Below are 57671 nucleotides of genomic sequence, written 5' to 3'. Positions count from 1 at the left end.
TATCATCAAAACAAATATTGATGTCAATCGAGGACTGACGATTGCTAAACAAGCTTTAAATTATCGTGCCACATTTAGAGGTCAATACGCCACTGAAGCATTAGTGCCCAACGAGAGGTTTATCATCGGTGGTCGATATAGTGTGCGCGGCTTTGATGGGGATCGTAGCTTAAGCGGCGATCATGGCGCATTACTTAGACAAGAGCTGAGCGCTTATTTAGGCGACAGACCCCATGCCATTTATGCAGGTATTGATGCAGGATACGTCAAGCTTGATAACGAGGTGCAAGATGATTTACTGCTTGGTAATCATCTGATTGGTGGTGTGGTTGGCGTTAAGGGTTATGTGACCCCACTACGCACAAGCTATGATCTATTCGCAGGCTATCCACTTAATCAGCCTGATAACTTTAGTGATAAAGATTGGGTGACAGGCTTTAGTTTAGGCTGGCAGTATTAGCTTTATATTTGAAAAAAAATAGTTATTAAAATTAAATAGTTGCATGACTCTATTATACCCAAGGACATCTTTATGAATAAGCAATGCTATCGAGTTATCTTTAACAAAGCCCGTGGTATGCTTATGGTGGTGTCCGAGGCCGCACGCTCTCATGGTAAAACCAGTAATACAAGTGAGGGTGGCAGCGATATTAGTCAAGTCGCTGGTAGTTCTCAGATTAATAGTCAGACGGCTGGTCACACTGATGCTTCTAATAGCAATAGTAGCAGTTATCAAAGTAGCAAATTAATTACGCTAAGATCACACCTTTTATTAGCATTAGGACTAGCTACTGTCGTGGCAACAACGGCTCATGCTGATGCCACGAACATAGTCGCTGATCGCAATGCAGCGGCTAACAATCAAGCGGTGATAATCAACACCTCAAGTGGTAAGACGCAGGTCAATATCCAAAGTCCAAGTGCGGCTGGGGTCTCGCGCAACGTCTTTAGTAAGTTCGATGTTGGCGCTGATGGTGCTATTTTAAATAATAGCCGTGTCAACGCGCAAACTCAGCTTGCGGGTTGGGTTGAGGGTAATCCCTATCTCGCTCGCGGTGAAGCTCGAGTCATTCTAAACGAAGTCAATTCAAGTGATCCAAGTCGCTTAAGCGGTTTCACCGAAATCGCAGGCGGACGAGCTGAGCTGATCATCGCTAACCCTGCTGGTATTACTTGCGCAGGTTGTGGCTTTATAAATGCCGCGCGCACGACGTTAACGACGGGTAATACGCTGATGGATCAAGGCCGCGTCACTGGCTTTGATATCAGAGATGGCAACATTCGGGTTGATGGTGATGGCTTAGATAGCAGTACTTCAGACTATACGCAAATACTCGCAAAAACCACTCAAATTAATGCGGCGGTTTATGCCAAAAACTTAGACGTCATTACTGGTAGCAATCAGATTAGCTACGAGGCTGATGGCGCAGATTCGATTATTACTTCTAGAGGCTCTGCTGGTAGCAATCAAGCCACAGGCGTTGCGCTCGATGTCTCAGCACTCGGGGCGATGTATGCGGGCAAAATCCGTCTTATTGGTACTGACAAAGGTATGGGGGTTACTAACGCTGGTAGCATTATTGCTTCAAACGTAAGTGGATTACAGCTTGACTACAACGGTAATCTCGTTAATTCAGGTACGCTATCCTCCAAAGAAGCGTTAAATATCAAACAAACAGGTATTATCGATAACTCGGGTACTATCAGTAGCAGTCAAAAGACGATAACCTTAAACAGTCAAGACTTGATTAATTCAGGTTTAATCAGTAGCTACGACCAGACTCAAGCAGTCACTCAGCAACGTATTGAAAACTCTGGAACTATCAGTAGTGGACAGCTTGATATAAAGACGGTTAATCTTGATAACACGGGTCTAATTGAGCAGACAGGTACGGGTAAGCTACAAGTACAAAGCCAAAAACTTATTAATCAAAATCAGGCGATTATTGGGCAAGCACTTTATGGCAATCAACCCATAGCGACAACGCCAAGTGTCAATTCTGCACCCAGTACGGCTAATACTGGTGCGCAAAATCAGGTCGTAGACAATTCTAACAACTCAAATCCACCTACTAATCCTGAAGTCCCACCCGCCTTTCCTGTTCTAGCGCCAGTTACTACTGATGGCTCAATCACAGCGACCACTATTAGCAATACGACTAGCAATGCGCGAATCACTGCTAATGGTCAACTAAAGGTACAAGCGAGAGATGTTAATAATTTAGATAGATCAAGTATAGCCGTCGATACGCTTCTTACCGACAATCAGCAAGTGAATAATCGCTTAAACAATGATAATAGCCGTATTCAGGTGAGTAATGCTGACTGGAATTTGGCAAGATTTGACAACAGGCAAGGTCAGATAATCAGTCAACAAGGCTTTAATATCACTAGCCAACAAGAGATTGATAATACAGCGGGTGTCTTAGCAAGTCAAAAAAGTATTACACTTAATACTCAAGGCAATATCAATAACACCAAAGGTTTGATACAAGGGCAAACGGTGACGACTCAAGCGGCTCAGCTTGAAAACACTGAAGGCAAACTATATGCAGAGGATACACTTGATCTTACTATTAGCGGTAAGCTTAATAACACTCAAGGTCTTATAAGTGCCAAGCAAGATGTCAGTATTGACAGTCAATCGCTCGTCTCTCAAAACAAGGCGCTTATCCGTAGCGGTAAAGCAATAGATATTAAGATCAAAGATCGATTAGATAATCTGGACAATTCAACTATTGCATCAGGCTCTAGACTCTCTATTCAAGCAAAAGATACCGCGCAAGATGCCACTTCAAAGACCATTGCTGGTATGAGTGAGGATGGCACATTATCGACTAATGAATACGATTTAACGATTACTAGTCGAGATAAACAAAGCAATCAAGGCCAAATTATTGCTACTGGTAACTTAGTTATGACAGGTGGTGAGTTAGATCTAAATAAAGCCACTTTGCAAGCCAAAAATATCGAGTTATCTGCAAATACTGGCGATATTGACCTGAGTTATGGCAAAGTCTACGCTGATAATAAAACGACGTTAAACTCTGTAAAAAATACCAATTTAAGTAATGGCGAAGTATCAGCCAATCAGATCGATATCTTGGCATCGAGTATAGACAATACTCAAGGTAGTCTCTATGCCGATTCCACGATTAGTCTAAACCAAGCAAACGCAAACGGCGTGCTAACCAATAGTTCGGGCACTATTCGTAGCAAAGGGTTGCTAAATATAAGCTTTGATACCGTAAAAAACACGGGTAAGAATTCTTTATTACTCTCTGATGAAGCAATAAAGATTACAGCGCAGCAAGTTAGCAATAGCGATCAGCTAGATGGTAAAAACTTTACTGGAGGTATACAATCACCAAATATTACTATCAACGCTAAAACCTTGAATAATGCACAGGGTTATATCAGCGCTAATACTAGTGATCTACGGGTCTCACAAAATTTGCAAAATACCCAAGGCTATATTTATGGTGGAGAATCTCTAAATATAGGTGATGGTATAGATGTCGAGGAGCAAAGCTTAGTACTGTCCAATACTGCTGGAGAACTAAGAAGTGATAAAAATATCACAGTGATTGCTGATCAATTTAGCAATGCTAAAGGCTCCGTTATCAGTCAAGGCGATGCCAGTATTGCTCTCAAGCAAGACTTTACTCATCAAGCAGGTGATACCCTGCAAGTTAGTAATCAGTTATCTATTCAAACACTAGGTAATCTTAATAATCAAGCTGAGCTCAAAGCAGGCGATAAGTTGGTTCTGCAAGCGAATAATATCACTAACGATAGTGATGGCAAGATAGTTAGTGATGACGTCAACATTACAGCGACCAATACGTTGCATAACAAAGGGTTAATCAACGCTAATGACTTGACGCTCCAAGCTAATTATCTAGATAACGATAGTGCCAAAATCTATGGTACCCAAGTATTGATCAAAGCAAAAACGGTAAACAATCAGGGTGGTCGCTCAAACCCTAAAGGCGCTATTATCGCCTCAAGAGGTAATATGGTGATCATTGCTGATACGATCAATAATCAAAGTGGCGCTGTCACTAATAGTAAAGCGCAAGATAATGCATGGATACTAAGCAATGGTAACTTAACCATTGGTGGTGCTATCGATGACAAGGGTGTCATTACGGCCAATGCAAAAGAGGTCAATAATCTCAGCGGTCGTATTGAATCGTTTGGCGATATGTCAATTACTGCTGACAAATTGATCAATAAAAATCTATCGTTTAAAACTGAGATCCAAGACGTTGAAGGTAGTGAGAACCAAAAGACATTCATCATACCTGAAGGCACCGCCACTAAAATACCTTTAGACAAATTAAAGTGGGAGTCTTGGAGTCGTGCGGGTCAGTATAGATACGCTGAGGATAAAGACAATGTTATCGAAGAGGGTCAGCTGGGTCAGTCACCAATACCTAACGCGACTAGTTGCAGTGATGGGGAAAATAGCGTTTGTACGCTGAACTATACGAATGACGATCCTGTCTGGGCATACTTTGAGCTGACACCGCCCAACAGAGAAGCGCCACCAGCGCCTAACCTCACTGAACCAACACCACCTTTAGGTCAAGAAAGCTGTAGTGATCCTACCAGTGCAGCTTGCATTGCTTATAACAACGCTTTTGAGCAGTATCAGCAGCAGCAAAAAGAGTACGATGCTGCCCTACAAGCTTACGATGCTGAAGTAGGTAGTTGGGAGGCGCAAGATAGTGACAAGTACGAAGCACTCGTTAACGCTATTCGTGCCTACAATGAAGGGTATGGAAGGATTGAGATCAGAAAATGGACGCAAATCATAGTCAATGAAAAACAAAAACAAAGCGTAGTATTGGACTCAGCACCTGCGCAGATCATTGCTGGTGGTAACCTCGCACTTAATACTGACTATCTTCTAAATGACAAAAGTCAGATTCTGGCAGGCGGTCGTATTGATTTTGATAAAAATGCTGATACTCTTGAGCAGCTTGATGGTGAAGGTAAGTTACTCGTCATTCAAGACGGTACCAGTCAATATACTAAGTCAAGGTGGCGCGGTGGGTTTAAGCGTTATCATCAGCGTGATTATGATGACAAAATAGCTTATACCGATACGCAAGAAACCAGCATCAAGCTACCCGTAGCGCGATGGGAGCAGTTTGCTGATCTATCCCCATCCTCACAAAATACGCCCAACGTCGATAATCAGGTCAATGGTAATGGCTCATCAGTAGCAGGTCTACAAGGCGGTGCTGCTCCTACCAATAATACCTCAATTACCGTAGCCGTCTCCCCATCAGGCGATGAGATTAGAAGTGTCGATGGTGCGACAAGTCTGCCCAACAGCAGCCTCTACACTATTGATGCTGATAGTACCAATAGCTATTTAGTAGAGACGGATCCTGATTTTGCCAATTATCGTAACTGGCTCACCTCAGACTATATGTTACAGCGACTTAAACTTGATCCTAACATTACTCAAAAACGCTTGGGTGATGGCTACTACGAGCAGCAATTTATTCGCGATCAGATCATGATGCTGACGGGACGTTACTACTTAGATGATTACAGCGATCAAGATCAGCAGTACAAAGGTCTTATGGATGCAGGGGTGACTACCGCGCAGAGACTAAATCTACGTCCAGGTATCGCTCTCACAGCAAGCCAAGTTGCTGCTCTGACCAGCGATATCGTCTGGCTTGAGCAGCAGCAAGTCACGCTAGCAGATGGTAGTATACAGACTGTACTTGCCCCCAAAGTTTATACTCGTGCTAAACAAGGCGCGATTAGAGGCGATGGCAGCTTTATTGCCGCCGCCCAAGTCAATATCAATCTCAATGAAGACTTAAACAACCAAGGGCTGATTGACGGTTATAAAACGCTTAACGTAACCGCTAATAACGTCAACAATACCAATGGCGGTCGCCTAAGTGGGGCTGATGTTCGAGCCAACGCTGATAATGCAATCAGCAACATCGGCGGTACTATTTATGCCGATAATACTTTAGGGTTGAGCGCTGCTAGCATCACTAATGCTAGCAGCACTTATAGTACTAGCACTCAGCTTGGCGCAAGCACCTCTACTCGCACAGGTATCGATCAAGTAGGTTCAATTAGTGTTGGCAGTGGTATTAAAGGTCAAGTGGACGCTAATGGCAACCCCTTAACCACTTTGTCTATCGCCGCCAAGAATGATATCGTGTTTGCCGCAGGGGTTGCTAGTAACCAAAGCGGCAACACGCAAATCCTCTCAGAGGATGGCGATGTCACCTTCAATGCGATTAACACTGGCAATGAGATCCGCGCTATTAAAGATGCTAATAACTACTACACTGATGGTCAAACCCAAGACATCGGTAGCCGTGTTACCAGTGATGGTGACTTGACGATAGCAGGCAACAACGTCACAGGCGTCGCTACGACTCTTAACAGTCAAACGGGTAATACGGGCATCTATGCTAAGAACGATGTTAGCTTTACCGAAGGACGCGCCACTACAGACTTCTCAACCGCTAGTAAAATGAGCAGCAGTGGCTTCTTAAGTAAGAAAACCACTCAAGAGCGTTTCAACAGTGAAAGTGACAATGCGATCAATAGCAATATTGAAGGCAATACCGTCTCTATTCAAGCGGGTAATAATATTAGTCTCACAGGTACTAACGCCATCAGTGATCGAGGTACTGCACTTAGCGCTGGTGGTGATATCAATATACTAGCGGCACAGAATACCTCAAGCGAAAGCAGTAGCACTCAAGTCAAAAAGTCAGGCATGTTTGGTACAGGCGGTGCCAGTATCACTATCGGCAAACAACAAACGGATGATAGTAATGCTCAAACCGCACTAACCAATACCGCAAGCAATGTCGCTGCTCTTGATGGCAATGTAATTATCAGCGCAGGAGGCAAATATCAGCAAACGGGTAGCAACCTGATTGCTGGAATGGGTGCAGATAGCAGTTTAGACATCAATGACCCTAATCGCGGCAACACCGTTGTTCGTGCGCAAGAAATTAATATCGATAATGCTTTGGACGTCTACACTAATCAAAGCGAGCAGAAGTTTAAACAAAGTGGTCTCTCGATTTCCGCCTCAAACAGCCTCATCGATAGTGCTCAAAGTATTGGGAGTCTAGTTGGCGCTAGCAGTAATACTGAAAGTGTACGTATGAAAGGTATGGCTGGTGTTGCTGGAGCATTAAAAGTAAAAGCTCTTGCTAAAGAGGCCAATAGCGCGGGTTACGATTTACTCGATGGCAACCTTAAAGGCGTCGGCAACACCCGCATACAAGCCACGCTTGGCAGCCAAAAGAGCCAATCAAATAGCAGTAGCTACACTGAGGTCAACCAAGGCTCAAATATTACCACTAACAACCTAGCCCTGATTGCTACTGGTGCAGGCACCGACAGCAACATCAACGTTAATGGCAGTAGATTCGATGTAAATAATAACGCCCTATTCCAAGCGGACAACAACTTCAACGTCAATGGTGTCGCACAAAACAGCAATACGCGTAGTGATAATAAGAGCTCAAGTGCCGCTATCGGTGGTTATGCGTCTACAGGCAGTGGCGTCGGTATAACCGCTAACGCCAGTCGAGGTAAAGGCTATGCCAATAGTGACTCAGTGACTTATGCCAACAGCCAAATCAACGTTGGCGGCACCACTACCTATGACATCGGTAATGATGTCAATATCAGAGGCGGTGTCATCAACACGAATAGAGCACAAGGCAATATCGGTGGCAATGTCAACATCGAGTCTCTACAAGACACGGCTACCTACGACAGTAAGCAAAAGAACATGGGCTTCACGCTTGATGTCGCTTTAGAGGGTGCAGGATCTAGTCTTTCTGTCAATGGTGGCAAGACGAACATTAACGCGGACTATAAAGCCGTGGGTCAGCAGTCGGGCATCTTCACAGGAGACGGTGGCTTTAATCTTGCCGTTGATGGTAAAACCACCCTTATCGGTGGCGCGATTACTACTACTGATGCTGCGGTAGCCGCCGGACGTAATAACTATGTGAGCAAAGGCGGCATTACTACTCAAGATATTGAGAACACCAGTAGTTATAAAGGCGATGCTATTCAGGTTGGCGTCAGTTTAGGTATGACTGAGAACAAACCTCAGGCTAATAGTAACGGTTTAGGTTACGGCACAGACGGTGATAGTGATAGCAGTATCACTAAAGCGGGTATTACAGGAATAGCAGGTAATAGTGGTATCACCACTGACAATCAAGCTGAGTATGCAGGTGCGCTTGAGAATGTGTTTGATGCAGAGAAAGTCAATGAGGAGCTGGGGGCGCAAGTTGAAATCACTCAAGCCTTTGATCAAGAGCGTCGTAAAATTAAGACTGAGATTAATGCTAAAGAACAAAAATTACGTAAAGAGGCAGAAGAACAAGGACAGCTAGGTAATACTACTGCTCGCGATAAACTTATAGAACAAGCGGACAAAGTCCAAAATCAAGGCCTATTGTTTGATGCCATCTCTGGCGCTATTTACGGGCCCAATACTAATGGCGTAACAGGTTATGTGGCTAAAGCAGCTAGTCCGTTTGTAGCCAGTAAAATTGGAGACTATTTCAAAGCCAATGAAGCCATCAATAGTATAGATGGTGGTGACCGATCAGAGCAAGGTAGTGCTGCTCATATTTTAGCTCAAGGTATTTTAGGAGCTGCTATCAGCTATGCTACAGGTAACGATGCATTGACTGGTGGTGTTTCAGCGGGAGCAGGAGAAGCGACCGCGCCTTTACTATCTAAATATCTGTATGGCGTTGACAAGCCAAGCGAGCTAACGGCTGAGCAAAAAGATACGGTCAGCGCTATTACCAGCGCTTTGGGTGTTGGAATTGGTGCAACGACAGGTAGCGCAAGTAATGCAGCTAACGCGGCTGAGACGAGTAAGGTTGCGGTTGAAGATAATTATTTAACCCAAAAGCAGATAGATGGTTTTTCAGAATTATTGAAAAGGAATCGTGCTAAGAAGGGAGGAACAGATGATTATCAGTATTTGCAAGAAACTATCATACCACTCATGAACAAAAGAATTTATGAAAATACTATTGCGCTTGATAACTGTTTAAACAGTGGTAATCCAGATAGTTGTTTGCCAAAGTTCCAAAAAGTATTTGGGCAAGTTAATTATAATGAACTAATAAAGGAAGTTGGAAAAGGTCAAAACCAAACTGCATATAACCAAGTCATTAATTATTCTTTACGACACAATGATCTCGCAAGCTGTGCTTCAGGTAATAACGTAAATGCTTGTTCTAATTTAGCAGAGTTTAGACGCAATTTTGAAGCAGGTGTTCTTATAGGCGCTGGGATTGGTAAATCCCTTTTAAAACCCTCTCAAAGTTCTGTAAAAGTAGCAGCGTCTAGTAATAATAATATTGGCAGAAATAATCCAAATTATAATAAGGCTCGACATGAAAGGATTAGTGATAAACATAATCAAAGTAAACCAATAATTGAGAAAGATGGGTACTATCATGCTGACGGTATGAAAACATCATCAAACTATTATGAAAGAGTTTGGAAACAAGGCAGACCCGCACCATTTGTCCAAGCTAGAGAAATAATTAATAGTAATCCTAGGATTACACTGGATCCAAGAGGTAGAGAAGGATTTTACAGGTATGAAAGCAGTGGATTAGAAATGATTTACAACCCTAAAACTAAAGAAATATGGCATATACAACCAGTTAGATAAGGAGAAGTTATGGACAACCGTGCTCTTATGCTTATAGACGCTTTAGACTTATATGTTAAAAGCAAATCAGAGATAGATTCTGTATTAGGATTTTATGAAACTGAGATCAAAAATAATTTAGATATGATAGGTAAATCAGGTATAGAAAAAGATAGGAAAATTATCGAAAATCTTTTCAAGATTCAAAATGAAGTTAGCATAGTTATCTATAAGTACAACTATCCAGTTAATGAATTTATAAATAACTTTGTTTACGAGTTTGACAGACAAGACAATGAAAGTATTGATTTTATCTTAAATAAAATTAATACTAACTCAGGGTTTTTATAATAAAATTAAATTTGAATCACGCTTATAAAAATAAAATAGTAAACGGTAACAGGTGGTCTGGCACTACACAATCTGGAGTAAAGGTTGAAGGCTTCCTTGAACCTAAAACAACTGTCTATCCTAGCAAAAATCAATAAAGAAGAGGCTGTTATGAGTATATTATTTTATTATTTTGAAAATAAAGATTGGAATAGGCTTATACCATCATGTCGTCCTTTAGATAATAGCAATGAAATGAGAATGCTTTCCTACTATTTATCAGAATTAGATATTGAATTTTCACAGAACATACTGACTAGTTTAGAAGATAAGAACACTAAATCATTAGATATAAGTTCTGAAACTTGGCAAGTTATCGTAGACGGTGATAATGTAATTTTAAGTTCTATACATGATGAAGATAATAATGACTATAAAGCAACTATCAAAAGAAATACTTTTGAAAGTTTTGTAGTCGCATGGGCTGATTTTTTAAAGCAAGATTCTGTCACTGATATTGTTATTGATTCTCAAAGTTAGTAATGATTTCAACGCCGAAAGTTCTATAAGTTATATTTGGATGTTTGGTTCGCTGAATAACTTTGGTTTAAAATGAATCTTAAATACTTTTAGCACTACGATGAGACAAACTTAGAGTCTTCTATAGCGTCAAATACTACTTTAGACAATTTTGAAAGATTGATCTTTAATTTCCTAAAAGATGATTGGGGCCTTGGATTAGAGTATCTAAAAAAAGAGTATGCGGATAATTATATGATTTAAAGATATAGTATAGTCAATCCAGAATAAAATCAGTACATCCCATATCATGGAAGAGTTTAGGTAGATTATTCTCCATCCACCCTTGGCGTAGAAATTTAGCCTGTGCTCATTTTTTCTCAATAGGGTTTAAATCAGGGCTGTAAGGCGGTAGAAATAGCAGGCGATGACCATGCCTGTTGAGTAATCTCTGAACGCGTTTGTGAAAGCTGGCGTTATCCATGACAATGACGCATTTGGTCTTAAGACTAGGTATTAGTGTATCTTTGCACCAACTGTAAAATATATTTCCATCGATGTTTTTCTCGAAGTATTCAAGCGCGAATAACATCTTCTCGTATAAAGCACCAATGACGTTGGTGCGTTTTTTACCTTGCCAGTTATAGCTATCGATACAAGGCTTACCTATCGGTGCATAACCAAAGGGACGCAGGGTTTCAGACTCGAAGCCGCTTTCATCCATGTAGACAATAGCAAAGCCTTGAGCAATGTGTTCGTTAAGTTTACTTAGATACTTAGCTCTCTTTAGGGGGCAAGCTTTTGGATGCGCTAAAGTCTTTTTTTTGGCTAATGCCAAGACGTTTTAAAGCCGCTTCAATGCCTGATTTACTACAGTTGAAACGCTGTGCTCTCTCGTACATGTAATCGTCTGGATGTTGTTCAACATCTTTTAATAATGCTTCGTTAGGTATTTTACTGGGTGGTTTATTGCGAGTTAGTTTGATGCTAGGCTCTTTGAGCCAATTCTGTAGCGTGGCCTTACTAATGTCATAGAATGCACAAGCTTGTCTGATACTCATACCTTGTTGTTTGACACTTTTAAGCACTTGTGCTCGAAAGTCTGCTGAATAAGTCATAATCTTTTTACTTTTTACTTATTTTAAAACCACTGTACCAATTTTATAAAAGCTCTACTATAGTCTAAAAACTTAAGATTAATAACTTCCATTTTCAAAATAAGTGGGTAAATACAATACTTCATTTTTTTGAATGCCAAGCCAGTCTTCATGTATACCTGCAATGAAGAACAATACGGGTATATCTTTAAAGTACCGACAGGTTTTATGCCACTCCATATAGTCTATATGAGATGGACTCGCTTTGTCTTGAGGGTGCGTATGCCACTCTCCTAAATACTGAATACGCCCACGGCTAGAGTTATGCAGTTGATTTAGACAGTCTTGATGGCCTTGCACATTTCTTTTGTAATAAGTAGGAGTTCTTTCATCAGTGTCTTCAGGTGTAGATAAGTGCGTAACATTAACATTTTCGCAATCAACGCCTCTTTTCTCTCCCATCAAAATGCCACAGCTTTCTAACTGTTGCCGATATCTTTCTTGTCTATAGTTATTTATCACTTCTAGAACTTTAGATTCAAAACTTACTATATGAATAGGGCATTTGTTATCAAAAAACCATGTTTTACTCGTCATGGTTTAGCACATACATGACAGTCAGAATGCGGTAGAAAGTCTGAACTTCTTAAATGATTTGAATGCCACTTCTCATTGTATCGAGTTCTATATCTTGGACTAACATCACCCTTTAACCAATCTAAAACCATATCGGTCACTAAAGCAGCAGTAGACATACTTGATGAGACAGCATAAGGTGTAAAATCAGTACAGGCTCGAATAGCAGTAATAGAATTTACGTCTCCTTCTAGTGCGTCATATGCAGCTCGTATATGATGCCCGTTCTTATTGATACAAGAGCGACAGGCACTTGCAACCATCTTATCGTAAAACAAAGACTGAACACATTCACCATTATTTCTAATCCAAGCGTGGATGATAGGTGCGGTTACTTTATCTGATTGGTAGTAAGCCTCATTAATACGTTGAGACACACCAGAATTTGCCGTAGCATCAATTATTAAATCCACATCCTCCATGAGATTCATTTTATTTAAAATAGAATCTTGGTGAGCTGTAACATTCATATTGGGTAATTGATTCTCGATCTCTTTCTTTAGAACAACAGCCTTGTTGTCATATAAATATTTTTTACCTAGAACGTGCCTTCCTAAGTTTAGTGAAGATAGTTTGTCGTTATCAATTAATATTAAATTTCCATTATTAGCCCCTGCGCCTAATCGAGCTAACGCTAACGCGATATAACCACCGATAGCACCGCAACCAATTACCAATACTTTCTTATCGATCAAACTGGGTTGTTCCAAATTTTTAATATTCCTTTCAAAAATGTGATGAGGCGTATAATTTAAAGACCTTAGCAGAAAAAGTCTGCTTTGACTCAATATTTGTTGTCGATGATTTTTTGAGAGATTTAATCTTCCTTTGTCTTTATAAGCCTTATTCAATAAAGATAGGTCAATTCTAAAGCAAAGTGTTTCACTATCTATAATTAAGCATCCTGTAAAATGATGGCTGGCTTCTTTTTCAGATATGTACATATCTTTAATATGCTTAACGTATCCAAAGATAGCTGATTCAAGCTGAGAATAGGCGCTCAAAGAAATCCTTTTCAACCAGTTGATAAATATTTTAAATGGGATTCCGTTCAATGAGCTTTCACTTATGAATTGGTAAGGAAAAAAATGAGGCTGATAAGAGCTACCTAAATTAATCACAAAACATAAAGTATTCGACCGCTCTTGTAGGGAGTTTGAGATTACAAAGCTATGATAACCTGATGTATCATTATTTATAACCAAAGTAGATCCATAGTATATTGAATACTTTGGATCAGCTTTAACAGCAGTAATATTACTAAGATGATATTGATAATTTTCGCTATTACAAGTCGCCATTTGTTCCCATAAGAAGACTATTTCTTGCACTGTATCTTTGGAACGATAGTGATGATCAGTCAATAGTTGAGTGACTATATTTTTAGATTGACTGAAACAATATTCAATAATAGATAATTTATTATCGGTATCAAACGATACCGTGTTAAGTAATGCGTAACATAAATAATAATAGCTTTTATCATCAACTACCCATGGTTTCAAAAATAGATGAGGCGAAGGTAAGATGTTTTCGATAGCTCTTTCTGGTATAGACCTTATATATACAGAAGGCAACTCTATAAAATCCCAATCGGACACTTGTATTAGTAGCTCTATCTCACATTTTCTACCTACATTAAAACGTATAGTCCATGTATCAAGATAAGCTTGCTTAGACCCTAATTGAACCTGTCCTCTGGCATACGGTAAAGGTTGCGCTTTACGTGAAAACGTCCAGTCAGGATAGAGACTACTAATACCTATCATTACATCAGTACGATTCATAAGCTTAAATCAACCACCGATCTGTGATGGGAGAATAGCCGCCGCTGCTGCTACTTGTACAGGTTTAGGATTGGTTTCTTTGACACTAATAGAAACTAAATCCTCATTATCCGTTATCTTATCGCCAAGACTGGTCGTTAAAAGAGTGAGGCATTGCTTAGCTACGGTTGCTTTGGTCGAACAATATTCAAGTGATTCATAAAACTGTTTAGCTAAACGACTGTCATCAGCTCTATACTTATAAGTATTGTCTCCATAATCATTAAATATCTCAGTTTCATGATCTTTTATATCTTTGCAAGTAACGTCTTGCAAAAACCTATTAGGAAGCATTGAGGCTACTTGTGTTAGCGCTTTATCATCTCGTTGCTGAGTATATTCATACGTATCTACTGTTAATATCATAAGCGCTAATGAAGTGGGTGCTTTACGATGTTTGGGGTTAAAATCATAATCTCTCCACGCCTTGATATAACGAACTATAGATCTCAACTGTTGACCTTCACCAGGAAGCTTACTACATTCCTTTAGAAACCATTCACGAACACGTTCACAGTTAGATACTTTCCATTTGCCATCATTTCTAATTAGCGAAATATCCTTTATAGAGGGTTGGGTTGACTCATTCTTTTGTATACCGTCGAATTGGTTGCTTTCCAAAGACTCACTCAAGTTAATAGTGTCTGAACTGCGATTGAAGCTAGACTCTCCAAAAAAAGTTGATAGATCCTGTGGTTGAGTATCTTCACTAAAGTTTAAAGATCCTCCATAACCCCGATTTGATAAACCATCAAAACTTTCATTGCTTTCGACAACATCTGAGTTCTTACGACTCGATATAGGTACATCTTTTAGGTCATTGAACATATCGTCAGGAACGGCGTATAAGGGTATATCAAAATGAGCGTCTGCCATAAATCCTCTTATCCGTAAACAACTTGGGTTCGTATCGTCTAGCTGCCAGTTTTCAACATAACAAAGTTGAGATAAGCTTTGCTTAACATGGCCTATTAATACTTCTGCATCACTCTCTTGATCGCCAGAAAAACACTTTTCAGGTAGATAACATCCATAATCAAAATCTATCTCTTGACCTTCGCGATTTGGTACATTGCAGGTGCCATAAGCCCATGAACCTTGCAATCTAAATTTTGGCTTAGTACCGTATTCTTCTTTAAGCTTAATCTCAAGCGCTTCCTGCACAAGATCTTTGCAGTTTTTAAAAATATCTAGCTGATCTCTTGTAGGTAATAACTGAGTAAAAAAACCTTCTGGTTCATTACGTAACACTCGATGAAAATTATTAGTAGGTATTTCATTATTCATTAATTTGTTCCTCAATATTTATCCAAGTAGGTGCGTTAGTCTGTTTTTCAAGTAGAGCTGATATAAATGGATTGCCTAAAGCTTCTTTCGATGACTGTTGAGCATGAGAAAGTAATACATTAGTTGCATATTCATCATGTCTATCTAGACCTATGTAACTGTTCGCATCTTTAGATACATTTGCGTCTATATTAAAGTATTTCTCGTTTAACATATGTCTAGTCATATGTGTCATCATTTGTTGTTGACTTGCAAGAGTAAGCTCTATGATATTTTTAGGCGCTTTGTTCAGTAACATGCCTTTTGCCCAATCCGTCATTCCACCTTTTTGGTTTTTCTTGACTACGTCAGAGGTTTGGGAAGAAAGAGTACCGACATGTAATAAAGATATATTATCTTTTGGAATACCAAAAAAGTGCTGTGCTTCATGTATTGCTAACAAGCTTGGATTATTGGCGAAAAGCCCACCATCTACATAGTTAGAATGATTGAACTCATATTTTGGAAAGTATATAGGCGCAGCCGAGGTTGCCATAGCAACATCAACGATTTTGAGATGTAAATCACGAACAAAGCTTTCATGGTGAGGAGTTTTGAATACTACAGGTACACCTGCTGAATAGTTAATAGCAGGTATAATGACATTATGCTTCAAATCGCCAATTTTTTTGTCAAAAAAGAATTTGCTTATTTGAGCCTTTAAACCATTACCAGAGTAAGTAGATTTAAATATAGAAAAAAAACTAAATTTCTGTTTTTTAAATATATCCTGCCCATGTGTTTTAAACATTTCAACGACATCTTTCATCGGAATCTCGTAAGCTACTGCTAAGGCTACTATCCCTCCAATCGATGTACCTGCGATAAGATCAAAATAGCGCCCGATAGGCTGATTAGTTTGCTCCTCTAAGTCAGCCAAAACTTTAGCAGCGTATAATCCCCTATAGCCTCCTCCCGAAAGCGTCAATATTCTAAAGTCTTTACCCATTTTGAGTCTCTTTTATTATTTATTTACAGCAGATGACATTGGGGCGCATAGTGATTTTTAAAAGGTTAAGGTTATACAATTGTTTGTATGAAGGGATGTAGTGGGGTAATAGATTTGGATAGCGATGCAAAAAACGATATACCCTGACTTGTAGAGGGTGTTTCTTTGAAAATGTTCAGTAGATAGGCTTGATGGATATATTAGCAAGTATATAAACTATATCGCCATTACTCAAGAATTGAGATACTTTCATACTTTGGTAACTAAAGCTTCTATTCTAAGCCAACTCTAAGTCTAGAACCTTTTTCAGCCAAAAAGGATAGTCAAGATGTGGAGAGTATATAAATCGTTTAGTAATTCCAAATTCTTTGCAGATTTTAATAAAGCTTATAGGCCAATCTTTCATTACATGATATGAGAAAATAATACTGACTCTTCGCATATCAAGTGATAGGTGTTCAGGCTCTGAATGCCGACGTACTATGCTTCTGTCGGTGACGAAATTCTGGTCTAAGTTATTTATACTAACAATGTGATTGAACATCTCAACTCCGTTTTTACTACAGAGTAGAAATGACATAATTCGCTTAAAACCATCGTAGTAGATATGCGAATAATTAAAATGTAAGTTACCAACACTACCATAGCCGTTGACTAACAGTTCAAAATGCTCATGATTTGCTTTAAGTTCATGATGATGAGGTCTTATCTTTGGGGCATCTCTTAAGTCAAAAGAGCATTGACTGCATTTTAGACAGTCAAGTTGCTTAAAATGCTCATCACCTTTCTTATCATAACGAACTAAATCTATTGAGGCACCACAGCTATAACAGTTATCTAGAAAACAGACATTGTGAATGTGACAGCTTGTTAAAAACCCGAACCGCCAGTATGTTCTAAAGTAGGGAGCCTGATCTGTAGATAGGCATAATGGGCAATATTGAATACTACTTTTTTGACCTCTTTGATGAACACCAATGCTCAGAACCCATTTTATTTGCTTAGAATCATTCAAATGAGGGTAAAAATAGTCACAGTTTAAAGAGATTAAAGTGTTGTTCAAATCTTCTTTTTTGATTTCTACAGTACCTAATAGTGATTCAATACTTTTAGTAGAGAGCTGAGTATCAATATCTGACTTCCAAATATCAGTATTTTGAAAAATAATAGTAGATAGCTGCGATGGTTTCATATTAAGGAATAGCGCATTACGTATTATCCAAGATCTAAGTAGTTCGTCCTGATATATTGGGAGTAGCTGTAATTTATATGATAGCTCTAGACCTTGATATTTACAGCTCATCTTATCTGACTTAACAATTTACGTCTGTTTGAAGGTGTCGACAAGGTTACGGAATCAAATGTGTCTTCGTTGATACAAGTTTGATCGTTTTTAATTGAAAAAATAGCCAACTTCCTTAATATTTGAAAAACTTCACCAATCAGCCCTTCACTTAGATAGTGAATTTTCTCAAGATACGGCTTTTTATATAAATATGAGGCCTCTGGTAATATTAAGCTTTGTTCAATAGATGCGATTAATCGAGCAAAATTCTTAGTATCATCTAGAGTGTTTATTTTCCATCTTGGTAGAACCTCTAACTGAAAGCGGTTAGCTAACTGTGAGTCTACTTGAATAGCGTTAAAAGCATCTTCAATACCAGCGCCAACAATTGGAATTTGAAGAGTGTTGCTTAAATCCTTTATCGCATTAAGCAGGTTTCTTTGAGCATTAAGTGATCCTGCGATAATGTGTTGAATTTCATCAATAATTAGCATTCTAGTTTGACGTTTTTTCAGTACTCGAATAATCCGCTCTCTTTTGACACTCGCGCTTTCATTTTTTACATAAGGGGTGTGAAGCTCTTGGAGCATACGAATATAGAAACTATTTTCATCTGGTTTTGAAGGCGCTGATACCATGACAACTGGTTGAATATTGAGCGCAGTATCTTCATCAATATCAAATGGATAACGTTTTAAGAACTGTTTCAATATTTTTGTCTTACCATTGTTAGAATCACCAACAATTAATAAGTTTGGCATTCTATCTGTCTTTGGATAGCACATTAAATCTTCTAAGCTGTTAAGAACTTCTTGAGATCGTGGGTAGCCAATCCACCTATCTGTATTTATATAGAATATTTTTTCATCGTTTGAAGCATTTATTAAGCTTCGAGCTTTATCAGATAAATGTTCCATATACTACTCCTCTATATCTTCGAATGGCTGAATATCAAAGTCTTCTAAGTCCTCAAATTCTTCTAAATGAACCTCTTCTAGTTGCTCAGCTTTCACAGCCATCTGTGGAATAGATTCTTTTACTCTAACTGACTCTTTTTGTTTCAAGCGTCTTATTTTTTTTGTTTCTTTCGATGCGTTTTCAACAATATTTGCCATTTTAATTCTAGCTTCAAAAATATCGTCTTCTGTAACCTGACTTTTTGGAGCAGCGTCCGCTAGTCTTCTCTTGATCTCTCTTAGCTCCCATAGAGATATCGCGGGTCGACTCAAGTTTCTATACGGAACAGTAATGTATGACTTCATATCAGGATCATAAAAAAATACTGAGCTTAAATCTCTTGGATCGTATTTGATAATAAATTGTTTTGAGTTTTTACGTGTTTTATCAGGTTGGCGTATCCATTTTCTTAAAAGATCATGGTAGTAAAGAATACCAAAAAGCTGGATCCCATATTTTTGTACGCTTCTCTCTTCATAGGGTAAGAAATCAATTTTGAGCTGTAGTTCGTGCTCTATCTTAGGTGGAAGCCCTCTACCTAAAGTAGTATCGTTCCCTAAAATCCCTTCTTTATACTTCTCAAACGGAGTCATTCCAAGTTCAGAGTGAACCGTATGGTGATAGATATTGACCACAAGCTCCGTAAACCAAGTTTCGAGTTCAAACAAAGTTAATACCGCTTTTTTCTCCGAATCGTATTCGCCTTTATCTACAATATTTGATTTAGTCGTTCCAGGTAATGCATGGATACCTGTATCGTTGAAAGTTTTAAACAGTCGTTCAATATGTCCACCATACCTTGGCGTCCCAACGGGTCTTTTAGTTAGATTGATATGATATTTCTCACATGCTCTTTTTAAGGCTTTACCATGAAACTCTTTACCATTATCAGTATGGATAGTATCTATTAGGCCATATACTGGCCATTGAGCATCTATTTTGTGATCTGCCAACCATTTCTTTTTATCTAAGATCGAGTGTGTGATACAACATCCTGTTAGTAAGGTGTTTGGCTTTTCTAGCGAGATGTAAAAACCCGTAACCATTCGACTGAAAACATCAATCGCTAACGTGATTGTTGGCCTACCTATAGCCAGTCTATTAACGTCATCAACAACCATAAGATCTAAGGGAGTGTGATCAATCTGTACAATCTCCAAAGGTTTTATTACTTCTGGAAACTTACCAATAATAGGACGATAGGACTCTTGACCATTTTTACCCAGCCTTGTTGATCCAATCTCAGCAGCAGTAAGCTGAGATATTCTGTACCTTATAGTATTGATATGCGGTGCTGTAAATGTAGTTCCATGCAGTTTGTTATATTGGTAGACTTGAGTTTCAAGATTTCTAAAAACATCTGAAACTTTTAGTTTGTCTGTTGATAGATATTGAGTTATACATGACTGTATTATTGTCTCTATCTCAGGCTCAAAGCGTCCATTATCCACACGCTTTTTTCTTAATAAGCTAGTTGGATCCCCCTTACTCGCTTTGTATTTCTGCAATTGTCTATACAGTGTTGGCTCTGATACTCCTAGTTCCTCAGCAGCTTTTTTTATTTCATCACGCCTTTCATCAGAATCGGATTGAAGGATGTTATTAAAAAGCCCAGCCTTATTGTGAATTTCGACCCATTCCTCATCTGGAATATGCATCAACTCAGTAGCTGGTATTATCTTTGTGTCATCTTCATCGACAGGACTTGAAGACAGCTCAGATATGTGGACTTTTTTTGATTTACCAGTAAAACTGCTACGAACGCATACATGTTCTATATCAAGAACAGCTGTTATTCTATAGCGAGAGTTACCGCTAAAAACTTCTTCACCTACATTTAATTTAACTTCATACATCTTATTAAATCCATATAGAAGAGTTCATTGTTAGGGGACGAGTCAAATCAGCCTTTATTATCTGATTAGATAAGGCGTACCATAAAGTATTTAGGAATTCAGCACGAGCTTCTAAACTACTAGAACATATCCTAATCACATCTTCAGGAGTTGTTTCATTAAACCTTGAAACTACTTTTTTAATCATTTCAAGCTGATAGTTTTCAAAACTTCTGTGTCTATAAGGAAGGAGAAATGTAGCGTTTTTAAGTAAAGGACTTCTGATCTCTTTTTCTGTCCAGATTTTAAATCGTGTATTTTCCTCGGTGGATAGCTCTTTAATAGCTGCTTTGAACTTAGGCTTTAGAATAGCCCAGTCTTTTCTTATGTCGTCCCTATATTTAACTTCAACGTATAGTTTTTTCCCATTACTATATTCTATGAAAATATCAGGCGTATATTTCCTGTTCTTGTTATCATAAAAATACTCAAATGTTCTGGGTTGAGCTAAATGGTTTACTATTGATAAATTAAACTCAGTCAATATCAGAGCATCACGTTCTAGACTTGATTCGAAACCTGAATATGTACTACTATTACCATGAATAAAACCTGTCACGGTTCTATGGTTTCTAGGGATAATTCTAGCTGGAAAATTATCATTTAGTATTGTAGGTTTAGTCATCGTCATCAGATTATCATCTATTTTTGTAGTGTTTTAGTCGGTGGCTCCTCGATATTATCAGTTAATTTTGTAGTTGTCAGTCGCTGTCGTCCCGAACAGATTAAGCGCTATCAAGACAAGTTATCAGGGCCGCTGTTAGATCGCATTGATTTGCACATTACCGTCCCTGCGTTACCGATTGCCGATCTGCAAAATGCTCAGGTTGGAGAAACCTCTGAACAAGTGCGGATTCGGGTTGCTGCTGCTCACAGACATCAATTAAAGCGACAACAAAAAGTAAATAACGAGCTTAGTCCTAGCGAGATTGATCAATACATTCAGCTAGGAGAGGGCGAGCAGCAATTATTACAGCTCGCCCAGCAGCGCTTGAACTTATCAGCACGCGGCTATCATCGGGTATTGCGAGTCGCGCGGACGATTGCAGACCTTGCGGATAGTATCGATATCACTAGCGCCCATGTGTCGGAAGCTCTCAGTTATCGTAGTAAATAATAACCATCGTTTGGGAGTTAGAATTTATGGCTTCACCTTGTATGGACATTACTCTTACGAATACTGTTCTTATAAATACTGTTTGTCTTATAAATACTGTTTGATGGATTAAGTGTTAGTTTGCATGATCCAAGCAACCAAATCGGCAAAATTATCAAACGCCTCAGTCGGGTTCAAATCGCGGATATCTTGCCCATAGTTATAGCCATAAGACAGTCCAAGCGTGTCCATATTGGCGTTTTGACCCGCCAATATGTCGTTTCTAGAATCGCCAATCATGATTGCCTCTGCGGCGCTGACGTTTAGAGCTTTGCAGACATGCAATAAAGGCGCTGGATCTGGTTTTTTGGTAGGTAAACTGTCACCGCCCATCACTTCACTAAATAAGTCCTGCCAGCCAAACGTTTGCAAGATTTTTGGGACAAAACGAATAGGTTTGTTGGTTACTAAGGCGAGCGTGTAGCCAGCTGCATGCAGTTTTTTTAGACCACTATCGACATCGGGATAGGCGACGGTTTTGCTACCACCAATCTTAGTATAAGCAGCGAAAAATAATTGTTCGGCATGATCGGCTTCCTCGATCGTTAACGCGCCTTCTGTGACTTCTATTTTGCCAACCAAGGCGCGCTCCACGAGCAGTCGTGAACCATTACCTATCCAGTTGCGTATGATGTCAATAGGATAAGTCTCTTTGCCAAGCGTGGTCAACATAGCATTGGTCGCATCAGCCAGATCTGGTACGCTGTCGATCAAAGTGCCATCAAAATCAAAAATCAAAAGTTTCTTATTGTCTATTGTCATTATTGGTTATCCACGTGATAAATGTTTTGAAATATGTGTGTGAGTGCTTATAATCGATCCACTTTAAACAGGTTACAGTCCTGCTAGTATGAATTTTATGAAGCATCTGTCACGCTTGCGAACAGCTAGCGAGGAAAATTTATACCAGTAGGACACCATTAATATGTGTACCACTTTTATTCTGGATTGACTATATTACCTTAACATAGCAAATCATTAAGCCTTACTGTTTTGCCGCTAGTTATTATAAAAACCGTTAGTATTTAACATGAGAGTCATGACTACAAAGGCGTTTTACGCTTATTCAACGCCTTTGTAACGCTCGCGATGTGCTTTTTTCATTTTTAAATACGTTTCATTGTCGCGGCACTTATCCCATTTTTCTTTAAAAATACGTGCTGATTCTGCTTTTATTGGGTCCTCAATTTGCCGTGGCAGCTCATCACGCCCATGCGCCCCGCTTTGGCCTTTTTTGTCATCGGGTACAGCGCCTTTGTACTTCTTACCGCCTTTATGGTTGGCATAGCGGCGAGCACGGGTATAACCCATTTGGATAAACTTACGCGCCATATCGGCACCAACAAAATCATCGTCTGCTAGATAATCCAAAAACATCTGATAAATCGTCTCGCTGCTCTCTTTGGCAACATCAGGCGTCGCAAAGCGCCAGTGCGGCAGGATTTCTGACTTATACGGCTCTACCAATAACACGCCTTGCTCGCCGCGACCGACACGATATAATTCAGGCTGCTCACGTAAGTCTAAGTTTTTATAGTCCAAATCGTAATCAAACTCTCTCATCACATCACCTGTTACGAGTATTGTTACTCAGTATACTGAGCTAAGCAGTTGAAAAAATAGTCTAAAAATGTTGTTGAGCTGTGAAGGTTACAGATGCTATGTACTCCGGTATATAAAGTATTCAAGCATAAAAAAACCCTCAAATATCGCTATTTGAGGGTTTTTAGAATTTTTTCAACAAATGGTGGCTCGAGGCAGGTTCGAACTGCCGACACACGGATTTTCAATCCGTTGCTCTACCGACTGAGCTATCGAGCCGTCTTCGTTGAGGACGCTATTAAACTAAATATACGCACTGCTGTCAAGTTATTTTTTCATTATATAAGACAAAAGCGTATAAATAATTGGATATTGATGAAATCAAAGGTTCGAATGCCGCAGTTAATCTTTAACGCGCAGTAACTCATACTCGCTCATGATGCGATGAATATCGGCATCAACAGGGACAAACTCACGCACGCCTTTTTTAACCTCAGCATCATAGACCAGTTTGATAAACTTAGCATCGATAGCACGACCACGATTTTGGGCGTGTACTGTCAGATACTGCAAGCGTTTGGCATCGGTCTGCCCATCATCAAAGCAGGCCACCGCGGCAATCGGCTTGTCGTTGAACATACCGACATAGAGGCATTGACCCCGTTTAAATCCTTGCTCAACGAGATTTAACACGGTCGCGCCATCAGGCTGCGCCTCATCGCTGTCATACAAGGCCCGTAGGCGCTCTGATAGCTCATTCTCACGAGCAGGCTTTTTAATCAGGGGCGTGTCCAAGCTATTGATGGCAATTGCTTCTAAAGGCATAGGAGTTCCTATAAACAGACGGTTTCTATAAGGTAATATATAGTGAATTCAGTATAAAAACGATACAGTGGCACTGGAATAAATTTTTCGCAGCCTCTGGCAGCAACGGCATAGCACGCCAGAAAAATTTATTCCAGTTCAGCGTTGGAATATAATATATCTGTTTTATTTAGAATCGACTATAGCGTGACGTTATAGTGTCGGTCATGATTGATTAAACTGAATTCACTATTTTAGCAGAATGAGGTAATTTTGTGCGTGGTTTACGGCTTGGGCGTGGTAGTAAATGTTAGGGTTTGCTATGATGAGGCTAGATCATACTTAGTACGTATAAACCCTAATATATTGATATCTTTTGTATATATCATTTTCTAATAAATTTTTTGCTAGCTGATAATTGAGACACTAGTAAAATATTTTGGGCATGTTTTTGCCTTATTTATTGACCGCTTTTCACTGATAAAAAACTGATAGAGAGTAGCCATGACAGCCAATGCAACGACGACTGCTGACACACCTGAGCAAAATGCACCAAAAAACCTAAATCTACATGGTCGCCCTGAACGTATCGCGACCGTTGAGCGCATCACTGCCGAAACGCAAATCACTTGTACCGTCAATCTTGATGGTACGGGTAAAGGCGTGGTAGACACAGGCGTACCATTTTTGGATCATATGATTGACCAAATCAAGCGTCACGGTTTGTTTGACTTAGATATCAAGTGCAATGGTGATACGTTCATTGATGATCACCATAGCGTCGAAGATACTGGCATTACGCTTGGGCAAGCATTTAATAAAGCGCTCGGTGATAAAAAAGGCATCCGTCGTTACGGGCATTTCTATGCACCACTCGATGAAGCATTGACCCGCGCCGTTGTGGATCTGTCAGGGCGTCCAGGTTTGCACATGGACATCCCATTTACGCGCTCGCATGTGGGCCGCTTTGATGTCGATTTGTTTAGCGAGTTCTTTTATGGCTTTGTTAATCACTCATGGATGACGGTACATTTGGACAATCTCAAAGGCAAAAACAGCCATCACCAAATCGAGTCAACCTTTAAGGCCTTTGCGCGTGCGCTGCGTATGGCTTGTGAGTATGATGAGCGCGCACTTAATACCCTGCCATCGACGAAAGAGGCGTTTTAGGTGAATCGGTCTGTAATGACTGTGGTTACACTGACTGCTATTTTTATAACAAATAGCAGTTTTGCTCATTGTCCAGTTACCAATCATACCGAGGTGCCTGTGATTACGGGACTGACGTATCATGATGCTAGGGATTTACTCCTAGAGGCAGGATGGCAGCCAGTCAAGAGTATTCATTATAATGATATTGAAAATCCAGATATTAGCTATGGTAATGGCGCATTATTTTGGACCAAAGGTTATATCGAACTTGAAAGCTGTGCAGGAACAGGACTTTCACCATGTCTATTCGACTTTTCTGATATTTATAGCAATAGCCTCAAAGTTGTGACAGTCGGTGAAGAATCTCCAAAAGACAATATTTATGCATCAGTCGATCGTTATTGGTTAGCGTGTGAGGAATTATGAAAGTAGCACTATTAGATTATGGCATGGGCAACTTGCACTCTGCCAGTAAAGCACTCTCGGTGGTAGGAGCGGAAGTGGCTATCACCAATGACCCAGAAGTGGTGGCGGCTGCAGACAAGATTGTATTTCCGGGTGTCGGTGCCATGCGCGACTGTATCGCTGGTATGCATGAAGCAGGGATTGATGAGGTGATACGGCAAGCAATATTCAACAAGCCTGTCATGGCCATCTGTGTCGGTATGCAAGCGTTATTTGAGCGTTCAGCGGAAAATGGCGGTACAGATTGCCTTGGTATTTTGAAGGGCACGGTAGCAGCGTTTGATCCCGCGTGGACGGATGAGCAAGGCGCTACCATCAAAGTACCGCACATGGGCTGGAATACCATCAGCGGTATGGATTTTGCTCACCCATTGTGGAATGGTATTGAAGAAAACGCGCATTTTTATTTTGTGCACAGCTATTATTGTGAGCCTGCCGATAGCGCGCAAGTCGCTGCCATTTGTGATTATGGTCAACCGTTCTGTGCCAGTGTAATCCAAGACAATTTATTTGCTACCCAGTTCCATCCCGAAAAAAGCCATACTGCTGGCTTGCAGTTGTTAAAAAACTTCGTCGAGTGGGATGTGTAGATAGGCATTAAACGTAAATTGCACACTTGCTTCAGAATAGGGTAGATTATCGCTTGTATAATCTACCTTTTTTATTCTCCACTATTATCATTCTTAACTATCAATTTTTAGTTATTATTGCTTAGTGATAGGCTCAATCATTTTCTACTCGCTTATACTTGGAATACTCTAGTGGATTTTACCACCTTCAAAATCGATATCATTGAGACAACAGGATTGGCAAAAGATGCTCTACATATCTATGTCGGTGTCGGGGTTTATCTACTTTGTCTGCTCGTGCTGCGCCCTCTCACTAAAAGTCAAGGTATCCGATCATTCATGGCTTTGATCGTCGTGACTGGTATTGCGCTGTTGGGTGAGTATCTTGATAATCGAGATACAATCGACACGCTAGGTATGGCTGGTCTAAACCGTACACAGGTGGTCGCGAGCATCCGTGATTTGATTAATACCTGCTTGCTGTCTTATGTGCTTTTTGCCTTAAATAAGTGGACGACTATATTTCATCCAACCAATAAGCCTCAGTCAATGACTAAGCGACAGAAAAAAGCGGACTATTAATGAGGCCGTTTTTTAGTTTTATCGCCAAAGATTTTTACTTGGCGCTATCATACAACTCACGTACCACTTCACCAATCACTCGGATGCCATCCGTTAGCGTCTGCTCATCAGCCGCGATACTCCTATTCGAACGCCTACAAAAACAACTTATACCTAAGTCACTATTGCACCTATTGTCATTTGACAGATTAGCCACGCTCTCTTTACAAAGCTTACGAAATATAAAAAGTCTTGTCTATTTAACGCTTTCTCAGTTTGTTATCTTAAGATCAAAGGGTAGCGACATTGATGTATGCTTTAAAAATACATCTCTTTAGATGTCACTTGACCAGTTATCCATGCAACATAATTAATAATAACTAGGAAGCGCTATGAATATTCAAGAAATGCTAGACAATGCAAAAGACACGTTAGGTTTACACGCACAAGAAACCGAGGCGGGGATTTATATTCCTTCTAAGTCGTCGCTGAAATTGGCAGCGCCAAACAAAACCAACTATGACAATACCGAGTACGATGCGCCGTATACAGGCAATAAAAAAATCTTGATGGTCTGTACCGATCAGCAATACATGACCATGGAAAATGGTAAAAAGTTTGATACCGGTAATCACCCTGTTGAGATGATGGTGCCTTTATTACATTTTAAAAAAGCGGGCTTTGAGGTAGATGTCTTTACACCAATAGGGGAGTCTGTCAAAGTCGAGCAATGGGCGATGCCAGAAGACGATGACGACGTTAAACAAATATACGCGGAGTATCAGCCAAAGCTTGAGAATCCTAAAAGTATCGCTGACTTTGTCAAAAATGACATGGCCAATAGCGATGACTATGCGGCATTATTTATCCCAGGTGGTCATGGTGCGATGCTTGGCCTACCTGAAGATGAGCGTCTCGGTGAATTACTCCGTTGGGGCCATGACAACGACTTATTTGTCCTAGCGATTTGTCATGGACCTGCGGCTTTATTGTCTGCCAACTTAGACGGTCTTGATACGGCAAATCCTGATACGAAAAATAAAGAAGGTAAGTCTGAGCGCGACTTTATCTTTAAAGGCTATAAGATGGTCGCGTTCCCAACGGTGATGGACAAGCAGATGCCAAAAATCGGCTATTTACCCGGTAAGATGCCTTGGTACTTTGGTGAAAAATTAGAAGCGTTAGGTGTCACGATTGATAATAAACTGGCGTCAGGGCAGACGCATCAAGACAGAAAACTCATCTCAGGGGATGGACCTTTGGCGGCCAATGAGTTTGGTAAGCTTAGTGCCAATGAGTTGCTAAAAGCGCTTAAATAAAAGGCTTGTATAGGCTTACAGCATAAAAAAACGGACTATTAATAAGTCCGTTTTTTATTTTTATAACTAAAGGTTTTTACTTGGCTTCATCATACAACTCACGTACCACTTCACCAATCACTTTAATACCATCAGTCAGCGTTTGCTCGTCAGCGGCGATACTCATACGAATGCACTCGTGCGCGTGCTGGTAATCTGTCACATCGACGCCGGGGAAAAAGTACTCGCTTGGTACAATCAACGTGCCTTTTTCTTTGAGGCGCTCGTACAGTTCAAGCGTGCTAATCGGCAAATCTTTAAACCACAGCCATAAGAAGATCGCGCCTTCAGGCTTATGAATCATCAATGGATAATCACTCAACGCTTCTTTTAAAAGCTTCACCGCGAGGGTCGCTTGCTTTTGATAAAACGGCTTAATAACGTCATCGGATAATTGCTTGATACGGTTGTCTGCTACCAGCGGCGTGGCAATCGCTGCACCAAAGCGCGTTGGGGCTAGATTCACCACCGCATTCATCGCGCTGACTGCTTCAATCACTTTCGCATCGGCAACGATAATACCCGTACGCATACCGGGCAGGCCAATTTTAGACAAGCTAAAGCAAAGAATCGTATTGTTATCCCAGCTTAGCTGCGCGTCAGAGTAGATGATATTCGGGAAGGGCATGCCGTAGGCGTTATCGATAATCAGTGGTACATCATAACGTTTGGCAATATCCGCCAAGCGCGCCATTTCCTCATCGGTCAGGACGTTGCCCGTTGGATTGGTCGGGCGTGAGCAGCAAATTGCACCGATACGACCTTCCTTTAGCGCTGGCAAGTTTTCTAACGCCTCAAAGTCCACACGATATTTAAAGAAGCCTTCTTCGCCCTCATGAGTTACTTCATCGATATGCGGTAATACGGCGGCGAAATGCTGACCTTCTACATGCACATCACTATAGCCAATATACTCAGGGGTCAATGGCAGTAGAATGGACTTGTCGACAGACTGGTTTTCTTTATCTTGGCTCTTTTCATCTGTGAACGCACCGCCAAATAGATTAAACAGATAGAAAAAGGCATTTTGTGAGCCATTGGTCAGGGCGATGTTTTCTGCCGTCAGGTTCCAATCATAATGACGGTTAAAGAAGCCAACCAATGCGTCGATAAAGCCTGCATCCCCTTGCGGATTGGAGTAATTCGCCATGCTAATAATCGCGCTACTATTGGGCACGCCTGCGTGGTTATCCGTGCCCAGCGCCTTATACGTCTCTAAAAATAACTCATTAACGGCATCAATTTTGGCAGGGTTACCACCGCCCAGCATGTTGACGGGCTGATCGCTTTTTAGCGCGTCGCCCAGATCGTCCATCAATTGTGAGATGCCAGTGGGCTGGGTAAATTTTTGACCGAACTTTGAGAATTTCATAAGGCTACCATGCTGTTTTGGAGGGTGTTATAAGTTGGTATTTAACCGATAAAGTTGGGCTAGTATAGCAAATGAGGGCTATAAAATAAGCAAACTGCGGGCTGATATTGACTTATATGTCTATACAGGTTGTGAAGTAAAAAAAACACCTTCCAAATGAATAAAAGGCGTTTTTTGGGTTAGAACTGTCAAACTCTTATCGAGAGTGAAATTAATACGTGACCCACCGAATAAGTTAAGATTTACTATCATAATTAATAATTTTAAAGATAATTCGGTAAGTTGCATGCTAACTAACTAGCTTACTTCATGCATGCGATAAGCCATGATTGATATCAATTATTGGAAATATCTTTGGTATCAATAACTTCAATAGTTATATCTTTTAACTGATTTCTTAATTCTGAGATTACTTTTTCTATTCTGCTTTCTATGAAGGTATCTAATGCATCAGATGCCATTTCCTCTTTAGATGACCATTCTAAAATTTGCTTAGGTAACAAATGAGAATTGATAACCTCTCTAAAATTTGGATTGCTCTCATAGTCTTTGATATAGTCTAAAGGGTTCTTATTACTAATCTCTAAATTGGTTATTTGAGTTAAGTAAGCAATATTCATTAAGCTATTACTATCTAACTTGTTACTTCCTATATTTTTTAATATATAATCTGTAGGAAAGATATGATGTAAATTTGGTTTGTCAGTAGAGAAAAAGAAGTTATCTACATTCACGTTTCTATCAGTGTGTTTCCAATCTTTAGGAGACTTATGGGCGTATAAAGATAGTATAGCTCTAGATAGTCTACCTTTTGAACTATAGGAAGATTTTCTTAGTGTATCTTTGTCAATTATAAACCTAGGGAAAGTATAATCTTTATTACTCTTTTCACTATTTAGAAAGTCTATATGTGTATTAATGTCGCCTGTATTGCTCAATAAATCATCTCTATGAAAAGAGTAATACCAAAAGTATTTTTTTAGAAAATCATAATTAGGATTGTTATTATCATAGAAATAATTTGCCAAAGTCAAATAAAAGTATCTGTATGGTATTAATTGAGGTCCTTTTAATCCTAGGGTGTTTTCAAAAAAATCAAAAGTTTTTAAGATAGAGGTTCTAGCTTTATTCCATACAGTTTCGATTTGTTCAGTTCTAATATCATTTAAGTATCGAGGAGTGATATTTCTAACGCCAGAATTTTCAATATTTTCACGTATCAATACAGCTATAATCTGTAAATAGTCAAAGTCATTAATTAGTAAAAAACGACTATTATTTATTAATCTGAAATTTTCGATTAAATCTCTTAAGTAGAACCCTTTACTATGTTCGGATTTCTCCTTAAAAGTTTTTGCTACTACAATGTCAAATATATCTAAAGGTTTTCCTGCTTGATTGATCCTTTCAAATATTTGGCATACCTCAGCTACTTCAATACCTTTAAGTTCGATGAAAGACAGTCGATAGTTATGAAGTACATCTTGAATTTTTCTTATCTCAACCCAATACGGATGATTGTAATTCTGTGAAACTTCTGGATGGTTTACTATTTTTTCAGAAGTACTAGAGTAGTTTTCTTTAATGTCCAACAGCTTCACGATTAAACCTTCGTCGAACCTTTTCTTTTTACCTATATTGGCTTTGTAGGCTCCTTCTTTGTCATCAATTTCGTTCCAATACAAGAATCGCTTTTTATAGCTTTCGTCATCTGTGTCGCTTTCACTCTCTATAGTCAAATCTACATATAAGGATGGGTCAAAATTCGGACGACCTTCAATTTCTCCTCCATATAAAGAAGTTAACAAAGAGGTGGTACGTTGTTGTCCATCTAATAAGTAGTGATATTCAGATCGTGAATGATTGCTTTCGGCTATTTTATGACCACCTATTTTACGATGATTGTGTAGTTTTGAGTCTGTTTTCCACACTAGAATACTTCCTAAGGGATAAAATTTATAGACACTGTCCCATAGCTTCTTTACATTATCTTGCTCCCAAACAACTTCACGTTGGAAGGTAGGAATTTGATAATTATTGTTTATTAGTTCATCTAAATAAGTGGCAATCGCTTTACTAGTAGGGTTTATTCGATCTGTTAAACTCATTGAGTTACCTTATATAATAGTAGTTTTGGAAATAATATAGTCGTTATTCAACTTCCTACTATAGTTTATTTTTTCTTAAGTAATACATGGTTTTTTAAATATTTTTGAGCAAAATAATGATCGAAGTTATTTAAGCCAAGTATTGACTAGCAAAGCATTTCAGCACTGATTATCGCGGATATACTTTATACAGCACAAAATCAAAGCCGCTTGGATAGGAGCGTTATCGTTTAGTCGGGAAGTCAACAAACCTTAGCGCCTGCCCCTGTGCTATTCAATATGGCAGCAAAAGCAGTATTAACTTCTTACCCTCAAATCATCGCTCTTACCCTTGCCATAATCCCACGTCCAATCACCAGTCTCACATAAATAATGGCAATGGCAAACAGCAATACGATTAATGCCCCACCACCAATAGCCAAGCTCGTCCACGGCACACTAAATTGTAGATTAAACCATTGAGTAATAGCAGCCCACGCACCCACGTTTGCGATAATGACCGCAAATACGGCTGCGCTAATACCAAGTACGCTTAGCTCTAGTATATTGAGCATATATAAGTCGCGCTTTTGCATACCCAGTAAGCGGAATGACGCGCTGTCCTTCATACGATCTTGCGAGGTAGACAGTAGCGAGCTAATCAGCACCATGACGCCAGTGAGTAGGGCAAGCAAGGTGAACACATAGACCAAGCGGCTCATTTGTACCACCAACTCTTGGATTTGCTGCGCGATGGCCGTACCGTCAATGGTGGTGACGGCTGGAAACTCACGTACCAGTTTGCCTTGTAGTTCTGGAATCTCATCGGCAGGTACATGCGCGGTGGCAAATTGAATCTGCGGTGCCGCCGCTAAAACCGATGGCTCGAATAGGAAGTAAAAGTAAGGACTAGGGCCTTGCTCAAAACGCGAGCGAATACTGGTAATTTGCCCAACGATTTCGATACCTTGTATATCAAAGCGAACCTGATCACCCATGTCGACATTTAGCAGGTCAGCTGCCGTATCTAAAATAGACAAGGGGACGACGTCTTGGTCTGGGTTTTGCTCGTTTTGACTATCGACAGGGGCATACAGCTGATTGTCTTCTACGGCATCAGTAATAAATTCCGTATCCATCACCGTATCGGCATAGCTTAAATTAAATACACGCGTGGGCTCATCAAAGCCATCAGCAGGCTCGATATCCTGTACAGGGACATCGTTCGCCGTGACCACACGCGAGCGAATGACCGGATAGTAGGTGACAGGTGCCTCAATGATCGTATCAATGGCGTCATGTTGATCGCTCTGTACATCGAGCAAAAATAAATTGGGCGCATCTTCAGGATAAGCGTTGATGAACTGGGCATTGATACTGTGATTGAGCGTGGTAATGAGGGTCAAAACCGCGACCGATAATGATAACGTCACAAAAAACAGCGCAGACTGATTGCCTTTGCGGGCAAGGTTATGGATAGCAATACGCTGCATCCAGCCGATACCAGAGCGTTTGGCAACCTTAGCCAGCAGCCACAACCAACCACGAGCCAATGCCCAAAATATCGCCACAAAACCAATTAATCCTATTAGCAACTGCGCGCCCAGTAGCCATGAGCCAACTTCATAAGCAAAAAACGCATACAGTCCTGCCAGCATTAGCCCATACCATAATAACGGTACGCGTCGATACCATTTCAGGTTTTGCGCAGGCGAGCTGACACCTTGATTGAGCAAGGTGGCAGGCTTGGTGGTGTTAAGGGTACTTAAACCGCGTTGGGCGATCAGTAGTGTCAGTACTAAAGCGATTACAGTGGTCTTAATCGCACTGATAGGATTGATGGCGAGGCCCACGTCTGGCGGCAAGATAGCGATCAGATACGGCTGGCCGACTTTGAGTAAGCCAAAACTTAAGACGATTGCGGCGACACAGGCGATGACAGCCGTGGCGACCAGTAGTTGATAGTAGCTGCGTTTGAGTGACGCTAGAGGCTCGCCCAACGCCAAGCGAATCGCATTGCTAGATTGCTGCTTGGTCACAAAAGCGGTAATGACACCGTACATCGCGACCGCTGATAATAAAAGCACGGCAATGACCAATAGCTTTAAAAACATCAACACATTGTCTGAGATATTTGAGATAGAGGTATCTGCCGATTTCGCGTCAGACAGCTCAATGTCAGGGTAATTGGTCAGTATTTGCGTCAGCGCGTCACGCTGCTGCGTCATGAGTTCAGGCTCACCTGCCATCTCGATACGGTAGTTTATGCGGCTACGCTGACCCAGTAAATTGGTGGCGGCTAGCGCGTCTTGTTGCATTAACACACGGCCACCAAAGCCAAATGCGGTCAGTGGGCGATCAGGCTCGGTCGTCAGTACATCACTGATGGTAAACTGCCCCTCACCAATGGTAATACGGTCACCAATGCTCGCGTTTAAGCTTTTCAGGACTTCAGGTGCGACGACCACATTGTCAGACGTGAGTTGTTGCCACAATGGCAGCCCTGAGGCCAGTTCTACTTTTCCGTACAGTGGATAAGAAGGGGAGACGGCTTTGACACGGGCAAGTAGCGTTTGCTCATCGGTCACAACCATCGCGCTAAATTGGTAATCAAACACCTTTTGGGTATCAGCGATGGTGTCTACTTGTGCCAATACCTCGCTTGGCCAATCTTGCTGACTGTTTAATATCAAATCACCACCGACCAGCGCCCGCTGATTGTCATTGATATAGCGATCGACAGATTGCTGAATAGAGTCAAGGGTGAGATAAGTGGCAAGCGATAGCGTCAACGTTAATAAAAACAACACGGGATATATCCAGCGTTGCCACCAGCTGCGGCTTAATGCTTGTGCGCCCAAATGACGCGCTAATACTTGGCTAATGATAGAATCAGAGCGACTGTCTATGGCTTGGTGATCTATTGGTTGGTTACTCATTAAGATACAACCCGTCCATCATGCATGGTAATGACGCGATCAGCCATTTCAGCGAGCGCGGGATCATGGGTCACGACAACCAATGCCGAACCGACTTGTTGGCGTAAGTCTAATAACAGTTGCATGACTTGATTGGCATTTTGTTCATCTAGATTGCCCGTTGGCTCATCAGCAAAGACAATCTTGGGGTGTGAAACTAGCGCACGGGCAACGGCTGTACGCTGCTGCTCACCGCCTGACAATTGATTGGGCAAACTGTCACGTCTGTGACCCAAATCGACCGCGTCAATCAGTTCAGTCACACGTTCCTTATTGGGACGTCTGGCAATATCGAGTGGGAAAGCAATGTTTTCCGCCACTGTCAATGTCGGCAATAAATGAAACGATTGAAACACAAAGCCCATGTCACGTTGACGGATGACGGCCAGCGCATCTTCATCAAGACGGCTTAACGTTTGCCCTGCCAGCTCAACTGAGCCACTATCAGGATAATCGAGTGCCGCAAGCAATCCTAGTAGTGTTGACTTACCAGAGCCCGATTTACCCATGATGACGACAAACTCGCCAGCGTTCACATATATGTCCACATCTTTAATAATAGAGAGGGTTTGTTCGCCGACTTGCACGGTTTTTGTGAGTTTTGAGGCGGTCAGTAAGGCGTCACTTTTGGTGTCTGATGTCGGTTTGGCGGCTTTAGTAGTATTTAATAAAGTCATTACAGGGTCTCAGTAGGCGTATTTTTGTGGCTGGCTCATTAGGGGCTGTGCAGTTAGGTCAATATAGAAAGGGTTCGAGAGACTGGGGTAAATTTTTGGTAGCCTCTGGCAGCAACGGCACAGCAAGCAAGAAAAATTTGTACCAGTTTCTCGTTATAATGTCGTGTGTGCATTTTATTTAGTATTGACTGTATTTGTATCAGCTGTTTTTAAGTTTTCGAGCGTCGGTTCTAAGATGGGCAAGATATTGTCATTGACGATGACCGTATAGCCTTCTTTAGTTGGATGAATGGCGTCCGCTTGGTTCAGTTCGGGATCACCGCCCACGCCTGCTAAAAAGAAAGGAATAAGCGTCACATTCATGTCTTCAGCGACACGAGGATAAATCGCTGCAAAAGACTGCACGTAGTCAGAGCCAAGGTTGTCATAAATTTGCATACCGCCCAAAATGACTTCGCTACCGTTGTCTTGCAAGCGTTCAATAGCGGTACGGATATTTGCCTCAACGGTAGCCACATCGATACCGCGCATCGCATCATTGGCACCAATGGTCAAAATCGTCACATCGGGCTTGGTTTGCAATACCCAATCCAAACGATTGACCAAGCCCGTACTGGTTTCTCCACTCAAACCTGAGTTGATGACTTTGGCATCTTTATAGCCCAGCTCTTGTAAACGTGTTTCTAACTGAGCAGGATAGTTGGCATCATTGGCTACCCCAAGACCTTCTGTCAGAGAGTCTCCAAGTGCCAATACAGTAATTGATGAATCAACTGGTTGGTTGACTGGTGCTGTGGTCTCAGTGGTGACTGGATTGGTCGTGGCTTGGGTATTTGTCGCTTGGATATCTGTATTTTGCGCATCAGCGGATTCAGAGTTTTTTTGGCAACCGCTAATAGCCATAACGACGGCCACCATAGCCACTACTGGTAAGCGGCGAGCGAAACGAGAAGATACATTCATAATCATGATTCTGTCCTATATACAATCAAACCAGTGTAGCAAAATAAGACAGTGACCAATATTACCCTAAGGTTATTTTATATGCGTTTTATGATGAAACCTTCTTACCATCGACCATTAAGGGGCGACTGACCATCCAAGCGATCACCACGTTGGCAATCATCAAAATCAACATAACAAAAAGTGGTATATCCCAATTGCCCGTTGCTTCATGTAGCCAGCCCGTTCCTAATGGCCCAAAAAACGCAATCAAGTAACCGACCGCTTGTGCCATACCAGACAGCTCGCTAGATTGGTTGGTGGTATAAGTCCGCAAAGAGAACAGCATCATGCTTAAAGTAAAAATCGCTGAGCAACCAATGCCCATCACGCCTGACCACAACCATGCCAGATCAGTTGATAAATAGCTGAGTCCCAACACACCAATCACGTTTAGCACCGCTGCAAATACAGCCAATGCCTGAATGGGGCGACCACGGTTAATCAGCCACGTTAAGCTTAAAATAGATATCGGTGCCATAAACTGAAACACCGAACCCATTTGTCCAGCTTGCACAGCTGATAACCCTTTACTGACCCAAATAGACGGTAAAAAACTGGCAACGGTATAAAATAACAAAGATTGTAGCCCCATAAAGACCGCGATTTGCCAAGCAAAAGGCGTACGCCACATCGATATTTCTGAAGATCCGATTGTTGGTAAGGCAACTGCTTGATGACTGGATGAGCCGAGATGCAGACGTAAAAATATCCAAATAACGATAGCAAATACGCCTAATAATGACCAGCCACCCAGCGCCCATTGCCAGCCTACCCATTCAGATAATGGCAGTACGACTCCCGCCACTATGCCCGCTGTTACCGTCATGGTTAAACTAAATAACCCTGTTATCAGAGGGATTTGCTTAGGCGTACGCTGTTTAATCACAGGGGCAGCCAAGGTATTGGCAAAACCGATAGCCAAGGTCAGCAATAATGTGCCAATTAAAAATCCAGACCACGTGGGAATAACAGTACGAATAATCATACCGATGGTCAATAATCCAATCATCGCAATGAGCGTATTTTCAAGCCCAAATCGCTTGCCAATCGTTGGTGAGATAAGTGCACCAATCGCAAAAGTTAGCATCGGTACTGCGCCCAGCCAGCCAATTTGAGTCTCAGAAATATTTAATGCCCCTTGTACCACTGGCGCAATAGAGCCAAGTGCAACAATAGGTGCGCGCATATTGGTGGCCAGTAAAATCATGGCACACAACACCAGCCAAAATGTGAAGCGTGAGGAGGGCAGTTTAGACAGAGATGCAGCACGCGAATGAGGGTTTGTTTGCACGTCAGCAGGTAATTTGGGTGAGATAGACATAGCAGTACGACTATTTATTAGAGTAAGAAAAAGTTATTAGAGTAAGAAAAAAGGCATATCACGAAACAGTGCCGAAGTATCGCCGCTTGAAAATAAGCGATAACACAAATAAAAATAGCGCCAATCCTTTTGAAGGACTAGACGCTATTATAGGAACAAATGTAAGAGAAAGGCCACCCATGTCTGGGAATAAATCAGCGTTTATACAGATTTGCCCAACTGAGCAGCTTTGAGGGCGTTTTCTTGCTGTTCAGAGATTATGGAATCGCATTTATTGGGATCGTTACCACAGAACGAGCAATTTTCATCGCCCATGAGTTTGGCGACACCGCCACACGATCCTCTAAGGGGCTTTTTTTTGACCATATAACCGATGCCCATAAACACAAAGAATAGGACGAACACGGCAAAGGTAATAGCAAGCATAGGTAGCAGTTGGCTAAGCATAGAGGAAACCTCAATTTTTAAAATAGGGCAGTTATCTTTAGGGTTAACTACATAATAGTATAGCAAATTTTTGCACGGCTCGTTGAGGCTTATCGTATGCGTTAAGGTGTTACCATTAAATGCTAAGGTTTTTTGTCGGCTCGTAACGCTTGCATTGCTGGAGTTTGCACCACTTGCCAATCATCAATACTATCATGAGAACCATCCATTTTTGCACCATCTGCCAATACGACAAACATCACAGCTAAGTCTTGTTCTTGAGCGACTTTCAGTGCCTTTTCATAAGGCATTGCCGTCAGCGCGGTTGCCCAAGCATCCGCCGCTGCGACCGAGTCTGCAGCAACAGTTACTGAGGGTGCACCGCCAGCGATAGGCTTACCAGTAGTAGGATCAATCGTGTGACTATAGCTTTGACTATCGAACACGACAGAATTACGATAATTGCCGGAAGTTGCCAGATGCATTTGATTGTTTGTATTGATAGGTTGGCGAATCGCTAATATCGTTTGGCGCTCGCTCACGGTACTGTCTTTGATAGGAGCATCAATAGCAATTTGCCACGGCTGTTGTTGATTCTTGACCCCAGAGGTCGCAATTTCACCGCCAATCTCGACCATATAATTGCGAATTTGGTACTTGTCTCTTAGGACGTCAGCGATGACATCGACCCCGTAACCTTTAGCGACTGCTGAAAAATCCAGACCGATACCGTCTTTGGTCTTATAGATCGTCTGGTCGTTTTGTACCACGCCTTCGAAATCTACCAAGGCTTTTGCTTGGGCAATTTCTATGTCGGTTGGTGGACGTTGTAAACGCTCGACGGTCATGGTACTCCCAAAACCCCACGTATCGACCAATGGCATGACGGTAGGATCAAACGCGCCGCCAGATTGCTTATAGACGATGCGAGAGACATCCAGCACGCGAGAAAAATCTGCATCGATAATGATGGGTGTGTCTTTACTCAACTGGTTGAATTTAGATATCGTTGAGTCTTTTTGATAGGTGGACATGCTGTCATTAATCTGTTGTAAGCGTTCATCTATCGACGCTTGTATCGCCGCTTCATCTGCATCTTCAGGCAGCTGATAACTGATATGATAGCTTGTACCCATTGTCTCACCGCTCAGATAATTGTAATCTGGTGTTTGCTGACAAGCACTGAGACTCACAGCGCTGGCAAGACCGATGCTAACAAATAGGGTAGGACGAATGAGGTTCGTAGCAAAAACAGAATACTTTGATGAGAAATACGTTGTCGTTTTCATAAGCTCGTTGCTGTAACAGAGGAGTGAGTGAGACGGTCATTAATTTGTGCCTATTTTACACCCCTTGTCACCAATAAGGCCAATCGTAAACGGCTTTGACTAGAGATTTGTAGTCTTGAGAGCTAGGGCGTGTCTTCAATTCACTCGATAGTCATCTAAATGGGCTAAAAATGGCTAAATCTTGCCAAACATCGTCAAATAGCTGATTAATATCCCGATATTATCTGCGCTATTTTTCTTGTTTGACAGCAATTTATCTCATTTTTATCACCATTTTTGAAATGAAGACACGCCCTAATAGCTATCTCAAAATAAAAAAAAGAGCCTCAATTGAGACTCTTTTTTATTTATACTTTTAAGTCTGCCTTCTATACTTAACCACCAAAGTCGTCAAGCATGATGTTTTCATCTTCCACACCGAGACTGTGTAACATGTCGATTACCGCCGCATTCATCATCGGTGGCCCACACATGTAATATTCACAGTCTTCAGGATTTGGATGGCCTTTTAGATACTCTTCTAGTAAGACGTTATGGATGAAGCCAGTATAGCCAGTCCAATTGTCTTCTGGTAGTGGATCAGACAAAGCCACATGCCATTCAAAGTTGTCAAACTCTTCTTGCAGTTGATCATAATCTTCAACGTAGAACATCTCACGAATAGAGCGAGCGCCGTACCAAAAGCTGATTTTGCGATTAGAGTTCAAGCGTTTGAGCTGATCAAAGATGTGTGAGCGCATTGGTGCCATACCAGCACCACCGCCGACGAAGATCATCTCCGCTTCAGTGTCTTTGGCAAAGAATTCTCCATAAGGACCTGATACGGTGACTTTATCACCGGGTTTTAAGCTAAATGTCCAAGAAGACATCTTACCTGGTGGAATGCTGTCAGGGCCACGTGGTGGTGGACTGGCAATACGAATATTAAACTTGATGAGGCCTTTTTCTTCTGGGTAGTTGGCCATTGAGTAAGCACGAATAACAGGCTCATCAACTTTTGAGACATATTTGAAAATACCAAACTTTTCCCAATCTTCTCTATACTCTTCGGCAACATCAAAATCTTTGTAATGCACTTCATGCGGCGGCGCTTCTAACTGCACATAACCACCAGCGCGGAAATTGACTTCTTCGCCTTCTGGAATTTTAAGTACCAATTCTTTAATAAAGGTGGCAACGTTATCGTTAGAGACAACCTCACATTCCCACTTTTGTACATCAAAAAACTCAGGGTCAATCTCGATTTTCATGTCTTGCTTAACCGCTACCTGACAAGCTAAGCGCATGTGATTACGGATTTCGCCTTGAGTAAAATAACCTTCTTCGGTGGGCAGGATAGAACCGCCACCTTCAATAACGCGGCAACGACACTGCGCACAAGTACCACCGCCACCACAGGCAGAAGATAAAAAGATACCTTCGCCTGCGAGTGTTTGCAGTAGCTTACCGCCTGCTGGTGTCACGACGTCATTATCGGGATTATCATTGATATGGATGGTAACATCACCTGAACTGACCAGTCTTGAGCGCGCCGCCAAAATAATGGCGACAAGGCCCATGATGATCAAGGTAAACATAGCAACGCCACCAATCGCCGTAGCATAATCCATGATATGTATCCTTAATCTATGGAGTAGGGGTGCAAAAAAACGTCATTGCGTTTTTTTTGAACCCCTACCGAATAAATGAATTAAATAGGTCAAATCGCTAAATAGTTTTTAAGTTTAGCGGTTTAAATTGACATACCGCCAAAAGACATAAAGCCAAGCGACATCAGACCAACCGTAATAAAGGTGATACCAAGACCTCGCAGCGGTGCTGGAATATCTGAGTATTTTAGCTTTTCACGAATACCGGCCAATGCGGTGATAGCCAGCGCCCAACCAAAACCTGCGCCCACACCATAAACCACTGATTCACCAAAGTTATAGTCACGTTCAACCATAAATAGTACGCCACCTAAGATGGCACAGTTTACGGTGATCAATGGCAAGAATACACCAAGGGCGTTATATAAAGCTGGCACAAACTTGTCCAAAAACATCTCTAGAATCTGTACAGTGGCTGCAATTAAGCCAATATAACTGAGCAATCCTAAAAAGCTCAAATCGATATCAGGGAAGCCGGCCCATGCCAGCGCCCCATCTTTTAGGATGAACTGAAACAGTAGATTGTTGAGTGGAACGGTAATGGCCATAACGACGATAACGGCAACCCCAAGACCAATGGCAGTTGAAACTTTTTTGGATACGGCCAAAAAAGTACACATGCCTAAGAAATAGGCAAGTGCCATGTTCTCAATAAAGACTGAGGTTATAAATAAACTAACATAATGTCCCATTAGTGACCGCCTCCATGTGCCATGCCTTTAGACTGCGGCTTCATTACAAATTCAGCTTCTTCAACCTGTTCTGGTTTCCAGATACGAACGATTGCAATGAATAAACCAATAATAAAAAACGCTGATGGTGGCAATAGTAATAGACCATTTGGTAAATACCAACCGCCATCGGTCACAGGTTGTAGGATAGTAATACCAAACCAAGTACCAGCGCCCAATAGCTCGCGAATAGTCGCTACGAACAACAGCACCGCAGAGTAACCAAGGCCGTTACCAATACCATCTAAAAAACTTGGAATCGGCGGATTACTCATCGCAAATGCTTCGGCACGGCCCATGACGATACAGTTGGTGATGATCAAGCCAACAAAGACAGATAGCCCTTTACTCACGTCATAAGCAACTGCTTTTAGTACCTGATCGACTAAGATAACCAAAGAGGCAATAATAGTCATCTGCACAATAATACGAATGCTTGATGGAATTTGCTTACGGATAATTGAGATAAAAAAGCTTGAAAACGCCGTCACTAGTGTCAATGCCACAGACATGACAAGTGCATTTGACATGCTGGTTGTGACTGCCAGCGCCGAACAGATACCCAAGATTTGTAGAGCAATGGGATTGTTATCAAAAATAGGCGAGGTTAAAATACTTTTTGTGTCAGCCATGTTATGCCTCCTTGCCGTTTGCTACTGGGAGCGTGGCTGCCAGTTCGGTTTTAGGTTGAGCTGCTGGTTTGGTTGATTGGTTTGCTTGCGTATCAGCACTCTCAAGCGTTTGACCGCTCTCTTTACGTAACGAGTCTAAATAAGGCTTGTAACCTTGATCACCCAACCAAAACTGAATCATATTGCTTACGCCGCGACCAGTAAGCGTCGCACCACTGATACCATCGACCCAATTCTCTTTTGGCGTACCTGCTTTGGTCACACCAGTCGCAACATTACCTTCTGCATCATAAGAGTGGATGCCACTCCACTTCGCCCGCCACTCTGGCTCTTCGATACGAGCGCCAAGACCGGGGGTCTCTTTATGCTCATAAAAACTGATACCTCTGATGGTATTCATATCACTTTCTAGCGTTAAGAAACCGTAAATCGTGCCCCATAGACCATAGCCCTGAATCGGCAGCACAACCATTTCAGGTTTGCCTGCTTCATCATTTTTCACATAGACTTTGGCATATTTTGGCTTACGACCAATACCAGCAGGGTCGTTTTCGCCTAAGTCTTCACTTAGGGCTGCATTCTTAGTGGCTTGGCTGGCATCATACGCATTGCGGTCAGGAATACCTGCTTCAAGTAGCGCATTATCATCGACATAGCTGCCATTGTTCAAATCAACGATTTCGACATCAAAGTCTTTAAAACGTTCGGCAACATCTTCAGCAGTATCAGATTCAGCATCATACATGTCCGCAGCAATCAAAATATTTTTGTTGCGGTCCAAGCGAGCATTTTCGACTTGTGCTGGCTTTAGACCAACTGCCACTGCTGAGACCAACACTGAACACACCAAGCATAGCGTCAAGGCCACACTAACGGTTTTCGCATTATTACTTTTGGGCTTGGACATAACGAACCCTCCGAGCTGTTTGGCGTTTGATGTTTGCTTGGGTCACAAAGTAATCAAACAATGGGGCAAATAAGTTGGCAAATAGAATGGCCAACATGATACCTTCTGGGAAAGCGGGGTTGATTACTCGAATCAATACCGTCATAAAACCAATCAAAATACCATAAGCCCAGCGACCTTTATTGGTATGCGCCGCTGAAACTGGGTCGGTTGCCATAAAGACAGCACCGAATGCGAAGCCACCGATAACCAAATGCCAATAAAACGGCAAGTTCATCATCATATTGTCATCAGAGCCAATCATATTAAAGATGAGAGAGGTGGCAACAAGACCAACCACACAACCTCCCATGATTCGCCATGAAGCAATGCGCGTCCATAGTAAGACCGCCGCACCCATCAAGATCGCCAACGTAGATACTTCACCGATACTGCCCTGCATATTGCCTAAGAATGCATCACCCCACGTAATGGCATTACCATACACGTCAACAAAGTCTTGAGGAACCACACCTAGCGCCGCAAGGCCAAGAGGCGTCGCACCTGAAAACCCATCAACCGCTGTCCATACTGAGTCACCAGACATGTACGCTGGATACGCAAAGTATAAGAAAGCACGACCCGATAGGGCAGGGTTAAGGAAGTTTTTGCCTGTGCCGCCAAATACTTCTTTGGCAACCACTACCCCAAAGATGATACCTAAGGCCACTTGCCATAACGGGATATCTGGTGGTAAACATAGCGCAAATAGTACCGAGGTCACAAAGAAACCTTCGTTGACTTCATGTCCGCGTACCACAGCAAAGATAATCTCACAGAGAATACCCACAGCGAAGGTCACTATATAGATAGGCAAAAACTGCATGGCTCCATAGACAAAGCTCGCCCAAATACTATCTGGATTGTAGCCTGCCATGCTAGTGATGACCGTACGCCAACCTTCAGGCTGCAAGCCTAGCGTTGCAATCGCGGTGAGTGCTTGGTGACCGATGTTGTACATGCCCCAAAACATTGCTGGGAATGTACATAGCCATACCGTAATCATAATACGCTTTAGGTCAATACCATCACGCACATGTGATGAGGCGTATGTGGTTGAGCTTGGTTGACGCAAAAACGTATCAAACATCTCAAAGATGGCGTAGTATTTTTCGTGTTTGCCACCTTTGGTGAAAGACGGCTCCATACGATCGAACATATTGTGTAAAAATTTCATCGTGGTTAGCCCTCCAGCTCAATGCGCGTCAAGTTATCGCGCAAAATATCACCGAATTCATATTTGCCAGGAGATACGAAGGTGCATAATGCTAAATCTTCTTCGTCCAATTCGAGTACGCCCAAATCAACAGCGCTAAGGATGTCTTCGACGATCAATGCCCGTAATAACTGTGTTGGCAGATAGTCTTGTGGCATGACCTCTTCATAAACTCCGATAGGCACCATCGCGCGCGGTGAGCCATTGCTGGTTGTGGTGAAGTTGTATTTTTTGCCACCAAAGAAGTGCGAGATATAGATAGGCAATTTAGAGAAACGGTTTTTACCTGGACTAAAGAAGTGAAACGCAGGGCGCTCACGACCTTCAGGCAGCACACTCAATTGATTATGAAAGCGACCAAGATAAGCAATATTGTCAAATACTTTGCGACCAGACAATACCGAACCTGAGATAATACGATTCTCGCCCGCAGCCAATTGACCTTTCGTTAAGGCGGTAATGTCAGCACCGCGCTCGGTCATGACCAAATGCGGGTTAGTGACGGCAGGCCCTGCTAAGCTAATCATACGACGCGTATACAACCGACCTGTGGTAAATAACTGACCAATCGCAATCACGTCTTGATAACCAATCGTCCATACGCTTACACCGCGCATGATTGGATGCAAAAAGTGAATGTGCGTACCTGCCAGACCAGCGGGATGTTTACCAGCAAAGCTATGGTACTCAGTGACATTATTAGCAGCAGTTTTTGCAACTGGCGTCAACTGGGTATCACCATGATGGCAGACAAAGGTCTTGGGGCTGAGCGTCGATAGTACGGCAAGTCCGTCATTGAATGCTTGCAACTGCTCATTAATCAGCAGCATCGGATCAAAAGCCAATGGGTTGGTATCCATCGCTGTGACAAAGATGGCATGCGGACGAGCGCCAATTTCTGGAGCGCGACTAAAAGGGCGTGTGCGAAACGCAGTCCATTCGCCAGAAGCAAGTAGCTGGGTTTCAACGACTTTAGAATCTAGGTCAGCAAGCTGCTGGGAGTCATAGCGCTCAAAGTCTACTTCTTCACCGTTTGGGTCAACCGCAATCACAAGACTTTCGAACACACGACGTTCACCGCGTTTGATCGCGATGACTTTACCAGCAGCAGGCGCAGTATAAATAACGCCGACCCGTTTTTTGTCTTCAAATACGGGCTGACCTTTGGCTACGATGTCACCTTCTTTGACATTCATTGTGGGTTTCATACCCACATAATCATAGCCAACAACTGCTACATGTGTCGGTTGGTGCTCAGATATCTCGCGGGAGGGTTCACCGGTGATGGGCAAATCCAAACCTTTTTTGATGGTAATCATAAGCGAAAACTTAGTCCATAGTCTAAAACGATACCAGACATCCTGTTTGGTATATCGGTAGCATGAACATCTGCGTCATTCAATAAATCCCTCACACATCACATCCTATAGTAGGATAGTGATAAAGGATTTCTGAAAATAACACATGAACATAACTACTAGTAAGAGTATTAACGCTGACCTTAGACTCCTTAACAACACGTTAATGTCTTATTCGAATTACCAAAGTGGCGACTGGCTACCAAGGTGTATGTAAAAACTATCCGATCAAAATCAATTGCTAAAGCGGTTAGCTAGAAGTGATGACTCTAAAAACAAACAGTTTTATCATACGTTTCATTAAAAATTACAACTTGTAATACCAGTACAATTGACCGCCTTTATTGGTTAAGTATCATAAAAACAGATACTCAACTGAGTAAAAATGCAGCCAAGTTTTAATCTATTTAAGATAGACGGTAAACTGGTTAAGAGACAAACTGGCTGACCAATATAGAATAAGCAACATTCATTTATTCTGCATTGCTATAAGCGCCAGTAATGACGGTTCTAAATAGTTAGCTAATGATAGAGACATGATAAAAACGTGAAGAAAGGTATCTAATTAGAGTTGGGTGTTGCAGAGTAGACTCTTCAAAGGCTACCAGTTGAGATTTCTAATATAACCTTTCTTAGCAATACGTTAGCCAACATCATAGTGATGCAGTTGGCGGTTGCCCGATTCATCCTGACTGCTACGCTTTTACTTTAGTCACGAATGATTTAAGTAAAAGCGCATGGTTACTATCACATAGAAACAAATAAAAATTTACCTAGGATTATACGCTAAATTGACCTAAAATTGCCAGTCAGTAATTGAATTTACCTAATGTTGCTAGTATTTAAATACACTAAAACTTATGGTTATGATTGCTTATCCTATATTGTCATTCGTTGCTATTGCAGTGGTCAAGCAGATTTTTAGTCCGTCATTGGTGATGATATATCTGTCTATATTTTAATTCGCTTTTTGAGTGATATTTTTTTATCATTGTCTGATGTTTCAACGTTTAATTGTCTCAGTTTGTTTAATATTTTGCTTTATAAGGAATGCTATATGTGTGCTGTGCCCGTCATTATCCCGGCTATTGATTTAAAAGATGGTAAATGTGTACGTTTAAAACAAGGCCGTATGGAAGATGATACGGTGTTTTCTGATGATCCAGTCGCCATGGCAGCACGCTGGGTAGATGAAGGGGCACGTCGGCTACATTTGGTGGATTTGAATGGCGCGTTTGATGGTGTGCCTGTACACAGACAAGTGGTTCAGGAGATTGCCAAAGCTTACCCGAACTTGCCGATTCAATTGGGCGGCGGTGTGCGTGATATGAACACCATTGAGCAATACATTACCGCTGGTCTGACTTATATCATTATTGGCACAAAAGCGGTTGAAGACCCTAACTTTGTCGCTGAAGCTTGCCGCGAATTTGCAGGGCATATCATCGTGGGTATTGATGCCAAGGATGGTATGGTTGCCACTCATGGTTGGGCGAATGTTACTGATACCAAAGCGACCGAGCTTGCCAAGCGTTTTGCTGATGTAGGCGTGTCTTCTATCGTTTATACGGATATTGCTCGTGACGGTATGATGCAAGGCGTCAATGTCGAGCAAACCGTTAACTTAGCTCGCGAAGGCGGTTTGCCAGTGATTGCTTCAGGCGGTGTGACGGACATGAAAGATATTGAACTACTCAAACCTTATGGTGATTGTATCGAAGGTATTATTACCGGCCGTGCGATCTATGAAGGCACGTTAAATTTGGGCGAGGCTCAAGTCTATTTGGACAGCTAATAATAATTGAAAATTTAGAGCGTGTCCTCAAACTGAACAATAGCGACTAAATGGGTTAAAAATGAGGGCATGCCCTAGTAACGAGAAATCAGCAATAAAATTCGTAAAAAACGCGAAGGATGCTTATGGCTACCTACTTTGACCACTTAATACGACGCAGTTTTTTAAAAGCGTTGGGTCATATGCTGTTGGTAATAAGCGTCATTTGCACGTGGCCAGTTTATGCTGCTGAAGAAGTTACGGGCATAACGCCTGCCTTAGGGGTAGAGAGTACAGAAAATGAGGTGGCGGATGATCCTGTTGTATCAGACGGTGAAGTCGTCGTGCCCTCAGCACCATTGCCTGAGGCAGATCCACCACCAGTCATCACTGGTCAAAGCACCAATAATGCCCAGATTGAAACCACGCCTACCCCACAAAAAGACAATGACATTCGTCAACGTATCAATGGTATCTTTTCTGAAATCGAAGGTTTGCAAGCTGTCAATGTGAGCGTCACCCAAGGGGTCGTTACCTTAACAGGAGAGACGCCAAACGAGAAAAAAGCACAACAAGCTATCAATCTAACCAATCGTCTGACCGACGTGGTCACCGTCGAAGATCGCATTGATCGTACTCTAGATGTACAAGACAATGTCACGACTGTCTATCAAGGGTTAATGGTGCAAGCTAAAACGCTTATTAAAGCTTTGCCACTACTGTTGGTTGGTCTGGTGATATTTGCACTGGTGACGTGGTTTGGTAGTTGGTTGTCGAACCGCAAGAAAATGTGGCAACGCCTAACGCCAAATCCATTTGTCGCTGAACTGCTGTCACAAACCGTTAAAGTCATTTTTATTATTTTTGGTCTTATACTAGCACTGAGTTTAATCGGGGCAGAAACCATTTTAGGCACGTTGCTTGGCGGTGCAGGTGTTATCGGTATCGCCGTTGGTTTTGCGGTCAAAGACACCATCGAAAATTATATTGCTTCCCTCATGCTCAGCATTCGCCAGCCGTTTCGCGCGCGCGACCATATTGTGATTAATGGGCAGGAGGGTATTGTGGTACGTCTGACTTCACGAGCGACAATATTGATGACTTTAGATGGCAATCAGCTCCGTATTCCTAATGCGGAGGTCTTTAAGGGCACTATTCTAAATTACACCAAAAACCCCGAACGCCGCTTCACCTTTGAATTGGGTGTGGATACCAACGACGATCCGTTAGCCGCCATCAAAGTTGGCATTGATGCAATACATACATTGGAGTTTGTTTTAGATGAGCCAAAAGCATCTGCCGCCATCACCAATGTTGGCGATTCCAATATTATCCTAGAATTTCAAATCTGGGTGGATCAATCAAAAACAGATTTTGGGAAAGCGCGTAGTATTGCCATTCGCGAAACCAAGCATGCGCTAGAAAATGCAGGCTTTAGCTTACCAGAACCCATTTATCGACTACGTTTTAACAAAAAACTCGAAAAAGCATTTGAGCATATGCAGGGTAGCTTGCATACCAGTAGTGCTACTGCTCACAAGCCAAGCGTTTCAGTCGCTCCTACGATTATCCATGACGATCGGGATGAAGACCATCGTATTGACGATAAAGACAAGCAACAGGCAAAAGCTCGAGCCAAACATATTTTGCAAGGGCATGATGCCAAAGAAATCTTGGATGCGCGTCCTAACGATAAATTAATGGAAAAAGTTGAGCAAGAAATCGCAGAAAGCTCAGATGAGACTGATTTATTAAATAGTAATAGTCCACAAGAATAATTCGTAAGACTATACTAAAAAAATGGGCATAAAAAATGCAGTGAAACGTGTCTCTAATCCTTATTCAAATACGAGACATTTTTTATGCAAATGAAACATCTCATTATATTCGCATTGGTTGGCATAGTGGCGTTATTGGGTTTTAACCTTATCAACGGTATTCAGCATGATAAAAATAGAGAAATGGCCGTTGATGGCGTTAACTCTGAGCAATCGATGGCCAGCACAGCGGCATCTGATACAGATAAGGCAGTAAGTGGTTCAGAAAATATCGCGAGCAAACCACTTGGCGAACAGCCTAAAGCCATCTTGGATGATGCTACTGCCAAGATTGATCAGGCGCAGCAAGCCGATCAAGCACGGTTGGCACAAGTGAATAGTGAAACACAATAAAAATACGCCCATAAAAAAAGGCTAACGTCGACGTTAGCCTTTTTTATTGTTTTAAGGTTTTAGCTAAAGCTAGCTTTTCTTACTGGTGTTTCTACTACGACTATTTCTCTTAGCAGGGCTTTTCTTAGCTTGCCCCTTTTTGGTTTGATTCATCTCACTAGATTGCAGCTTTTCTTTCAAATCAAAGTCAATTTGTAGCAGATCCATGTTCACGCCAGCTACTTTTACTTTGACCAAATCGCCAAGTCCGAATAATGTGCCTTTGTCTTTACCGATAAGCTGCTGTTGCTGCTCATCATAAACAAAGAAGTCATCACCGACGTTTGAGATGTGGACCAAACCATCAATATATAAGTCAGTCAGGGTGACAAATAGACCAAAGTTAGTAACCGTGGTTACCACACCTTCGAAATCTTCACCGACATGATCTGTCATATAATGGCACTTGAGCCAAGACTCTACATAGCGCGATGCTTTTTCTGCACGGCGTTCTGTATCGGACGTTTGCGTACCAGCGCCTTCAAGAGAGAAGTCCATGACTGGTTGCTTGCTATTCGTCACTTTTGCTTTGATCGCACGATGCAGCATCAAATCGGGATAACGGCGAATAGGCGAGGTAAAGTGGCTATATTCGTCATAAGCCAAACCGAAGTGACCGATATTGTCAGGTGCATAATTTGCTTGCATCATTGAGCGCAGTAGCATGCTATGGATGCTAATCGCATCAGGTCGGTCTTTCGTTGCTTCAATAATTCGCTGATAATCCGCTTGCGTTGGATTCTCTTCTGGGAATGGCAAACCGAAGTTTTTTGCATATTCATGAATACGCATCGATTTTTCGCCATCAGGCTTATCGTGGTTACGATATAAGACTGGTAGCTCATGTTTTAGGGCAAAATTCGCCGCACAAGTATTGGCCAGTAGCATACATTCTTCGATAAGCTTCTGAGAATCACCGCGAGTACGCGGTAAAATAGCGTCGATACCACCTTTTTCATTAAACTTGATGTATGTCTCGACCGTTTCAAACTCCATCGCATGGCGCTCTTCACGTTTTTTAACGAGGAGCTCATACAGCTGGTACAAGGTATCGACTGATTTTTTGACGTCTTTGTTACCAGTTAATGAAGTAGGGACACTCTTGTCTTCTGGATTATCAAGATAAGCATTTACCTGGTTATAGGTTAAGCGTGCTTGCGAGTGCATCATTGCAGGATAAAACTCATATCCTGTGACTTTGCCTGCCCGTGATATTTTGATATCAGCCACCATACACAAGCGGTCACGATCAGGGTTTAATGAGCATAGACCGTTAGAGAGTACTTCAGGCAACATAGGAATCACGCGATGCGGGAAATAGACTGACGTACCACGTTCATAGGCATCTTGGTCAAGCGGTGAGTTTGGGGTGACATAATAACTCACATCAGCAATCGCTACCAAGACACGATAGTTACCACCAGAACGTTTTTCAGCAAAAACAGCATCATCAAAGTCACGCGCATCTTCACCATCGATAGTAACGAGTGGTAAGTCACGCAGATCCTTGCGACCTTTTAAGTCTTTTTCGGTGGGTTCTTGATAGCCGTTGGCCTGCTCAAGGGCTGCTTCACTAAAATCTGATGGAATATCATAATTGAGCAGGGTAGTTTCAATAATCAGTTCGCGATCATTATCATTAGACAATACTTCAGTGATTTTGCCCGTTGCAAACTCATGCTGGTTTGGCCAATCAATGATGTCCACCTTGACAGGAGAGCCTTGCTTAGCGTTTAGGGCTTGGACATTGTCTTCAGTAACCGTAATCGGTTGGTGGTTATTTGGACTGCCAAGTTCGACACAATAACCATCCTCATCACGAGCAAGTGTCCCAATGAAGTTGTCTTGACGACGTTCAACGACATCGACAATACGACCTTCAGTACGACCACGGTTATCTGTTGACGTACCAACGGCTTCCACTGTATCGCCATTAAACACCCAACGCATTTGTTTTTCATGCAAGAATAAATCTGGCATATCGCTTAACAAGACAAAACCAAAGCCTTTAGGATGTGCAGAGACTGTGCCGGTGACGACATCTTGCGTGGTCACTGTGCGATAGCGATAAGGGCGGCCATCGCGATTGACTTGTCCATCACGCGCCATTGCTTTTAGGCGATTGCCTAACGCATCAAACTGGTCTGAGTCATCAATATTAAAGGCTTTTGCCAATTGTTGATGCGTGACTTCACCATTCTCAGTAATCGTGCTGAGTATCAGCTCACGACTAGGGATAGGATTGTCATATCTTTTTGCCTCACTTGAGGCGTTTGGATCGTTCCAACTCATAAATTACCATATCTATTTTTAAAATTATTAATAAGGACTATCTTAACACGAACGACATTGCAATATCTTGCGTCAATTGTCTTATGTGTATTCGGTAGCATGGGATTGTCGCCTTTAACAGGCAAAAACCATCAGAACAAATCAAATATCAACATCGACCGCACTTGATTTATTGGTTATCTTTTTACTGTCTATCTCTTTGGACACTTCTAGTACCGTCGTTTGGTTAGACTTATCGAGATATTTTTGGGCTTTATCAACCTCAGTAGTCAACGTATTGACTGTCTGTTTCATGTTCTCTAACGCTTCAATTTTATAATTGCTGATCATATCCATCGTATCATATACATTATTGAAGGCGTTTTGTAATTTATCAAGCTCAATACTGCTACTGGTTGCTTGTTCATGAATCTCACCAGATTGGCGTTTAAGCATGGCTGAGGTTGATTCAATCAAACTGCTGGTGGTTTTATTCAACGCCGTAATCTGATCCAGTACTAGCTTTTGATTGGTCATGGCTTGGGCAACGACAACGGCTGTACGCAATGCAGAAATAGTGGTCGTGGTCGCACGATCCACACCTTTAATCAGCTCTAGATTGTTGCGGCGAATGGTATCAAGTGCCAAATACCCTTGCACGTTGACCGCCAACTGTGTCAAAAAATCGGTATTCTTTTGACGCACATAGAACAACATCTCTTCTTTAATGATACGCGCTTTTTCAGGATCCGTCGCTTCTATGGCATAGACCTTTTGCTCTAATTGCTCGTCAATTTTTTTGCCCACATAGACATATTGACGAATAGACTGCATCAACTCCCACATATTGATTTTTTCTTGCTCAATCATGGCATTATCTTTGAGCAGCTCGTCCTTACCATTATATAGACTGGTCACGACAGCATTGATATGCGATTGAGCCGACTCATATTGACGGAAATAATCTTGTACTTTATTACCAAAAGGAATGAGGCCAAACAACTTACGTGAGCTGGTGAGTTCTTTTTTACTTGGATCCAAATCTTCGACAATCCCGCGCAGCTCCGTCAGTGACTTGGCGATAGGAGAGTTATCAAATAAGCTGTCATTCAAGCTTTTCGCTGGTAAATCGAGCATACGATTAGATACTTGCGCCGATTCACGAATCTCTTTCGTCCCTAGATTATGAATAGATTGCACATTTTGCTGAAACTCAGGGCTATGCACGGAGTTGGTAATCACATGATCGACAAAAGCATCAACTTTGGCATCAAGCTCTGGAATTTGGCTTTCATCCAACTTGACCATCTGATCTGCTTCACTTTTTTGTATTTCTTTCACAGGTTCAGGCGCGGTCAAAGAAATACTAGGAGTACTGGCGTTTTCTGGTGGGGTCAATTCTTGCATGAAATTTCCTATAATATTTAAAATAGAAGGTATTTTGGATCAACGACAATGTGGCTTGATAACTATATAAGAGTAAATCGTAATAAAAGTAAACCGTAAATAATCATTCATAATGAACCATTTTTTATACGTAGTTTTTTATTTGAGTCTTATTTTGATAGTGCCAATCAAGCGCAGCTGACCTTTAGACTAACTTGTAATCAAATGGTTGAGAAGGTTGGTTTTGTAAAATAGCGTCAGCCAATTATATTTCGCTAAAAACATTCAAAAAACACATATGTCAGTTCAAATAATAAAAAACCATCAATATCCCGCAGCATATTGATGGTTAAGAGTATAAATATAGAACAATAACAGCCACAACTAACTGATAATCTAAAATGCCGATTATTTTTTCTTAGTTGGCCCAAGCAGCATACCCATTTGACGACCTTCCATCTTAGGGTACTGTTCGACGTTTGAGATATCAGCCGTATCTTCAATGATACGATCAAGTTGTTTACGCCCAATGTCTTGGTGCGCCATTTCACGTCCACGGAAGCGGATGCTAATTTTAACTTTGTCTTGATCTTCCAAGAAGCTCACGATTTTTCTCAGTTTCACCTGATAATCGGCTTCTTCGGTACTAGGGCGTAGCTTCATCTCTTTGAGCTGAGTCTGCTTCTGGTTTTTCTTAGCTTCTTTGGCCTTTTGCTTTTGATCATAGAGGAAATGCTTATAATCCATGATCTTACATACTGGCGGCTTGGCTTCAGGAACTAATTCGACCAAATCTAGATTGTCTTCACGTGCCGCTTTCATCGCGGTATCGATATCGACCACGCCCATTTGTTCGCCATCTTCTTTAACGAGACGGACTTCTTTGGCACTGATATCTTCGTTAATGTTCAAACGGTTCGACTGTTTAATAGGTATTACTCCTCATCTGTTTTTGGGGTCTGTCGGCCTTTCTCAGCGACAGCGGTCTGTACTAATGTAATAAATTCAGAAACACTCATCACCCCGAGGTTCTCACCTTCACGGGTTCGGACATTGACACTGCCCGATTCGACTTCTTTATCCCCTAATACTAGCATATAGGGAATACGTTCTAATGTTTTCTCTCGTATCTTAAATCCAATCTTTTCGTTACGCAAGTCACTAACAGCGCGAATACCTGCATTTTTTAGTTCACTCACCACATTTTCGCAGGCATTGCCTTGTTTGTCAGTGATATTCATGACCGCTACTTGCTGCGGCGCGAGCCATACTGGCATCCAACCCGCATAGTTTTCAATGAGTATACCGATGAAGCGCTCGAATGAACCCAAGATCGCACGGTGCAACATAATAGGCACTTCGCGCTCATTTTGTTCATTGACGAATTCTGCATCAAGGCGTTCAGGCATGTTTGGATCAACCTGAATCGTACCGCACTGCCAAACACGCCCTAAAGAATCCTTGAGACTAAATTCGATTTTCGGGCCATAGAATGCACCTTCTCCTGGGAGATAATCCCAATCAAGACCAGAGCTATCAAGAGCATCGGACAGTGCTTTTTCTGCAAAATCCCAAGACTCATCACTACCAACGCGTTTTTCAGGGCGAGTAGAGAGCTTCATGATAATGTTATCAAAACCAAAGTCTTCATAAACAGCAAGGGTCAGCTTAATAAAATCAGCCACTTCTTGCTGAATTTGCGCTTGAGTACAGAAAATATGTGCATCATCTTGAGTGAAACCACGTACTCGCATCAGGCCATGCAGTGAGCCTGACGGTTCGTTACGATGACAAGAGCCAAACTCTGCCATACGTAATGGCAAATCACGGTAAGACTTTAAGCCTTGGTTAAAGACTTGCACGTGGCAAGGACAGTTCATCGGCTTTACCGCATAATCACGGTTTTCACTAGAGGTCGTAAACATATTGGTCGCATAATTGCCCCAATGTCCAGAACGCTCCCATAAGCTACGATCAACGATTTGTGGCGTTTTGATTTCTTCATAGCCATTATCGTATTGTACTTTACGCATATATTGCTCAAGTACTTGATAAATCGTCCAGCCGTTTGCATGCCAAAAAACCATACCTGGCGCTTGTTCTTGCATATGAAACAGATTGAGCGCTTTACCGATCTTACGATGGTCACGTTTTTCAGCTTCTTCAATACGCTGGATATACGCTTTTAGATCTTTCTTATCCGCCCATGCTGTACCATAAATACGTTGTAGCTGTTCATTTTTGGCATCACCGCGCCAATAAGCGCCAGACATCTTAGTCAGTTTAAATACTTTTAGAAATCGTGTATTTGGTACGTGCGGGCCACGGCACATATCGACATATTCTTGATGATGATAAAGACCAAAGGCTTCCTCACCCGGCATATCGTTAATCAATTTAAGCTTATAATCTTCATTACGTGACTGAAATATCTCAATCGCTTCAGCGCGCGGCGTCATTTTTTTAATCACGTCATAATCTTGCTTTATCAGCGCCATCATGCGCTTTTCGATTGCTTCCATGTGCTCAGGTGTGAAGGGCGTCTCACTAAAAATATCATAATAAAATCCGTCATCAATAACAGGGCCAATCACCATTTTTACATCAGGATATAGCTGTTTAACAGCATGACCCAATAGATGAGCACAGGAGTGGCGAATGATATCAACACCGTCAGCATCTTTTGGTGTTACGATTTCGACCTTAGCATCAGCAATAATAGGGTCGTGCGCATCTACCAAATGTCCGTTCACGCGCCCAGCAACCGTTGCTTTAGCAAGCCCTGTCCCAATACTTTGCGCCACTTCCATGACTGTGGTATTGCCTTCGAAGTTTTTTACGCTACCATCGGGTAAAGTAATCGCTACCATAATATATTCGCCTGTTTTTGGGTCCGTTGGCAGTGATGATTGCAACCATCAATCATATAACTGTGAGACCACATCAATTTATTCAATCATTGTGATATGTTGTAAAAATACGTGCATGCCTTTTCTTCTCTAATATAATCTGCATACAACCTTAAGAACCAACCAATGATAACAGCTGATTGAATTTTGATAAGGGTCAGTATTTTACCTTTATAGGAGAAATCCAATAGTAGAGAATAGAAACAACGTTATAATAGCAAAAATAGTCTATGAACACTAGATAGTAAGGGGCAGGACAACAGCTATCGCTATCTACTTGGTAATTTCTCTATCGAGTAATTTAGATAGTCTTATATAGGTATCCTAGTTAGCGATGTCAAGAGTCTAGAGGACATGATAGTTGTTATATTTTAGAAAAAAGCTGGTAATGACATTCAAAACTTAGCGACGTTAACTATCAAAAAGTAGCCAATGACGGCTATCAACTACTATGTCATCGTCATCAAAAATATGTCATCAAATTTTCAAACTAAGTATCGATACGCTCTAATTTAGTCAGTGCATGGTTACGATAATAAGTATCGTTGCGTACATTAAAACCCATTTTTTGCCAAAAGCTATTGCCAATGTCATTAGTTTGAAAAATAAACAAACCTACTTTGCTTATTGTTAAAGCTTTCATTTGATCTAATACCATCTCCACCAATCTCTGAGCGATGCTTTGATTGCGATAATCTTGATGTACTACGGTATGGTAGATATAGCCACGGCGGCCATCTTGACCTGCAAGGATGACCCCAACAATTTGTTGGTTTTCTTCCGCGACAAAACTTAGCGTTGGATTGCGCTGTAACATACGAGCGATACCTTGCTGAGAATCGTCTACATCATTTAACCCCATACCTGGAGTACTGATCCATAATTGATATACATCAGCATAATCAGCAATCTTCATTTCGCGAATATCCATCTTATCTTTCCTTAAGGCAAGTGAATTACCTAATAAGCACTCTATGGTCTATGCAAGTACTTTACTATGTCATACAAAACAGCTAAAAAATTATAGAATAAATGTATTTAAAATTATTTTGATATAGTCCTTGACCCTCATCTAAAACCACGTATAATGCCACCCAGTCGGAAGGGAGCAGCATTAGGGGTTATAGATAGATTATATCTATGCAAACTAATTTAGCTAACCCAGTTTTAACCTACCTTCTCATAGCGAGAAAAAAAGTTAAAACCAGTTAAAAATATTTCTTGACTTACTAAATAAAGCGTCTATAATACGCACCTCATTAAGGCAAAGCAGTTAGTAAAGAGTGATTGATCACTTATAATTAGCC

At 41.5% G+C, this 57671-nt stretch carries 44 protein-coding genes, 1 tRNA gene and 1 pseudogene (1 of these 46 running past the window's edge); 13 read left to right on the top strand and 33 right to left on the bottom strand.

Going from position 1 to position 57671, the window contains the following annotated elements; all coding sequences use genetic code 11:
* The 4 genes from JMY02_RS11815 to JMY02_RS11800 all read left to right on the top strand — a co-directional run.
* A protein-coding gene (locus JMY02_RS11815) for a ShlB/FhaC/HecB family hemolysin secretion/activation protein (RefSeq protein ID WP_201598545.1) crosses the window boundary here: on the top strand, positions 1-460 show its 3' end. It extends 1358 nt beyond the left edge of the window; only the last 460 of its 1818 coding nucleotides appear in the window; the start codon falls outside the window, past its left edge; its stop codon occupies positions 458-460.
* Between the two features lie 72 nt (positions 461-532).
* Positions 533-9721: a two-partner secretion domain-containing protein gene (locus JMY02_RS11810; protein WP_201598544.1), complete on the top strand. Its 9189-nt coding sequence runs from the start codon at positions 533-535 to the stop codon at positions 9719-9721.
* A 9-nt stretch (positions 9722-9730) separates the two neighbouring features.
* Positions 9731-10051, top strand: a complete 321-nt coding sequence (locus tag JMY02_RS11805; RefSeq protein WP_201598542.1) for a hypothetical protein — start codon at positions 9731-9733, stop codon at positions 10049-10051.
* 150 nt (positions 10052-10201) lie between these two features.
* Entirely contained in the window at positions 10202-10570 is a 369-nt protein-coding gene (locus tag JMY02_RS11800; RefSeq protein ID WP_201598540.1) for a DUF5376 family protein, read from the top strand.
* 349 nt (positions 10571-10919) lie between these two features.
* Here JMY02_RS11800 and JMY02_RS11795 read toward each other — a convergent pair whose 3' ends face one another.
* The 10 genes from JMY02_RS11795 to JMY02_RS11750 all read right to left on the bottom strand — a co-directional run bounded on the left by JMY02_RS11795 (position 10920) and on the right by JMY02_RS11750 (position 21151).
* Positions 10920-11387, bottom strand: coding sequence for a transposase (locus tag JMY02_RS11795; RefSeq protein WP_227678504.1), 468 nt, complete (start codon positions 11385-11387; stop codon positions 10920-10922).
* Positions 11326-11667, bottom strand: a complete 342-nt coding sequence (locus tag JMY02_RS11790) for an IS630 transposase-related protein (protein WP_201598538.1) — start codon at positions 11665-11667, stop codon at positions 11326-11328. Before JMY02_RS11790 ends, JMY02_RS11795 begins: the two co-directional genes overlap by 62 nt.
* A gap of 78 nt (positions 11668-11745) precedes the next feature.
* Positions 11746-12243, bottom strand: a complete 498-nt coding sequence (locus JMY02_RS11785) for a Mov34/MPN/PAD-1 family protein (protein ID WP_201598537.1) — start codon at positions 12241-12243, stop codon at positions 11746-11748.
* A complete protein-coding gene (locus JMY02_RS11780) occupies positions 12240-14069 on the bottom strand; it encodes a ThiF family adenylyltransferase (protein WP_201598533.1) in 1830 nt (609 codons plus the stop codon). Before JMY02_RS11780 ends, JMY02_RS11785 begins: the two co-directional genes overlap by 4 nt.
* Before the next feature lie 9 nt (positions 14070-14078).
* A complete protein-coding gene (locus JMY02_RS11775) occupies positions 14079-15395 on the bottom strand; it encodes a CBASS cGAMP synthase (protein WP_201598531.1) in 1317 nt (438 codons plus the stop codon).
* On the bottom strand, positions 15388-16383 hold the full coding sequence (locus JMY02_RS11770; RefSeq protein ID WP_201598529.1) for a CBASS cGAMP-activated phospholipase: 996 nt from the start codon (positions 16381-16383) through the stop codon (positions 15388-15390). The genes JMY02_RS11775 and JMY02_RS11770 overlap by 8 nt, the downstream gene beginning before the upstream one ends.
* A 277-nt stretch (positions 16384-16660) precedes the next feature.
* The gene (locus JMY02_RS11765) at positions 16661-17686 is read right to left on the bottom strand and encodes a TniQ family protein (protein WP_201598528.1); all 1026 of its coding nucleotides are present in this window, start codon (positions 17684-17686) and stop codon (positions 16661-16663) included.
* Positions 17683-18585, bottom strand: a complete 903-nt coding sequence (locus JMY02_RS11760) for a TniB family NTP-binding protein (RefSeq protein WP_201598527.1) — start codon at positions 18583-18585, stop codon at positions 17683-17685. Before JMY02_RS11760 ends, JMY02_RS11765 begins: the two co-directional genes overlap by 4 nt.
* Positions 18586-18588: 3 nt before the next feature.
* On the bottom strand, positions 18589-20481 hold the full coding sequence (locus JMY02_RS11755) for a Mu transposase C-terminal domain-containing protein (RefSeq protein WP_201598526.1): 1893 nt from the start codon (positions 20479-20481) through the stop codon (positions 18589-18591).
* Positions 20482-20485: 4 nt separating this feature from the next.
* Positions 20486-21151: a TnsA endonuclease N-terminal domain-containing protein gene (locus JMY02_RS11750; protein ID WP_201598521.1), complete on the bottom strand. Its 666-nt coding sequence runs from the start codon at positions 21149-21151 to the stop codon at positions 20486-20488.
* Between the two features lie 75 nt (positions 21152-21226).
* On the opposite strand from JMY02_RS11750, the pseudogene JMY02_RS11745 reads away from it, so the two are divergent.
* Positions 21227-21637 (top strand): annotated as a pseudogene (locus JMY02_RS11745) (magnesium chelatase subunit ChlI family protein); the annotation flags it as partial.
* A gap of 108 nt (positions 21638-21745) precedes the next feature.
* Here the strand turns inward: JMY02_RS11745 and JMY02_RS11740 are convergent.
* The 4 genes from JMY02_RS11740 to JMY02_RS11725 form a co-directional block, all read right to left on the bottom strand.
* Entirely contained in the window at positions 21746-22438 is a 693-nt protein-coding gene (locus tag JMY02_RS11740; RefSeq protein ID WP_201598519.1) for a phosphoglycolate phosphatase, read from the bottom strand.
* Between the two features lie 300 nt (positions 22439-22738).
* Positions 22739-23239 (bottom strand): DUF4385 domain-containing protein, encoded by a 501-nt coding sequence (locus tag JMY02_RS11735; RefSeq protein ID WP_201598518.1) that lies wholly within the window; start codon positions 23237-23239, stop codon positions 22739-22741.
* 182 nt (positions 23240-23421) lie between these two features.
* Positions 23422-23497: transfer RNA gene (locus JMY02_RS11730), tRNA-Phe, on the bottom strand.
* A 123-nt stretch (positions 23498-23620) separates the two neighbouring features.
* On the bottom strand, positions 23621-24043 hold the full coding sequence (locus JMY02_RS11725; RefSeq protein WP_201598517.1) for a hypothetical protein: 423 nt from the start codon (positions 24041-24043) through the stop codon (positions 23621-23623).
* Positions 24044-24526: 483 nt separating this feature from the next.
* Here JMY02_RS11725 and hisB point away from each other — a divergent pair, with 483 nt between their 5' ends.
* The 5 genes from hisB (at position 24527) to JMY02_RS11700 (ending at position 28088) form a co-directional block, all read left to right on the top strand.
* A complete protein-coding gene (gene hisB / locus JMY02_RS11720) occupies positions 24527-25192 on the top strand; it encodes an imidazoleglycerol-phosphate dehydratase HisB (protein WP_227678503.1) in 666 nt (221 codons plus the stop codon).
* On the top strand, positions 25193-25600 hold the full coding sequence (locus JMY02_RS11715) for a PASTA domain-containing protein (protein WP_227678502.1): 408 nt from the start codon (positions 25193-25195) through the stop codon (positions 25598-25600). It abuts the gene before it with no gap.
* The gene (gene hisH / locus JMY02_RS11710; RefSeq protein ID WP_201598515.1) at positions 25597-26229 is read left to right on the top strand and encodes an imidazole glycerol phosphate synthase subunit HisH; all 633 of its coding nucleotides are present in this window, start codon (positions 25597-25599) and stop codon (positions 26227-26229) included. The genes JMY02_RS11715 and hisH overlap by 4 nt, the downstream gene beginning before the upstream one ends.
* A gap of 171 nt (positions 26230-26400) precedes the next feature.
* Positions 26401-26790, top strand: a complete 390-nt coding sequence (locus JMY02_RS11705; protein ID WP_201598514.1) for a hypothetical protein — start codon at positions 26401-26403, stop codon at positions 26788-26790.
* Between the two features lie 371 nt (positions 26791-27161).
* On the top strand, positions 27162-28088 hold the full coding sequence (locus tag JMY02_RS11700) for a DJ-1/PfpI family protein (protein WP_201598513.1): 927 nt from the start codon (positions 27162-27164) through the stop codon (positions 28086-28088).
* A gap of 76 nt (positions 28089-28164) precedes the next feature.
* Here JMY02_RS11700 and JMY02_RS11695 read toward each other — a convergent pair whose 3' ends face one another.
* The 14 genes from JMY02_RS11695 to JMY02_RS11630 form a co-directional block, all read right to left on the bottom strand.
* The gene (locus tag JMY02_RS11695) at positions 28165-29499 is read right to left on the bottom strand and encodes a valine--pyruvate transaminase (RefSeq protein ID WP_201598509.1); all 1335 of its coding nucleotides are present in this window, start codon (positions 29497-29499) and stop codon (positions 28165-28167) included.
* Positions 29500-29834: 335 nt separating this feature from the next.
* Positions 29835-31607: a DUF262 domain-containing protein gene (locus JMY02_RS11690; protein ID WP_201598507.1), complete on the bottom strand. Its 1773-nt coding sequence runs from the start codon at positions 31605-31607 to the stop codon at positions 29835-29837.
* 311 nt (positions 31608-31918) lie between these two features.
* Positions 31919-34525, bottom strand: a complete 2607-nt coding sequence (locus JMY02_RS11685; RefSeq protein WP_227678501.1) for an ABC transporter permease — start codon at positions 34523-34525, stop codon at positions 31919-31921.
* On the bottom strand, positions 34525-35241 hold the full coding sequence (locus JMY02_RS11680) for an ABC transporter ATP-binding protein (protein ID WP_201598505.1): 717 nt from the start codon (positions 35239-35241) through the stop codon (positions 34525-34527). Before JMY02_RS11680 ends, JMY02_RS11685 begins: the two co-directional genes overlap by 1 nt.
* A 174-nt stretch (positions 35242-35415) precedes the next feature.
* Positions 35416-36207, bottom strand: a complete 792-nt coding sequence (locus JMY02_RS11675; protein ID WP_406947762.1) for an arylesterase — start codon at positions 36205-36207, stop codon at positions 35416-35418.
* Between the two features lie 85 nt (positions 36208-36292).
* Positions 36293-37567 (bottom strand): MFS transporter, encoded by a 1275-nt coding sequence (locus JMY02_RS11670; RefSeq protein ID WP_201598503.1) that lies wholly within the window; start codon positions 37565-37567, stop codon positions 36293-36295.
* 201 nt (positions 37568-37768) lie between these two features.
* Positions 37769-38014: a (Na+)-NQR maturation NqrM gene (gene nqrM, locus JMY02_RS11665; RefSeq protein WP_201598502.1), complete on the bottom strand. Its 246-nt coding sequence runs from the start codon at positions 38012-38014 to the stop codon at positions 37769-37771.
* Positions 38015-38136: 122 nt separating this feature from the next.
* Positions 38137-39282: an FAD:protein FMN transferase gene (locus JMY02_RS11660; RefSeq protein ID WP_201598501.1), complete on the bottom strand. Its 1146-nt coding sequence runs from the start codon at positions 39280-39282 to the stop codon at positions 38137-38139.
* A gap of 374 nt (positions 39283-39656) precedes the next feature.
* Positions 39657-40892 (bottom strand): NADH:ubiquinone reductase (Na(+)-transporting) subunit F, encoded by a 1236-nt coding sequence (nqrF, locus tag JMY02_RS11655; protein ID WP_021813174.1) that lies wholly within the window; start codon positions 40890-40892, stop codon positions 39657-39659.
* Between the two features lie 122 nt (positions 40893-41014).
* A complete protein-coding gene (gene nqrE, locus JMY02_RS11650; RefSeq protein WP_021813173.1) occupies positions 41015-41623 on the bottom strand; it encodes an NADH:ubiquinone reductase (Na(+)-transporting) subunit E in 609 nt (202 codons plus the stop codon).
* Complete coding sequence (locus tag JMY02_RS11645) at positions 41623-42294, bottom strand: NADH:ubiquinone reductase (Na(+)-transporting) subunit D (protein ID WP_021813172.1); 672 nt, start codon at positions 42292-42294, stop codon at positions 41623-41625. The genes nqrE and JMY02_RS11645 overlap by 1 nt, the downstream gene beginning before the upstream one ends.
* A 1-nt stretch (position 42295) precedes the next feature.
* Positions 42296-43201 (bottom strand): Na(+)-translocating NADH-quinone reductase subunit C, encoded by a 906-nt coding sequence (locus JMY02_RS11640; protein ID WP_201598500.1) that lies wholly within the window; start codon positions 43199-43201, stop codon positions 42296-42298.
* A complete protein-coding gene (locus tag JMY02_RS11635) occupies positions 43182-44417 on the bottom strand; it encodes an NADH:ubiquinone reductase (Na(+)-transporting) subunit B (RefSeq protein WP_201598498.1) in 1236 nt (411 codons plus the stop codon). The genes JMY02_RS11640 and JMY02_RS11635 overlap by 20 nt, the downstream gene beginning before the upstream one ends.
* A gap of 5 nt (positions 44418-44422) precedes the next feature.
* On the bottom strand, positions 44423-45775 hold the full coding sequence (locus tag JMY02_RS11630; RefSeq protein ID WP_201598497.1) for a Na(+)-translocating NADH-quinone reductase subunit A: 1353 nt from the start codon (positions 45773-45775) through the stop codon (positions 44423-44425).
* Between the two features lie 1096 nt (positions 45776-46871).
* On the opposite strand from JMY02_RS11630, the gene hisA reads away from it, so the two are divergent.
* The 3 genes from hisA to JMY02_RS11615 all read left to right on the top strand — a co-directional run bounded on the left by hisA (position 46872) and on the right by JMY02_RS11615 (position 49759).
* Positions 46872-47609, top strand: coding sequence for a 1-(5-phosphoribosyl)-5-[(5-phosphoribosylamino)methylideneamino]imidazole-4-carboxamide isomerase (gene hisA, locus JMY02_RS11625; protein WP_021813168.1), 738 nt, complete (start codon positions 46872-46874; stop codon positions 47607-47609).
* Between the two features lie 125 nt (positions 47610-47734).
* Entirely contained in the window at positions 47735-49366 is a 1632-nt protein-coding gene (locus JMY02_RS11620) for a mechanosensitive ion channel family protein (protein WP_201598496.1), read from the top strand.
* A gap of 84 nt (positions 49367-49450) precedes the next feature.
* Complete coding sequence (locus tag JMY02_RS11615; RefSeq protein WP_201598492.1) at positions 49451-49759, top strand: hypothetical protein; 309 nt, start codon at positions 49451-49453, stop codon at positions 49757-49759.
* A gap of 69 nt (positions 49760-49828) precedes the next feature.
* Here JMY02_RS11615 and rnr read toward each other — a convergent pair whose 3' ends face one another.
* The 5 genes from rnr to JMY02_RS11590 form a co-directional block, all read right to left on the bottom strand.
* Complete coding sequence (rnr, locus tag JMY02_RS11610; protein ID WP_201598490.1) at positions 49829-52090, bottom strand: ribonuclease R; 2262 nt, start codon at positions 52088-52090, stop codon at positions 49829-49831.
* Between the two features lie 141 nt (positions 52091-52231).
* Entirely contained in the window at positions 52232-53476 is a 1245-nt protein-coding gene (locus JMY02_RS11605) for a toxic anion resistance protein (protein ID WP_201598486.1), read from the bottom strand.
* A 387-nt stretch (positions 53477-53863) separates the two neighbouring features.
* Positions 53864-54367 (bottom strand): translation initiation factor IF-3, encoded by a 504-nt coding sequence (gene infC / locus JMY02_RS11600; protein WP_021813163.1) that lies wholly within the window; start codon positions 54365-54367, stop codon positions 53864-53866.
* Positions 54368-54390: 23 nt separating this feature from the next.
* Entirely contained in the window at positions 54391-56325 is a 1935-nt protein-coding gene (gene thrS, locus JMY02_RS11595) for a threonine--tRNA ligase (RefSeq protein WP_201598485.1), read from the bottom strand.
* Between the two features lie 529 nt (positions 56326-56854).
* Positions 56855-57295 (bottom strand): GNAT family N-acetyltransferase, encoded by a 441-nt coding sequence (locus JMY02_RS11590; protein WP_201598484.1) that lies wholly within the window; start codon positions 57293-57295, stop codon positions 56855-56857.
* Between the last annotated feature and the right edge of the window lie 376 nt (positions 57296-57671).

Origin of the sequence: Psychrobacter vallis (genome assembly GCF_904846715.1) — a bacterium.
GTDB lineage: Bacteria > Pseudomonadota > Gammaproteobacteria > Pseudomonadales > Moraxellaceae > Psychrobacter > Psychrobacter vallis.
The sequence above is the reverse complement of the archived record's forward strand: the minus strand, read 5'-3'. Positions and strand labels throughout refer to the sequence as shown.

Excerpts from the sequence above, each read along its gene's own strand:
- JMY02_RS11810 (WP_201598544.1), top strand. The coding sequence starts at position 533 with ATGAATAAGCAATGCTATCGAGTTATCTTTAACAAAGCCCGTGGTATG.
- JMY02_RS11805 (WP_201598542.1), top strand. The coding sequence starts at position 9,731 with ATGGACAACCGTGCTCTTATGCTTATAGACGCTTTAGACTTATATGTT.
- JMY02_RS11800 (WP_201598540.1), top strand. The coding sequence starts at position 10,202 with ATGAGTATATTATTTTATTATTTTGAAAATAAAGATTGGAATAGGCTT.
- JMY02_RS11790 (WP_201598538.1), bottom strand. The coding sequence starts at position 11,667 with ATGACTTATTCAGCAGACTTTCGAGCACAAGTGCTTAAAAGTGTCAAA.
- JMY02_RS11785 (WP_201598537.1), bottom strand. The coding sequence starts at position 12,243 with ATGACGAGTAAAACATGGTTTTTTGATAACAAATGCCCTATTCATATA.
- JMY02_RS11780 (WP_201598533.1), bottom strand. The coding sequence starts at position 14,069 with ATGAATCGTACTGATGTAATGATAGGTATTAGTAGTCTCTATCCTGAC.
- JMY02_RS11775 (WP_201598531.1), bottom strand. The coding sequence starts at position 15,395 with ATGAATAATGAAATACCTACTAATAATTTTCATCGAGTGTTACGTAAT.
- JMY02_RS11770 (WP_201598529.1), bottom strand. The coding sequence starts at position 16,383 with ATGGGTAAAGACTTTAGAATATTGACGCTTTCGGGAGGAGGCTATAGG.
- JMY02_RS11765 (WP_201598528.1), bottom strand. The coding sequence starts at position 17,686 with ATGAGCTGTAAATATCAAGGTCTAGAGCTATCATATAAATTACAGCTA.
- JMY02_RS11760 (WP_201598527.1), bottom strand. The coding sequence starts at position 18,585 with ATGGAACATTTATCTGATAAAGCTCGAAGCTTAATAAATGCTTCAAAC.
- JMY02_RS11755 (WP_201598526.1), bottom strand. The coding sequence starts at position 20,481 with ATGTATGAAGTTAAATTAAATGTAGGTGAAGAAGTTTTTAGCGGTAAC.
- JMY02_RS11750 (WP_201598521.1), bottom strand. The coding sequence starts at position 21,151 with ATGACGATGACTAAACCTACAATACTAAATGATAATTTTCCAGCTAGA.
- JMY02_RS11740 (WP_201598519.1), bottom strand. The coding sequence starts at position 22,438 with ATGACAATAGACAATAAGAAACTTTTGATTTTTGATTTTGATGGCACT.
- JMY02_RS11735 (WP_201598518.1), bottom strand. The coding sequence starts at position 23,239 with ATGAGAGAGTTTGATTACGATTTGGACTATAAAAACTTAGACTTACGT.
- JMY02_RS11725 (WP_201598517.1), bottom strand. The coding sequence starts at position 24,043 with ATGCCTTTAGAAGCAATTGCCATCAATAGCTTGGACACGCCCCTGATT.
- hisB (WP_227678503.1), top strand. The coding sequence starts at position 24,527 with ATGACAGCCAATGCAACGACGACTGCTGACACACCTGAGCAAAATGCA.
- hisH (WP_201598515.1), top strand. The coding sequence starts at position 25,597 with ATGAAAGTAGCACTATTAGATTATGGCATGGGCAACTTGCACTCTGCC.
- JMY02_RS11700 (WP_201598513.1), top strand. The coding sequence starts at position 27,162 with ATGAATATTCAAGAAATGCTAGACAATGCAAAAGACACGTTAGGTTTA.
- JMY02_RS11695 (WP_201598509.1), bottom strand. The coding sequence starts at position 29,499 with ATGAAATTCTCAAAGTTCGGTCAAAAATTTACCCAGCCCACTGGCATC.
- JMY02_RS11690 (WP_201598507.1), bottom strand. The coding sequence starts at position 31,607 with ATGAGTTTAACAGATCGAATAAACCCTACTAGTAAAGCGATTGCCACT.
- JMY02_RS11685 (WP_227678501.1), bottom strand. The coding sequence starts at position 34,525 with ATGAGTAACCAACCAATAGATCACCAAGCCATAGACAGTCGCTCTGAT.
- JMY02_RS11680 (WP_201598505.1), bottom strand. The coding sequence starts at position 35,241 with ATGACTTTATTAAATACTACTAAAGCCGCCAAACCGACATCAGACACC.
- JMY02_RS11670 (WP_201598503.1), bottom strand. The coding sequence starts at position 37,567 with ATGTCTATCTCACCCAAATTACCTGCTGACGTGCAAACAAACCCTCAT.
- nqrM (WP_201598502.1), bottom strand. The coding sequence starts at position 38,014 with ATGCTTAGCCAACTGCTACCTATGCTTGCTATTACCTTTGCCGTGTTC.
- JMY02_RS11660 (WP_201598501.1), bottom strand. The coding sequence starts at position 39,282 with ATGAAAACGACAACGTATTTCTCATCAAAGTATTCTGTTTTTGCTACG.
- nqrF (WP_021813174.1), bottom strand. The coding sequence starts at position 40,892 with ATGGATTATGCTACGGCGATTGGTGGCGTTGCTATGTTTACCTTGATC.
- nqrE (WP_021813173.1), bottom strand. The coding sequence starts at position 41,623 with ATGGGACATTATGTTAGTTTATTTATAACCTCAGTCTTTATTGAGAAC.
- JMY02_RS11645 (WP_021813172.1), bottom strand. The coding sequence starts at position 42,294 with ATGGCTGACACAAAAAGTATTTTAACCTCGCCTATTTTTGATAACAAT.
- JMY02_RS11640 (WP_201598500.1), bottom strand. The coding sequence starts at position 43,201 with ATGTCCAAGCCCAAAAGTAATAATGCGAAAACCGTTAGTGTGGCCTTG.
- JMY02_RS11635 (WP_201598498.1), bottom strand. The coding sequence starts at position 44,417 with ATGAAATTTTTACACAATATGTTCGATCGTATGGAGCCGTCTTTCACC.
- JMY02_RS11630 (WP_201598497.1), bottom strand. The coding sequence starts at position 45,775 with ATGATTACCATCAAAAAAGGTTTGGATTTGCCCATCACCGGTGAACCC.
- hisA (WP_021813168.1), top strand. The coding sequence starts at position 46,872 with ATGTGTGCTGTGCCCGTCATTATCCCGGCTATTGATTTAAAAGATGGT.
- JMY02_RS11620 (WP_201598496.1), top strand. The coding sequence starts at position 47,735 with ATGGCTACCTACTTTGACCACTTAATACGACGCAGTTTTTTAAAAGCG.
- JMY02_RS11615 (WP_201598492.1), top strand. The coding sequence starts at position 49,451 with ATGCAAATGAAACATCTCATTATATTCGCATTGGTTGGCATAGTGGCG.
- rnr (WP_201598490.1), bottom strand. The coding sequence starts at position 52,090 with ATGAGTTGGAACGATCCAAACGCCTCAAGTGAGGCAAAAAGATATGAC.
- JMY02_RS11605 (WP_201598486.1), bottom strand. The coding sequence starts at position 53,476 with ATGCAAGAATTGACCCCACCAGAAAACGCCAGTACTCCTAGTATTTCT.
- thrS (WP_201598485.1), bottom strand. The coding sequence starts at position 56,325 with ATGGTAGCGATTACTTTACCCGATGGTAGCGTAAAAAACTTCGAAGGC.
- JMY02_RS11590 (WP_201598484.1), bottom strand. The coding sequence starts at position 57,295 with ATGGATATTCGCGAAATGAAGATTGCTGATTATGCTGATGTATATCAA.